General features: G+C 64.2%; 53 protein-coding genes and 1 tRNA gene (1 of these 54 cut by a window edge). 28 read left to right on the forward strand and 26 right to left on the reverse strand.

What is annotated here, in order from left to right; genetic code table 11:
* Window positions 1–16: 16 nt before the first annotated feature.
* Window positions 17–1,216: a tyrosine--tRNA ligase gene (gene tyrS, locus NAV27_RS09810; protein ID WP_102828962.1), complete on the reverse strand. Its 1,200-nt coding sequence runs from the start codon at window positions 1,214–1,216 to the stop codon at window positions 17–19.
* A gap of 174 nt (window positions 1,217–1,390) precedes the next feature.
* Between tyrS and NAV27_RS09815 the strand changes: the two genes are divergently transcribed.
* Together NAV27_RS09815 and NAV27_RS09820 are read left to right on the forward strand one after the other, a co-directional pair.
* Window positions 1,391–2,770, forward strand: coding sequence for a peptidoglycan DD-metalloendopeptidase family protein (locus tag NAV27_RS09815; RefSeq protein ID WP_180981442.1), 1,380 nt, complete (start codon window positions 1,391–1,393; stop codon window positions 2,768–2,770).
* Window positions 2,771–2,772: 2 nt separating this feature from the next.
* Window positions 2,773–3,861 (forward strand): anhydro-N-acetylmuramic acid kinase, encoded by a 1,089-nt coding sequence (locus NAV27_RS09820; RefSeq protein WP_102828964.1) that lies wholly within the window; start codon window positions 2,773–2,775, stop codon window positions 3,859–3,861.
* Window positions 3,862–3,923: 62 nt separating this feature from the next.
* Here the strand turns inward: NAV27_RS09820 and erpA are convergent, their stop codons facing one another.
* Window positions 3,924–4,274 (reverse strand): iron-sulfur cluster insertion protein ErpA, encoded by a 351-nt coding sequence (gene erpA / locus NAV27_RS09825; RefSeq protein WP_003290145.1) that lies wholly within the window; start codon window positions 4,272–4,274, stop codon window positions 3,924–3,926.
* 111 nt (window positions 4,275–4,385) lie between these two features.
* A complete protein-coding gene (gene argC / locus NAV27_RS09830) occupies window positions 4,386–5,420 on the reverse strand; it encodes an N-acetyl-gamma-glutamyl-phosphate reductase (protein ID WP_102828965.1) in 1,035 nt (344 codons plus the stop codon).
* A gap of 132 nt (window positions 5,421–5,552) precedes the next feature.
* Here argC and hemJ point away from each other — a divergent pair, with 132 nt between their 5' ends.
* Together hemJ and NAV27_RS09840 are read left to right on the forward strand one after the other, a co-directional pair.
* Entirely contained in the window at window positions 5,553–5,981 is a 429-nt protein-coding gene (gene hemJ / locus NAV27_RS09835) for a protoporphyrinogen oxidase HemJ (protein WP_043298928.1), read from the forward strand.
* 69 nt (window positions 5,982–6,050) lie between these two features.
* The gene (locus NAV27_RS09840; RefSeq protein ID WP_102828966.1) at window positions 6,051–6,980 is read left to right on the forward strand and encodes a DUF805 domain-containing protein; all 930 of its coding nucleotides are present in this window, start codon (window positions 6,051–6,053) and stop codon (window positions 6,978–6,980) included.
* Between the two features lie 9 nt (window positions 6,981–6,989).
* Here the strand turns inward: NAV27_RS09840 and NAV27_RS09845 are convergent, their stop codons facing one another.
* Complete coding sequence (locus tag NAV27_RS09845) at window positions 6,990–8,456, reverse strand: Ycf46 family AAA ATPase (protein WP_008568235.1); 1,467 nt, start codon at window positions 8,454–8,456, stop codon at window positions 6,990–6,992.
* Window positions 8,457–8,536: 80 nt separating this feature from the next.
* Between NAV27_RS09845 and NAV27_RS09850 the strand changes: the two genes are divergently transcribed.
* Window positions 8,537–8,878 (forward strand): histidine triad nucleotide-binding protein, encoded by a 342-nt coding sequence (locus NAV27_RS09850; RefSeq protein ID WP_008568236.1) that lies wholly within the window; start codon window positions 8,537–8,539, stop codon window positions 8,876–8,878.
* Between the two features lie 54 nt (window positions 8,879–8,932).
* The gene (gene coq7 / locus NAV27_RS09855) at window positions 8,933–9,580 is read left to right on the forward strand and encodes a 2-polyprenyl-3-methyl-6-methoxy-1,4-benzoquinone monooxygenase (protein WP_008568237.1); all 648 of its coding nucleotides are present in this window, start codon (window positions 8,933–8,935) and stop codon (window positions 9,578–9,580) included.
* A 90-nt stretch (window positions 9,581–9,670) separates the two neighbouring features.
* Here coq7 and NAV27_RS09860 read toward each other — a convergent pair whose 3' ends face one another.
* Entirely contained in the window at window positions 9,671–10,093 is a 423-nt protein-coding gene (locus NAV27_RS09860; RefSeq protein WP_008568238.1) for an OsmC family protein, read from the reverse strand.
* Window positions 10,094–10,313: 220 nt separating this feature from the next.
* Here NAV27_RS09860 and crp point away from each other — a divergent pair, with 220 nt between their 5' ends.
* Window positions 10,314–10,958, forward strand: coding sequence for a cAMP-activated global transcriptional regulator CRP (gene crp, locus NAV27_RS09865; protein ID WP_008568240.1), 645 nt, complete (start codon window positions 10,314–10,316; stop codon window positions 10,956–10,958).
* A 70-nt stretch (window positions 10,959–11,028) separates the two neighbouring features.
* On the opposite strand, the gene trpC is transcribed toward crp, so the two are convergent.
* From trpC to NAV27_RS09935, 14 genes are all read right to left on the reverse strand, one after another.
* Entirely contained in the window at window positions 11,029–11,862 is an 834-nt protein-coding gene (gene trpC / locus NAV27_RS09870) for an indole-3-glycerol phosphate synthase TrpC (RefSeq protein ID WP_102828967.1), read from the reverse strand.
* The gene (gene trpD / locus NAV27_RS09875) at window positions 11,859–12,905 is read right to left on the reverse strand and encodes an anthranilate phosphoribosyltransferase (protein WP_102828968.1); all 1,047 of its coding nucleotides are present in this window, start codon (window positions 12,903–12,905) and stop codon (window positions 11,859–11,861) included. The genes trpC and trpD overlap by 4 nt, the downstream gene beginning before the upstream one ends.
* Window positions 12,905–13,498 (reverse strand): aminodeoxychorismate/anthranilate synthase component II, encoded by a 594-nt coding sequence (locus NAV27_RS09880; RefSeq protein ID WP_054094478.1) that lies wholly within the window; start codon window positions 13,496–13,498, stop codon window positions 12,905–12,907. The genes trpD and NAV27_RS09880 overlap by 1 nt, the downstream gene beginning before the upstream one ends.
* A 2-nt stretch (window positions 13,499–13,500) precedes the next feature.
* Window positions 13,501–14,985, reverse strand: a complete 1,485-nt coding sequence (trpE, locus tag NAV27_RS09885) for an anthranilate synthase component I (protein WP_102828969.1) — start codon at window positions 14,983–14,985, stop codon at window positions 13,501–13,503.
* Window positions 14,986–15,165: 180 nt separating this feature from the next.
* A complete protein-coding gene (locus tag NAV27_RS09890) occupies window positions 15,166–15,867 on the reverse strand; it encodes a phosphoglycolate phosphatase (protein WP_102828970.1) in 702 nt (233 codons plus the stop codon).
* Window positions 15,864–16,538 carry a ribulose-phosphate 3-epimerase gene (gene rpe / locus NAV27_RS09895; RefSeq protein ID WP_102829183.1) on the reverse strand — a complete coding sequence of 225 codons (675 nt, stop codon included), beginning with the start codon at window positions 16,536–16,538 and terminating at the stop codon, window positions 15,864–15,866. Before rpe ends, NAV27_RS09890 begins: the two co-directional genes overlap by 4 nt.
* A gap of 105 nt (window positions 16,539–16,643) precedes the next feature.
* On the reverse strand, window positions 16,644–17,924 hold the full coding sequence (gene gabT, locus NAV27_RS09900) for a 4-aminobutyrate--2-oxoglutarate transaminase (RefSeq protein WP_102828971.1): 1,281 nt from the start codon (window positions 17,922–17,924) through the stop codon (window positions 16,644–16,646).
* Window positions 17,925–18,081: 157 nt separating this feature from the next.
* Complete coding sequence (gene gabD / locus NAV27_RS09905; RefSeq protein ID WP_102828972.1) at window positions 18,082–19,548, reverse strand: NADP-dependent succinate-semialdehyde dehydrogenase; 1,467 nt, start codon at window positions 19,546–19,548, stop codon at window positions 18,082–18,084.
* Between the two features lie 12 nt (window positions 19,549–19,560).
* On the reverse strand, window positions 19,561–20,388 hold the full coding sequence (locus tag NAV27_RS09910; protein ID WP_011911951.1) for an ABC transporter permease: 828 nt from the start codon (window positions 20,386–20,388) through the stop codon (window positions 19,561–19,563).
* Window positions 20,389–20,451: 63 nt separating this feature from the next.
* Window positions 20,452–21,705, reverse strand: a complete 1,254-nt coding sequence (locus NAV27_RS09915; protein ID WP_102828973.1) for an ABC transporter permease — start codon at window positions 21,703–21,705, stop codon at window positions 20,452–20,454.
* Between the two features lie 63 nt (window positions 21,706–21,768).
* The gene (locus NAV27_RS09920; RefSeq protein ID WP_102828974.1) at window positions 21,769–22,800 is read right to left on the reverse strand and encodes an ABC transporter substrate-binding protein; all 1,032 of its coding nucleotides are present in this window, start codon (window positions 22,798–22,800) and stop codon (window positions 21,769–21,771) included.
* A gap of 44 nt (window positions 22,801–22,844) precedes the next feature.
* Window positions 22,845–23,954 (reverse strand): ABC transporter ATP-binding protein, encoded by a 1,110-nt coding sequence (locus tag NAV27_RS09925; RefSeq protein WP_043298908.1) that lies wholly within the window; start codon window positions 23,952–23,954, stop codon window positions 22,845–22,847.
* Window positions 23,955–24,102: 148 nt separating this feature from the next.
* A complete protein-coding gene (locus NAV27_RS09930; protein WP_102828975.1) occupies window positions 24,103–24,732 on the reverse strand; it encodes a response regulator in 630 nt (209 codons plus the stop codon).
* The gene (locus tag NAV27_RS09935) at window positions 24,729–27,146 is read right to left on the reverse strand and encodes a PAS domain-containing sensor histidine kinase (protein ID WP_102828976.1); all 2,418 of its coding nucleotides are present in this window, start codon (window positions 27,144–27,146) and stop codon (window positions 24,729–24,731) included. The genes NAV27_RS09930 and NAV27_RS09935 overlap by 4 nt, the downstream gene beginning before the upstream one ends.
* Before the next feature lie 96 nt (window positions 27,147–27,242).
* Here NAV27_RS09935 and NAV27_RS09940 point away from each other — a divergent pair, with 96 nt between their 5' ends.
* Complete coding sequence (locus NAV27_RS09940; RefSeq protein ID WP_043298903.1) at window positions 27,243–28,256, forward strand: DUF3530 family protein; 1,014 nt, start codon at window positions 27,243–27,245, stop codon at window positions 28,254–28,256.
* A gap of 7 nt (window positions 28,257–28,263) precedes the next feature.
* Here the strand turns inward: NAV27_RS09940 and NAV27_RS09945 are convergent, their stop codons facing one another.
* The 3 genes from NAV27_RS09945 to NAV27_RS09955 are packed head-to-tail and all read right to left on the reverse strand — an operon-like array spanning window position 28,264 to window position 30,715.
* Entirely contained in the window at window positions 28,264–29,031 is a 768-nt protein-coding gene (locus tag NAV27_RS09945) for a DnaJ domain-containing protein (RefSeq protein ID WP_043298901.1), read from the reverse strand.
* Window positions 29,031–29,699 (reverse strand): N-acetylmuramate alpha-1-phosphate uridylyltransferase MurU, encoded by a 669-nt coding sequence (gene murU / locus NAV27_RS09950; protein ID WP_102828977.1) that lies wholly within the window; start codon window positions 29,697–29,699, stop codon window positions 29,031–29,033. Before murU ends, NAV27_RS09945 begins: the two co-directional genes overlap by 1 nt.
* Window positions 29,696–30,715 carry an aminoglycoside phosphotransferase family protein gene (locus NAV27_RS09955; protein WP_102828978.1) on the reverse strand — a complete coding sequence of 340 codons (1,020 nt, stop codon included), beginning with the start codon at window positions 30,713–30,715 and terminating at the stop codon, window positions 29,696–29,698. The genes murU and NAV27_RS09955 overlap by 4 nt, the downstream gene beginning before the upstream one ends.
* A 128-nt stretch (window positions 30,716–30,843) precedes the next feature.
* Here NAV27_RS09955 and NAV27_RS09960 point away from each other — a divergent pair, with 128 nt between their 5' ends.
* From NAV27_RS09960 to NAV27_RS10010, 11 genes are all read left to right on the forward strand, one after another.
* Complete coding sequence (locus NAV27_RS09960; protein WP_102829184.1) at window positions 30,844–33,597, forward strand: LPS-assembly protein LptD; 2,754 nt, start codon at window positions 30,844–30,846, stop codon at window positions 33,595–33,597.
* On the forward strand, window positions 33,578–34,885 hold the full coding sequence (locus NAV27_RS09965; RefSeq protein ID WP_054094502.1) for a peptidylprolyl isomerase: 1,308 nt from the start codon (window positions 33,578–33,580) through the stop codon (window positions 34,883–34,885). Before NAV27_RS09960 ends, NAV27_RS09965 begins: the two co-directional genes overlap by 20 nt.
* A gap of 85 nt (window positions 34,886–34,970) precedes the next feature.
* A complete protein-coding gene (gene pdxA / locus NAV27_RS09970) occupies window positions 34,971–35,960 on the forward strand; it encodes a 4-hydroxythreonine-4-phosphate dehydrogenase PdxA (protein ID WP_102828979.1) in 990 nt (329 codons plus the stop codon).
* Window positions 35,961–36,139: 179 nt separating this feature from the next.
* Window positions 36,140–36,934 (forward strand): 16S rRNA (adenine(1518)-N(6)/adenine(1519)-N(6))-dimethyltransferase RsmA, encoded by a 795-nt coding sequence (rsmA, locus tag NAV27_RS09975; protein ID WP_102828980.1) that lies wholly within the window; start codon window positions 36,140–36,142, stop codon window positions 36,932–36,934.
* Between the two features lie 27 nt (window positions 36,935–36,961).
* Complete coding sequence (apaG, locus tag NAV27_RS09980) at window positions 36,962–37,345, forward strand: Co2+/Mg2+ efflux facilitator ApaG/CorD (RefSeq protein WP_102828981.1); 384 nt, start codon at window positions 36,962–36,964, stop codon at window positions 37,343–37,345.
* Window positions 37,342–38,169, forward strand: a complete 828-nt coding sequence (locus NAV27_RS09985; RefSeq protein WP_008568269.1) for a symmetrical bis(5'-nucleosyl)-tetraphosphatase — start codon at window positions 37,342–37,344, stop codon at window positions 38,167–38,169. The genes apaG and NAV27_RS09985 overlap by 4 nt, the downstream gene beginning before the upstream one ends.
* Window positions 38,166–38,498 carry a thiosulfate sulfurtransferase GlpE gene (glpE, locus tag NAV27_RS09990; RefSeq protein WP_102828982.1) on the forward strand — a complete coding sequence of 111 codons (333 nt, stop codon included), beginning with the start codon at window positions 38,166–38,168 and terminating at the stop codon, window positions 38,496–38,498. Before NAV27_RS09985 ends, glpE begins: the two co-directional genes overlap by 4 nt.
* A gap of 269 nt (window positions 38,499–38,767) precedes the next feature.
* Complete coding sequence (locus NAV27_RS09995) at window positions 38,768–40,690, forward strand: PrkA family serine protein kinase (RefSeq protein WP_008568271.1); 1,923 nt, start codon at window positions 38,768–38,770, stop codon at window positions 40,688–40,690.
* A 101-nt stretch (window positions 40,691–40,791) separates the two neighbouring features.
* A complete protein-coding gene (locus tag NAV27_RS10000; protein WP_102828983.1) occupies window positions 40,792–42,063 on the forward strand; it encodes a YeaH/YhbH family protein in 1,272 nt (423 codons plus the stop codon).
* A 10-nt stretch (window positions 42,064–42,073) separates the two neighbouring features.
* Window positions 42,074–43,615 carry a SpoVR family protein gene (locus NAV27_RS10005; RefSeq protein WP_102828984.1) on the forward strand — a complete coding sequence of 514 codons (1,542 nt, stop codon included), beginning with the start codon at window positions 42,074–42,076 and terminating at the stop codon, window positions 43,613–43,615.
* Between the two features lie 76 nt (window positions 43,616–43,691).
* The gene (locus NAV27_RS10010; protein ID WP_102828985.1) at window positions 43,692–44,852 is read left to right on the forward strand and encodes a multifunctional CCA addition/repair protein; all 1,161 of its coding nucleotides are present in this window, start codon (window positions 43,692–43,694) and stop codon (window positions 44,850–44,852) included.
* Here the strand turns inward: NAV27_RS10010 and folK are convergent.
* Both folK and folB read right to left on the reverse strand, forming a co-directional pair.
* Window positions 44,835–45,380 carry a 2-amino-4-hydroxy-6-hydroxymethyldihydropteridine diphosphokinase gene (gene folK, locus NAV27_RS10015; RefSeq protein WP_008568276.1) on the reverse strand — a complete coding sequence of 182 codons (546 nt, stop codon included), beginning with the start codon at window positions 45,378–45,380 and terminating at the stop codon, window positions 44,835–44,837. The genes NAV27_RS10010 and folK overlap by 18 nt on opposite strands.
* Complete coding sequence (gene folB / locus NAV27_RS10020; RefSeq protein ID WP_102828986.1) at window positions 45,371–45,724, reverse strand: dihydroneopterin aldolase; 354 nt, start codon at window positions 45,722–45,724, stop codon at window positions 45,371–45,373. Before folB ends, folK begins: the two co-directional genes overlap by 10 nt.
* 75 nt (window positions 45,725–45,799) lie before the next feature.
* Between folB and plsY the strand changes: the two genes are divergently transcribed.
* Entirely contained in the window at window positions 45,800–46,369 is a 570-nt protein-coding gene (gene plsY, locus NAV27_RS10025; protein ID WP_102828987.1) for a glycerol-3-phosphate 1-O-acyltransferase PlsY, read from the forward strand.
* Window positions 46,370–46,411: 42 nt separating this feature from the next.
* On the opposite strand, the gene tsaD is transcribed toward plsY, so the two are convergent.
* Complete coding sequence (gene tsaD, locus NAV27_RS10030) at window positions 46,412–47,437, reverse strand: tRNA (adenosine(37)-N6)-threonylcarbamoyltransferase complex transferase subunit TsaD (RefSeq protein WP_102828988.1); 1,026 nt, start codon at window positions 47,435–47,437, stop codon at window positions 46,412–46,414.
* A gap of 197 nt (window positions 47,438–47,634) precedes the next feature.
* Here tsaD and rpsU point away from each other — a divergent pair, with 197 nt between their 5' ends.
* From rpsU to NAV27_RS10070, 8 genes are all read left to right on the forward strand, one after another.
* On the forward strand, window positions 47,635–47,850 hold the full coding sequence (gene rpsU / locus NAV27_RS10035) for a 30S ribosomal protein S21 (RefSeq protein WP_003290642.1): 216 nt from the start codon (window positions 47,635–47,637) through the stop codon (window positions 47,848–47,850).
* A 138-nt stretch (window positions 47,851–47,988) separates the two neighbouring features.
* Entirely contained in the window at window positions 47,989–49,932 is a 1,944-nt protein-coding gene (gene dnaG, locus NAV27_RS10040) for a DNA primase (RefSeq protein WP_102828989.1), read from the forward strand.
* Window positions 49,933–49,999: 67 nt separating this feature from the next.
* Window positions 50,000–51,856: an RNA polymerase sigma factor RpoD gene (rpoD, locus tag NAV27_RS10045; protein WP_102828990.1), complete on the forward strand. Its 1,857-nt coding sequence runs from the start codon at window positions 50,000–50,002 to the stop codon at window positions 51,854–51,856.
* A 113-nt stretch (window positions 51,857–51,969) separates the two neighbouring features.
* Window positions 51,970–52,046: transfer RNA gene (locus tag NAV27_RS10050), tRNA-Ile, on the forward strand.
* Between the two features lie 258 nt (window positions 52,047–52,304).
* Complete coding sequence (locus NAV27_RS10055) at window positions 52,305–54,095, forward strand: SLC13 family permease (RefSeq protein WP_043298854.1); 1,791 nt, start codon at window positions 52,305–52,307, stop codon at window positions 54,093–54,095.
* 102 nt (window positions 54,096–54,197) lie between these two features.
* A complete protein-coding gene (locus NAV27_RS10060; protein ID WP_102828991.1) occupies window positions 54,198–55,475 on the forward strand; it encodes a bifunctional O-acetylhomoserine aminocarboxypropyltransferase/cysteine synthase in 1,278 nt (425 codons plus the stop codon).
* A 78-nt stretch (window positions 55,476–55,553) separates the two neighbouring features.
* On the forward strand, window positions 55,554–55,988 hold the full coding sequence (trxC, locus tag NAV27_RS10065; RefSeq protein WP_043298850.1) for a thioredoxin TrxC: 435 nt from the start codon (window positions 55,554–55,556) through the stop codon (window positions 55,986–55,988).
* Window positions 55,989–56,066: 78 nt separating this feature from the next.
* A complete protein-coding gene (locus tag NAV27_RS10070; RefSeq protein WP_043298848.1) occupies window positions 56,067–56,360 on the forward strand; it encodes a hypothetical protein in 294 nt (97 codons plus the stop codon).
* A 16-nt stretch (window positions 56,361–56,376) separates the two neighbouring features.
* Here the strand turns inward: NAV27_RS10070 and NAV27_RS10075 are convergent, their stop codons facing one another.
* Window positions 56,377–56,950, reverse strand: partial view of an Lnb N-terminal periplasmic domain-containing protein gene (locus tag NAV27_RS10075; RefSeq protein WP_102828992.1) — the 3' portion only. The gene runs 1,280 nt beyond the window's last position; only the last 574 of its 1,854 coding nucleotides appear in the window; its start codon lies off the right edge, out of view; it ends in the stop codon at window positions 56,377–56,379.

Here is a 56,950-nt window from a genome sequence, read left to right on the forward strand (position 1 = left end):
GTGTGCGTCAAGCCCCTTATTCCAATTTCAGCGAAATACGCGCGAAAGCCTTCTTACCTGCCTGACAGACATGGGTAGCGCCAGCACGAAACAGGAAGCTCCGGTCCACAACCTGACCATCAACTCGCACCCCGCCCGCCGCTAAAAGGTCGCGCGCGACCGCCGCATTCTTCACCAGCCCAGCCTTATTAAGCACAGACGCGATCGGCACATCCTGATCAGAAGTCAACTCGATCTCTGGAATACCTTCGGGCAGCTCACCCTCTTTCATTCTATTACCCGCTGAACGATGAGCCGTCGCCGCCGCATCCTCGCCATGGAAGCGCGCCACGATCTCCTCCGCGAGCTTGATCTTGATATCCCGCGGATTCGCCCCGCGCGCGACATCGGCGCGAAATGCACCGATTTCCTCAACGGTACGAAAACTCAACAATTCGAAATAACGCCACATCAGCGCGTCAGGAATCGATACCAACTTGCTGTACATCACTCCCGGCGGCTCCTGAATTCCGACGTAATTACCGAGCGACTTGGACATCTTCTTGATGCCATCCAGCCCCTCAAGCAAGGGCATCGTGACCACGCATTGGGATTCCTGCCCATAGGCTCGCTGCAACTCGCGTCCCATAAGCAGATTGAACTTCTGATCGGTCCCACCTAGCTCGATATCGGCCCTCAAGGCGACGGAGTCGTAGCCCTGAACGAGCGGATAAAGGAACTCATGAATAGCTATGGGCTGATTCGCGGCGTAGCGCTTGCTGAAATCATCGCGCTCCAGCATGCGGGCCACCGTGTACTGCGAGGCAAGCCTAATCATGTCCGACGGCTTCAGCTGATCCATCCAGAACGAATTGAAGGCAACCTCAGTCTTTGCCGGATCCAGAATCTTGAATACCTGCGCCTTGTATGTCTCGGCGTTCTCCAACACCTGCTCACGGGTCAGAGGCGGCCTTGTCGCACTCTTGCCGCTCGGGTCGCCGATCATTCCCGTGAAGTCGCCGATGAGGAAAATCACCTGGTGCCCCAAGTCCTGCAACTGGCGCATCTTGTTGATCAGCACGGTGTGCCCCAGATGCAGATCAGGAGCAGTCGGATCGAATCCCGCCTTGACGCGCAGGGGCTGCCCGCGCTGCAGCTTGGCGACCAGCTCTGACTCGACGAGCACTTCGTCAGCGCCCCGCTTGATGACCGCCAACTGCTCCTCAACCGACCTCATGACAGGCTCCGCATCCAGAAATTAAGAGGCGCAAGCCTTACAAGATCATGTAAAAAATACAAGCGCGAAACACGTCACCGCTCGACGAGCGGGGAGCATTCAAGGGTTGCCTCACGCAGGCTTTGCTTATATTTTAGACAGTTATTTCCTGTGCAAAAACATGCCAGACACCTGATGACTAATCAAAAAGCCCCCCTCTACCCGAAGAGCCACCTGTTGGCGGCCAGCGGTGTAGCCGCGCTGCTCAGCCTGGCACTGCTTGTCTTTCCTTCTCGCGAAGTAGAAGCAAAGAAAAGCCTGATTGATCTTCGCCTGGATTATGCTGCCGAGCAGGCAGTGGTACCGGAAGTCTCCGACGATATCACCGCCCCCGAATCCGATTCGCCTTTTGCCTCCATCGAACAGAGCTCCAACGAAGTAGCTGAGCAACCGGCGCCCCCGCAAGAAGACCCGCGCAGCAAGAAGCTGGTGGCGACCAACGGCGACACCCTTTCCACGCTCTTCGCCAAAGCCGGCCTTCCATCTAATACCGTCCACAGCGTGCTGGCCAGCAGCAAAGACGCTAAACAGCTGAGCCGATTGAAGGTAGGACAGGTATTCGAATTCCAGCTGACCGAGCAGGGTGAGCTCGCCAGCCTGCAGAGCAGGATTAGCGCGCTCGAGACCCTGCACCTCGAAAGAACAGACAGCGGCTATACGTTTAAGAAAGAAGAGATCAAGCCGGAGCTAAAAGCCGTATACGCTCACGGCGAGATCAACAGCAGCCTGTTCGTTGCTGCACGCCAGGCCGGCCTGAGCCACAACCTGACGATGGATTTGGCAAACGTATTCGGTTATGACATCGACTTCGCGCTGGACATCCACAAGGGTGATTCCTTCGATCTGATCTACGAAGAGAAAATCGTCGATGGCAAGCGCGTTGGCACGGGGAACATTCTAGCTGCACGGTTCATCAACCGCGGCAAGACCTACACTGCCGTGCGCTACACCAGCAAGAACGGCACGACCAGCTATTACAACGCCGACGGCAACAGCATGCGCAAGGCGTTCATTCGCACCCCGGTAGACTTCGCCCGCATCAGCTCTCGCTTCTCAAACGGTCGCAAGCATCCGATTCTGAACAAGATTCGTGCGCATAAAGGCGTCGACTATGCCGCTCCGCATGGCACGCCGATCAAGAGTGCAGGCGACGGCAAAGTGCTGCTCGCCGGGCGCAAGGGCGGTTACGGCAATACCGTAATCATCCAGCACGGGCAGCGTTATCGGACGCTTTATGCGCATATGCAAGGTTTTGCCAAAGGTGTGAAGAACGGCTCCACGGTCAAGCAGGGTCAGATCATCGGCTATATCGGAACGACCGGACTGTCTACCGGACCTCACCTGCATTACGAGTTCCAAGTAGACGGCGCGCATGTCGATCCGCTAGGGCTGAAGTTGCCGATGGCCGATCCGATTGCAAAGAACGAGAAGCAGCGTTTCATGGCGCTCAGTCAGCCGCTCATGGCTCGCATGGACGACGAGCGCGCAACCATGCTGGCACTCAACAAGCAATAAGCATGGCACTGTATCTCGGCGTCATGTCCGGCACCAGTCTGGACGGGCTGGACGTCGCTCTCGTCGAGCAGACCAATCAGACCAGACTTCTGGCCAGCCGCTTTCGCCCGTTACCCGATGATCTACGCCGTGAGATTCTGGCGCTCTGCTCTTCCGGACCCGATGAGCTGGCTCGCGCGGCGCTGATCGAGCAGCAGTGGGTAAAGCTAACCGCGTCGGTCATCCGTGAACTGCTCGAGCAAACCCAACTCAAGCCCGCGGCAATCCGCGCGATTGGTAGCCACGGACAAACCGTGCGCCACGAGCCGCAGCGAGGCTTCAGCATTCAAATCGGCAATCCGGCCCTGCTCGCCGAGCTCAGCGGCATCACCGTTGTCGGCGACTTTCGTCGTCGTGATGTCGCGGCTGGCGGACAAGGCGCCCCATTAGTGCCGGCATTTCACGAAGCAGCGTTCCAGGCGGCCGACAGGGTGCGGGCGGTTCTCAACGTCGGCGGCTTCAGCAATCTCAGTCTGCTCAGTCCGGGCCAGCCCGTTCGCGGCTTCGATTGCGGGCCGGGCAATGTCTTGCTGGATACCTGGATCCAGGTGCAACGTGGCCAGCCATTCGACCGAGACGGCGCCTGGGCAGCAAGTGGTAACCTCGACGCCAGCCTGTTGCGGGCAATGCTGGATGACGAGTTTTTTTCTCGACAAGGCCCGAAAAGTACCGGTCGTGAACTGTTTAACCTGCCTTGGCTGGAACAGCACCTGTCCGGCAGAACGTTGCTGGCGGAGGATGTTCAGGCGACGCTGCTGGAACTGACGGCGCGCAGCATCAGCGAGGCACTGGAGCGCGGGCAGCCCGATACTCAGGAGCTGCTCGTTTGCGGCGGCGGCGCCCACAACACCGCGCTGATGCGGCGACTACAGGCTCTGCAGCCCAATCGTCACGTCTGCAGCACTGAAGCGTTCGGCATCGCCCCCGACTGGGTGGAAGCCACGGCTTTCGCGTGGCTGGCGCACTGCTGCCTGGAAAACATTCCGGCCAACCGCCCCAGCGTGACCGGCGCAAGAGGCCCGCGAATTCTCGGCGCGATCTATCCGGCCTAAGCAGCAGCGTCCATAAACGATAACGCCGCGCAAAGCGCGGCGTTATCGCAAGCACAGTTATCTCAGATGGAAAACGATTGACCGCAGCCACAAGTCGTCGTGGCATTCGGGTTGGTGATCACGAAGCGAGACCCTTCGAGCCCCTCTTGGTAATCGACTTCCGCTCCGGCCAGATACTGATAGCTCATCGGGTCCACGACCAGACTGACCCCTTCGCGCTCGATGATCGTGTCATCGTCCGCCACGTCCTCATCGAACGTGAAACCATACTGAAAGCCAGAGCAACCACCCCCCGTGACGAATACGCGCAGCTTTAGCCGCGGGTTGCCCTCTTCTTCGACCAAGGTCTTCACCTTGCTCGCGGCACCCTGGCTGAACTGGATCGCGGTGGGTGTGAAGGATTCGACACTCATTGAGTTCTCCCGGCGCTAGAACGCCTACTGCTATGGCGAAGCATTATCCGCTTGCCCTACCAAATTGGTCAACTATTGGTCGATCAAGGAAAGCAGCTCGGTTTTTCGGACTCAAGGCAGCAAGGCGACGTTGTTCAGCCCTAGACGCTCATCCATACCGAAAACGATGTTCATGTTCTGGATCGCCTGACCCGATGCGCCCTTCACCAGATTATCGATAACCGAAAGTATCACCACCAGATCACCCCCCTGCGGACGATGCACCGCGACGCGGCACATGTTCGCGCCTCGCACGCTGCGCGTCTCCGGATGGCTGCCCGCGGGCATCACATCGACGAAGGGTTCGTCGGCGTAGCGCTTTTCATATAGCCCCTGCACGTCTACCGAGGTATCGACCAGCGTTGCATAGAGCGTGGCATGAATGCCGCGAATCATCGGAGTCAGATGGGGAACGAAGGTCAGCCCTACCTCGCCGCCCGCCGCGCGGCGCAACCCCTGACTGATTTCCGGCAGATGGCGATGCCCCTTGACCGCATAGGCCATCATGCTTTCGCCGGCCTCGGTGAACAGTGAGCTAATCTTCGCCGCACGCCCCGCACCGCTGACGCCGGACTTGCAATCGGCAATCAGCCGACCGTTGTCGACCAGACCATTCTCCAAGAGCGGTAGAAAGCCGAGCTGAGTGGCAGTGGGATAACAACCCGGCACGGCGATCAGCCGCGCGCCGCGAATCTGCTCGCGATTGACCTCAGGCAGGCCATAGACTGCTTCGCCCAGCAGATGCGCTGCGCCATGCGGCTGGCCGTACCATCTGGACCACTCTTCGGCATCCTGCAGGCGGAAATCCGCCGATAGATCGATTACCCGCGTTCCAGCGTCGAGCAGCTCTCCGGCCAGTGCATGGGCCACGCCGTGCGGTGTCGCGAAGAAGACCACATCGCAGGCGCCCAGCTTGGCCACATCCGGTACGCTGAACGCGAGCCCGTCATAGTGGCCGCGCAGATTGGGATACAGGTCGGTAACCTTGACACCGTCTTCCGAGCGCGAGGTGATCACCACCACCTCGGCTTGCGGGTGCTGGGCCAGCAGGCGCAGCAGTTCCACCCCGGTGTAGCCCGTGCCGCCGACGATACCGACCTTGATCATGTCTGCCTCGCAATGAACGTCGTAAAAGTAAAGGATGATAAAGCTGCTTTGGTTGTCGGCCAACCATCAGGGTGACGGATCGTCCGACAATCAATACTATCGGCAGCCATCGGAACTCGGAGACGCCCGCGAATGCTCTATCTCTGGCTTAAAGCCTTCCACCTCATCTCCATCGTGTGCTGGTTCGCCGGTCTGTTCTACCTCCCGCGTCTGTTCGTCTACCACGCCATGAGCGACGACGCGCCCAGCCGCGAACGCTTCAAGATCATGGAGCGCAAACTCTATCGCGGCATCATGCTGCCCTCGATGGTGGCAACCCTGGCGTTCGGCATCGCGATGGCTGCGCTCAATCCGACGCTGTTCACCGGCGGTGGCTGGCTGCACGTGAAGCTCGCACTGGTCCTCTTGCTGATCGGCTACCACCACATGTGCGGCGCCCAGCTCAAGCGTTTCGCCCGCGATGAAAATGTCCGCGGGCATGTGTTCTACCGCTGGTTCAACGAAGTACCGGTGCTGTTCCTGCTGGCGATCGTTATCCTGGCGGTGATAAAGCCCTTCTAACGCGCCACGGATGGCGATGCGTAGGCGTCGCCGAAGGCGAGATCTGTTTTTCAGTGACACGGATGCCACATGAACGAAGCCCATTACAAGATTCTCTTCCGCGGCGAGCTGATACCCGGCGCCAGCGCCGATGCCGTAAAAAACAATCTGGCACAGCTTTTCAAGACCGATCGCGCGCGGATCGAACGACTTTTCGGCGCGAGCGAAGTCGCGCTCAAGCGCCATCTGCACAGCGACGAGGCCGACCGCTATCTGGCCGCGCTCCGTCGCGCCGGCGTCCACGCGCACAAGGAGCCTGAGCAGCTCCAGCTTCAACTGCAGGCACTAGCCGACGAACCCGCCGCAAACCAGGCGCAAATGAACTGCCCCAAGTGCGGACATACGCAACCGCAGCACGAACAATGCTCGGCGTGCGGAATCGTCATCGCGAAATTTCTTGCCCGTCAGGCGCAGCAGGCGAGGGAAGTTTCACCACCTGCCACCGCTGACAGCCAATCGCCGTACGCCCCGCCGCAGGCGACGCTCGAGATGCCACTGGAGAGCCACGGCGAGTTGCGCGTGTTCTCTGTGCAGGGCCGCATCGGCCGGCTGCGCTATCTGGCCTGGTCCCTGGTGGTAATGGTGGCCGTTGCCGGCCTGTTCGGCATAGCCGCCATCGTGGCAGCGATCTCGAAACCCGTCGGGTTGTTGCTCATGGCACTGCTGGCGATCGCGGCCCTGGTGATCAACGTGCAGATCGGGGTCCAGCGACTGCACGACATCGGCATGTCTGGCTGGCTTCTGCTGCTCAATCTGGTGCCGGTGATAGGTGTCTTCGTGCCGCTACTGATGATCGTTATTCCCGGCAAGCGCGGGCCGAATCGCTACGGCCCGCCGCAGCCAGCCAACAGCCTGGCGGTGAAGGCGCTGGCGGCGCTGTGGCTGCTGCTGGTGATCGGGGGAGTATTGGTCGCGATCACCGTGCCTGCCGCCACGCAGTATCTGCACCGCGCCGGCTGACGCGCCAGCTCAGTCGGCCTGTACGGCGCGACCGTCCGCCCAGGCACGCAGCGCCGCCAGATCCTCGGCCATCACCACCGAAAGCGGTGACGTCGCCTGGATGCTTTCTACCAGCAGCGGCAGGTCGACTGCCCGTTGGCGAGCCTGCGCGGCATACACGGCACTAACTACCACCTGCTCGATCTCGGCGCCGGAGAAACCCGCGCTGGCATCGGCCAGCACGTTCAGATCGAAATCCGCCTCGGCCAGCTCGCGACGCGTCAGGTGGATACGGAAGATGTCCGCACGCGTCTCGCTATCCGGCAGATCGACGAAAAACAGCTCGTCGAAGCGCCCCTTGCGCAGCAGCTCCGGTGGCAACCGATCGATCGCATTGGCCGTGGCGACCATGAATACCGGTGCCGCGCGCTCGGCCATCCAGGTCAGCAACGTACCCAGCACTCGCTGGCTGACGCCACCGTCCATCTCGCCGGTCGCCAGGCCCTTCTCGATTTCATCCATCCACAGCACGCACGGCGCCATCTGCTCAGCCAGACGCAGCGCCTCGCGCAGGTTGCGCTCGGTCTCGCCGAAGTACTTGTTGTACAGGCAGGCGAAGTCCAGGCGCAGCAACGGCAGCCCCCAGAGTCCGGCCACCGCTTTCGCCGCCAGGCTCTTGCCGCCACCCTGCACGCCCACGAGCATCACCCCGCGCGGCATATCCGCCGCCGCACCGGCGAGGAACGCGCTCTGGCGCTCGCCCAGCCAGCGCCGGAAATGCCGCAAACCGCCCACCTCGGCGAAGCGCGCCGTCTCGCGTTCGAAGCTCAACACACCGTCCAGGTCGAGCAGCTGGAACTTGCCGCGGTTGAGTTCCGGTAAGTCTTCCTGGGTGATGGCGCCATCGTCACAGATCAGATTGCGCGCCAGGCTGCGCGCCTCCGCATGGCTCATGCCACGCAGATTCTTCACCACCTGCTGCAGGGTCCGATTGTCGGTGCGTACCCGCGCACCGCGATTGCGCTCGCTCCAGCGCGCGGCTTCCTCGCGGACGATCACCAGCAATTCTTCCTCGCTCGGCAATGCGAGGCTGAAGCGCGCGGCCAGGCGCTGCAGCTCCGCCGGCAGCTTCAGCGCGTGCGACACCAGTACCAGCGTCGGTGTCGCCCCCATCGCAATCTCCTTGAGCAGGCGCACTACGCGAGGCTCGTCGAGAAACGGATGGATATCGCAGAACACGTACAGATTCGGCTGGGGATCATGCTTGACCAGCCGGAGCGCGGTTTCCGGCGCGTTGCCGTCCTCGCCCTGCGGTTCGCCGCCAAAACCGAGGCGGCGCACGCCCTCGGTTATCGACCACACGTAAAGGCTCAAGCCCCGCCGCACAGCCAGGCCTGTCAGCGTTTCCAGCACACGCAGCTCGTCCCACGACTCGATCACGATCAACCGAACGCGTGAGTCGAGCACCAGTCCCAGATCATGAATATCGTTCTTCACCCCATCTCCTTATGGTGGGATTCATCAGCCTCGAAGCGGCCTGTTACACTGTCCAACCGCTCAACGCCTGGAGGAATGCCATGGATTGCCTGTTCTGCAAGATCGTGGCTGGGGATATCCCGGCACGCAAGCTCTACGAAGACGACCAAGTCATAGCATTCGAAGATATTGCTCCGCAGGCGCCGGTGCATTTCCTGGTCATCCCGAAAAAGCACATTCCGACCCTGCATGACCTCAGCGAGAAGGATGACAAGGCCCTGGCCGGACATATCCTGTTCACCGCCCAGCGCCTGGCCGAGCAACGCGGTTGCGCCGAGGGTTTTCGTGTGGTGATGAACTGCAACGACCTCGGCGGACAGACGGTCTATCACATTCACATGCACGTGCTGGGACAGCGCCAGATGCACTGGCCGCCGGGTTGATTGGCGCCCTGCGTTCACCAATCTATCCGCGCGTCGTTTCAATCCGGAGGCATCATGACAACCAATCGCCATTACTCTCCCGCCGATCGCCTGCTGATGCAGGCTGACGCGGCGCTGCGCACACTGCTGCCCTTCAGCGGCCAGCCCGGCCGGCCCTCGCCTGCCGTGGTCAAACCGGACGCTGAACTGGATGAGCGCGACTCGCGCCACGTTGCCGGGCTGATGCGCATCAACCATACCGGTGAGGTGTGCGCGCAAGCGCTGTACCAGGGGCAGGCGCTCACCGCGCGACTGCCACAGGTGCGCGCGGCGATGGAACGCGCGGCCGACGAGGAAATCGACCACCTAGCCTGGTGCGAGCAACGCATTCGCCAACTGGGCAGCCACACCAGCGTGCTCAATCCGCTGTTCTATGGCCTCTCCTTCAGTATCGGCGCCTCGGCCGGATTGATCAGCGACCGGGTCAGCCTAGGCTTCGTCGCAGCCACCGAAGATCAGGTCTGCAAGCACCTTGACGACCACCTCGGACAACTTCCGGCCGAAGACGAGAAATCCCGGGCCATCCTCGAACAAATGCGCGTCGACGAAGCCGAGCACTCCACCAACGCGATTGCTGCCGGTGGCCTGCGCTTTCCCGCTCCGATCAAGTTCGGCATGAGCATGATGGCCAAGGTGATGACGAAGACCACCTACCGCATCTAGCCCGCCGGATACTGTAAACAGAAAAGGACGCCTGGAGCGTCCTTTTCTTATCAAGCAAGTCTCTCGACTCCGCGGTATGCGAGGAGAAACTCAGCCCAGTTCGACAATCTCGTAGTCGTGGCTGATCTCGACGCCCGCGCGGCCCAGCATGATCGATGCCGAGCAGTATTTCTCGGCGGAAAGTTCGACCGCTCGTTTGACCTGCGCCTCTTTCAGGCCGCGACCCTTGACCACGAAACGCAGATGAATCTTGGTGAATACTTTGGGATCTTCGGCTGCGCGCTCGGCTTCGAGAAACGCCTCGCAGCTTTCCACCGCTTGCCGCGATTTGCGGAGAATGCTGACAACATCGAAGTTGCTGCAGCCGCCCAAGCCCAGCAACAGCATCTCCATCGGACGCACACCGAGGTTGCGCCCGCCGCTCTCCGGCGGACCGTCCATCACGACCACATGGCCGCTGCCGGATTCGCCGAGAAACATGGCCTCGCCCGCCCATTGAATGCGCGCTTTCATTCACTAACTCCCAGAAAAAATTGCCAGATAGCTTAACATGCACGGTTCGAGTGCTGAGGACTGCACCCCCGACCAAAGGCGCGTTGACCGACTGCGTAACTCTGTCGCAACTTCGGTTGGTTAAATTTCGTCTGATAAGCTGGGCCTCAGCTTATCAACGACTGTTCGTCACACATAACAAGAACCAGCCTCATTCCAAGTATTTTCCGGGACCTAGAGCATGGTAGCTATCACACTTACGCCAAAGATCAAGAACATCGACAAACTGCTGGCCCACTGTCACCGACGTCGATATACCGCCAAGAGCACCATCATTTACGCCGGTGATCGTTGTGAATCGCTTTTCTTTATCGTCAAGGGTTCGGTGACCATTCTGATCGAGGACGATGACGGCCGCGAGATGATCATCGCCTACCTCAACGCCGGCGACTTCTTCGGCGAGATGGGTCTGTTCGAAAAGGAAGGCAGCGAGAAAGAACGCAGCGCCTGGGTCCGCGCCAAGACGGAGTGCGAAGTCGCCGAACTCAGTTACGCCAAGTTCCGCGAACTGACGCAGCAGGACCCCGAAATTCTCTACGCGCTGGGCAGCCAGATGGCTGATCGCCTGCGCAACACCACCCGCAAGGTCGGCGACCTGGCATTTCTCGACGTTACCGGCCGCGTCGCCCGCACGCTGCTCGACCTGTGCAAGCAGCCCGATGCGATGACCCATCCCGACGGCATGCAGATCAAGATCACCCGCCAGGAAATCGGCCGCATCGTCGGTTGTTCGCGCGAGATGGTCGGCCGCGTGCTGAAAAGCCTGGAATCGCAGGGACTGGTCTACGTCAAAGGCAAGACGATGGTGGTATTCGGAACGCGCTGAACCTGCAGCGGCACCGGAAGAACGAAGGCCGAGGCATCACCGATGCCCCGGCCTTTTTTTCAGTGGCGCATCACTCCGGCGCGCCACCCGCGATCCGCGCGCGGCGACCGGGGAAGAACAACCGCTGCAGCTCGGCGCCCGGCTGCTCGGCACGCATGAACGCCTCGCCCACCAGAAACGCATAGACCTGATTGATCTCCATCAGCTCGACGTCGGCACGGTTGAGGATGCCGCTCTCGGCCACCACCACACGGCCCTGCGGCACGCGCGGCAGCAAGTCCAGCGTCGTCTCGAGATTGACCTCGAACGTGTGCAGGTTGCGGTTGTTGACTCCCAGCAGCGGCGTTTCCAGTTTCAGCGCACGCTCAAGCTCATCGCCGTCGTGCACCTCCACCAACACATCCAGCCCGTGCTGCGCGGCCACGGCCGCCAGCTCGGCCATGCGCGCATCCTCCAGCGCAGCGACGATCAGCAGGATGCAGTCGGCACCCAGCGCGCGGGCCTCGACCACTTGGTAAGGATCGACCATGAAGTCCTTGCGGATCACCGGCAGGCTGCAGGCCGCACGTGCCTGCTGCAGATAGGCATCGGCGCCCTGAAAGAAATCCACATCGGTCAGCACCGACAGGCAGGCCGCGCCGCCCGCTTCGTAGCTGCGCGCGATCTCGGCGGGGTCGAAGTTTTCGCGCAGTACGCCTTTGCTCGGCGATGCCTTCTTCACCTCCGCGATCACCGCCGCTTCCTTGGCCTTGACCCGTCGCTGCACGGCCGCGGCGAAACCACGTACCGGGCCAGCCGCCGCAGCCAGGCGCTCGAGTTCGTCCAGACTCGTCCGCGAACGTCGCTCGGCGACTTCCTCGTACTTGCGCGCGATGATTTTCTCCAGCACGGTCGGCACGCTCATTTCTGGTTCTCCTGCTTGAATACGGCGGTGAAGGACACCAGCTCCTCGAACTTGTCCCGGGCGATGCCGGTACTCAGCGCGTCGTGGGCCAGCTCGACACCCTGCTTCAGGGTCCAGGCCTGATCGGCAGCGTACAGCGCTGCACCGGCGTTGAGCACGATCATGTCGGCGGCCTTCTGCCCGTTCTCGGTCTTGCGCCGCCCGAGCGCATCGCGGATCAGCGCCAGCGAGCCCTGCGCATCTTCGACGTTCAGACCGATCAGGCTCTGGCTCTTGATGCCGAAGTCTTCCGGCTGCACGGCGTACTCGCGAATTTCGCCGTCCTTCAGCTCGGCGATGTGAGTCGGCGCGGCCAGGCTGATTTCGTCCAGGCCGTCCTGCGCATGCACCACCAGCACATGCTTGCTGCCCAGACGCTGCAGCACCTCGGCCATCGGCCGGCACAGCGCCTTGCTGAACACGCCGAGTACCTGATGACGAACGCCGGCCGGATTGGCCATCGGCCCCAGAATGTTGAACAGCGTGCGCAGCCCCAGTTCACGTCGCACCCCGGCGGCGAACTTCATCGCACCGTGATGGGCGGGCGCGAACATGAAACCGACACCCACAGTATCGACGCTGCGCGCCACCTGCTCGGGGGTGAGGTCGAGGTAGACGCCAGCCGCTTCCAGCAGATCGGCGCTGCCGCTCTTGCCCGACACCGCGCGATTGCCATGCTTGGCCACCTTGCCGCCAGCCGCGGCGACGACGAAGGCGGCGGCCGTGGAGACATTGAAGATGTTCATGCCGTCGCCACCGGTACCGCAGGTGTCGACCAGCCGGTCGACCTCGAACCTCACCGGCTCGGCCAGCTCGCGCATGACCTGCACAGCGCCGACGATCTCGTCGATGGTCTCGCTCTTCATGCGCATGCCCATCAGGAAGGCACCGATCTGCGCGTCGGTGCACTGGCCGGTCATGATCTGGCGCATCACCGCCTTCATTTCCTCGGTGGAGAGGTCGAGCTGCCCGGCGATGCGGTTGAGGGCTTCCTTGATATCCATCAGCGCACGCCTCCGGTCTGCTTCAGAAAGTTGGCGAACAGCTCGTGCCCCTGTTCGGTCAGGATCGATTCGGGATGGAACTGCACCCCTTCGATATTCAGCGTCTTGTGCCGCAGGCCCATGATCTCGTCGACCGAGCCGTCTTCCAGCTGGGTCCAGGCGCTGATTTCCAGGCACTCGGGCAGTGTCTCGCGCTTGACCACCAGCGAGTGATAGCGGGTGACCGTGAGCGGATTGTTCAGCCCGGCAAACACGCCCTGATCGCGATGGAACACCGGGCTGGTCTTGCCGTGCATGGCCTGGCGCGCGCGCACCACGTCGCCACCGAACGCCTGGCCGATGCTCTGGTGGCCGAGGCAGACACCGAGAATCGGCAGCTTGCCGGCGAAATGGCGGATCAGCTCCAACGACACACCGGCTTCGTTCGGCGTGCAGGGACCGGGGGAGACCACGATGCGCTCGGGCTGCAGCGCCTCGATTTCGGCCACGCTCAACTCGTCGTTGCGCACCACCTTGACGTCCGCGCCCAGCTCGCCGAGATACTGCACGACGTTGTAGGTAAAGGAATCGTAGTTATCCAGCATCAGCAGCATGATCAGTTCTCCTGCTGGTCGCGTTCGGCGAGGGCCACCGCGCGGAACATGGCGCGGCGCTTGTTCAGCGTCTCTTCCCACTCCAGCGCCGGTTGCGAATCGGCGACGATGCCGGCACCGGCCTGCACGTGCAGCTCGCCGTCCTTGATCACCGCGGTGCGGATGGCGATCGCCGTATCCATGTTGCCGTTCCAGGCGAGATAGCCGACGGCGCCGCCGTAGACACCGCGCTTGACCGGTTCCAGTTCGTCGATGATCTCCATCGCACGGATCTTCGGCGCCCCGGACAGCGTGCCCGCGGGCAGGATCGCGCGCAGCGCATCCATCGCCGACAGGCCCTGCTTGAGCTGGCCGGTGACGTTGGACACGATGTGCATGACGTTGGAATAACGCTCGATGACCATCTTCTCGGTGACCTTCACCGAACCGGTCTCGGCCACCCGGCCGACATCGTTGCGTCCCAGATCGATCAGCATCAGGTGCTCGGCCAACTCTTTGCTATCCGACAGCAGGTCCTGCTCGAGCGCCAGATCGGCTTCCTCGCTGGCACCGCGCGGGCGGGTGCCGGCAATCGGTCGCACGGTGACCAGGCCGTCCTCGACCCGCACCAATACCTCGGGCGAGGAACCGACCACATGAAAGTCGCCGAAGTTGAAGAAATACATGTACGGCGTCGGGTTGAAGCAGCGCAGCGCGCGGTACAGATCGATCGGCGCCGCCTTGAACGGGATCGACATGCGCTGCGAGATGACCACCTGCATGCAGTCGCCGGCAAGGATGTAGTCCTTGATGCGGCGCACGGCCTGCTCGAAATCTCCGCGGCTAAAGCTCGAGCGGAAGCTCGGCTCCCGTCCAGCGGACGCCTCGAAATCCAGCCCGAGGCGCGGCGCGATCGGCTGACGCAGCTTCTCGCGCAGCTTCGCCAGATGCGCCAGCCCTTGCTCATAGGCGCCGTCGACGGCCGGATCGACCAGCACGATGCAGTGCAGCTTTCCGGCCAGATTGTCGAACACCACCACCGCGTCGGAAACCATCAGCAGGATGTCCGGCGTACCCAGCGGATCGGAATGCGGGCACTGCGCCAGCTTGCGCTCGACGTAGCGCACGCTGTCGTAACCGAAATAGCCGACCAGACCGCCGTTGAAACGCGGCAGGCCGGCGACTGGCGCCACGCGGTAGCGCTGCTGGAAGGATTCGACGAAGGCCAGCGGGTCCTCGACGTCGAGCGCTTCCGTCTCGGTGCCTTCGACCGTCACGCGAACATGGTGATCATGCACGCGCAGCACGGTACGACAGGGCAGACCGATGATCGAATAGCGCCCCCACTTTTCCCCGCCCTGCACCGACTCGAGCAGGTAGGAGTTGGGCGCGTCGGCGAGCTTGAGGTACAGCGACAGCGGGGTATCGAAATCGGCCAGCGTCTCGAACGAGAGCGGAATGCGGTTGTGGCCTTCGGCGGCCAGGCGCAGGAATTCTTCGCGGGTCATATCAGCCTCGTGGTTGAGGGGCGTACAGAGAGGTTCGCAAACGCACCGGCGCGAAGCCGGTCGGGACTGATCAGGCGCGCCAGCGCCAACGGGCCAGGGCCTTGATGACCTTCATCCACTGTTTGCGGGTAACCACCACGATCTGATCTCTTCGGCGGGGTTAGCGGGAATCGGGCCACACTAGCGCAGCCCGGAAACCGAAGCAACCAGCAGGCGCAGGTCATCCAGCACCAGCGCGGGGCGCTCCTCGGCAATCGGCCGGCCGTGGTTGTAGCCGTAGGTCAGCCCTACGCAGCGCACGCCGGCAGCATCGGCGGCGCGGACGTCGTTGCGCGAATCGCCGACGAACAGCGACTCGGCCGGCGTTGCGCCCGCTTTCTCCATCACCCAGAACAGCGCAGCGGGATCGGGCTTCTGCTGCGGCAGCGTATCGCCGCCGACCAGCCAGCCGAAGTAGCCGCCCAGGCCCTTCTCTTCCAGCAGCGGCGCGACGAACTGGGCCGGCTTGTTGGTGATCACAGCCAGCGCCACGTCCCGCGCGGCGAGCCAGTCCAGGCATTCGCGCACGCCCGGGTAGACGCTGGTCAGCGCATGGCTGCCGGCATAGGCCTGCATGAACAGCGCGAGCGCCGCGTCGGTCTCGTCCTCATCGATGCCGGCGTGCTCATAGCTGCCGGCCAGGGCGCGGCGCACCAGCACGCGCGAGCCGTTGCCGACCCAGTCGCGCACGCGCTCGATGCCCGCCGGAGCGCGGCCGAGCTGACCGAGCATGCTGTCCACCGCGGCGGCCAGATCCGGCACCGAGTCCATCAGGGTGCCGTCCAGATCGAACATCACCAGCCGCGGCAGCGCGCCGTCGAACAGCTGCTCCAGGCGCGTCATGGCCGCGCCAGCGCCAGCTCGGCACGCATCTGCTCGATCACGGCCTTGTAGTCCGGCTGGTTGAAGATGGCCGAGCCGGCGACAAAGGTGTCGGCACCGGCTGCGGCGATCTCGCGGATGTTCTTCGGATTGACGCCGCCATCGATCTCCAGGCGAATCTTGCGGCCGCTGGCGTCGATCAGGGCACGCGCCTCGCGCAGCTTGTCCAGCGTGCCGGGGATGAACTTCTGCCCGCCGAAACCGGGGTTGACGCTCATCAGCAGGACCATGTCGATCTTGTCCATCACGTACTTGAGCACATCCAGCGGCGTGGCTGGGTTGAACACCAGCCCGGCCTTGGCGCCGCCGTCCTTGATCAGCTGCAGCGAGCGGTCGATGTGCTCGGAGGCCTCGGGGTGGAAGGTGATGTAGCTGGCGCCGGCCTCGAGGAAGTCGCCGATCATCCGATCCACCGGCTTGACCATCAGGTGCACGTCGATGGGCGCGGTGACGCCGTGCTTGCGCAGCGCCGAGCAGACCATCGGGCCGATGGTCAGGTTGGGCACGTAGTGGTTATCCATCACGTCGAAATGGACGATGTCGGCGCCGGCGGCCAGCACGTTGTCCACTTCCTCGCCCAGGCGGGCGAAATTGGCGGAAAGAATCGAAGGGGCGATGGCGAACGGCTGCATGACGACCTCGGATGGCACGGGCGGAATGCCGCGCATTGTACCCGAGGGGTCAGGATTGCGGCGCGCCTGACATCCGTTGGCGGATGCCGGCGCGCCGCCGCACGGTCAGGTCAGTTCGTCGAAGCACTCGCCGATGATCGCCAGGCCACGGTCGAGCAGCTCGTCCTCGGCAGTCAGCGGCACCAGCACGCGCAGCACGTTGTAGTAGGTACCGCAGGACAGCAGGATCAGCCCCTTGTCCCGCGCCCGCGCGACGATCTGCGACGTCAGCGCCGCCGCCGGTCGCGCCAGGTCGCCATCCTCGAACAGCTCGATGGCGATCATCGCGCCGAGGCCGCGCACCTCGCCGATCTCCTTGTGCTTGGCCTGGATCGCCTTGAGGCCGGCGGTGAGCTTCTCCGCCACCGCCTTGCAGCGGTCGAGCAGATGCTCCTCCTCGAAGATTTCCAGCACCGCTAGCGCCGCCGCGCAGGACAGCGGGTTGCCGGCATAGGTGCCGCCCAGCCCGCCGGGCGCGATGGCATCCATGATCTCGGCCTTGCCGCACACGCCGGCGATCGGGAAGCCGCCGCCGACCGACTTGGCGAAGGTGGTCAGGTCGGCGACCACGCCCATCTGCTCCATGGCGAAGAAGGTGCCGGTGCGCCCGGCGCCGGTCTGCACCTCGTCGGCGATCAGCAGGATGCCGTGCTCGTCGCAGAGCGCGCGCAGGCGGGCCATGAAATCCTTCGGCGCGACATTGAAGCCGCCCTCGCCCTGCACCGGTTCGACGATGATCGCGGCGATGTCGCGCGGCTCGGCATCGTTCTTGAAGATGCGCTCGATGCTCGCGACCGAGTCATCGACGCTGACACCATGGATCGCGCAGGGATACTGCGCACGGAAGATCCCGCCCGGCATCAGGCCCATGCCGGCGGAGTACGGGGCGACCTTGCCGGTCAGGCCGAGGGTCATCATGGTGCGGCCGTGATAGGCGCCGGTGAAGGCAATCACACCGGCACGGCCGGTGGCGGCGCGGGCAATCTTCACCGCGTTCTCCACGGCCTCGGAGCCGGTGGTGACCAGCAGGGTCTTCTTGGCGAAGTTGCCCGGCACCCGCGCGTTGATCTTCTCGCACAGCTCGACGTACGGCTCATAGGCCAGCACCTGGAAGCAGGTGTGGGTGAGCTTGTGCAGCTGGTCTTCCACCGCCTTGACGATCTTCGGATGCAGGTGGCCGGTATTCAGCACGGCGATGCCGCCGGCGAAATCGATGAACTCGCGGCCCTCCACATCCACCACGCTGCTGTTCTTCGCGTGGTCGGCAAAGATCGGGTGGATCTGGCCGACGCCACGGGGAACAGCGGCGACACGGCGTTGCATCAGGGATTCGTTGGTCTTGCTCATAAGCTCCTCGGTAGCCGCTCATCGTCGGCACGGGTAGGAAAGAACGCCAGGAAGCGGGCGCGGCAGCATACGATGATCGACTGCCGCACCCTCCGGAGCGTTCGGATTACAGTAGAACTCCGTGCATTATTTTGCACGCCTGATTTGAGCCGTTTGGTCAGATGCCGCCCAGGCACAGGTATTTGATTTCCACGTATTCATCCAGGCCGTACTTCGAGCCTTCACGGCCGAGGCCCGATGCCTTCATCCCGCCGAACGGCGCCACCTCGGTGGAAATCACCCCGGTGTTGATGCCGACCATGCCGTACTCCAGCGCCTCGGCGACGCGGAACACGCGACTCAGGTCGCGGGCGTAGAAGTAGGCGGCGAGACCGAACTCGGTGTCGTTGGCCTGGCGGATCACCTCGGCTTCATCGCGGAAGCGGAACAGCGGCGCCAGCGGGCCGAAGGTTTCCTCGCGCGCCACGGCCATCTCGGCAGTGACGCCGCCCACCAGCGTCGGCTCGAAGAAGTTGCCACCCAAGGCATGGGGCTTGCCGCCGGCCAGCAGGGTGGCGCCCTTGTCCAGCGCGTCCTGCAGATGGCGCTGCACCTTGGCCACGGCTGCGGCGTCGATCAGCGGACCGGTGGTCACGCCCTCCTCCGCTCCGTTGCCGACCTTCAGCCGCGCGACCGCCGCGGAGAATTTGTCGACGAAGGCGTCGTAGATGCCGTCCTGCACGTAGATGCGGTTGGCACAGACGCAGGTCTGCCCGGCGTTGCGGTACTTGGAGATCATCGCGCCCTCGACCGCCGCGTCCAGATCGGCATCATCGAAGACGATAAAGGGTGCGTTGCCGCCAAGCTCCAGCGAGAGCTTCTTCAGCGTCGGCGCGCACTGCTGCATCAGCTTGATGCCCACCGCCGTCGAGCCGGTGAACGAGAGCTTGCGCACGATGGGGTTTTCACAGAGTTCGGCGCCCACTTCGCGGGACGTGGCGGCATCGGCGGTGATCACGCTGAACAGCCCCGCCGGGATGCCCGCGCGCTCGGCCAGTGCGGCCAGTGCCAGCGCCGAGAACGGTGTCTGCGGTGCCGGCTTGAGCACCATGGCACAGCCCGCGGCGAGCGCCGGGCCGGCCTTGCGGGTGATCATCGCGCTGGGGAAATTCCACGGCGTGATCGCCGCGGTGACACCGACCGGCTCCTTCTGCACCAGGATGCGCTTGTCGCCCGCGTGGGCAGGGATCACGTCGCCGTACAGGCGCTTGCCTTCCTCGGCGAACCATTCGAGGAAGGATGCGGCGTAGGCCACTTCGCCGCGTGCCTCGGCCAGCGGCTTGCCCTGTTCGGCGGTCATGATCCGCGCCAGGTCTTCCTGATTCTCCAGCATCAGTTCGTACCAGCGCCGCAGGCGCGCGGCACGCTCCTTCGCAGTCAGCGCGCGCCAGGCCGGCTGGGCTGCCTGCGCGGCTTCGATGGAGCGGCGGGTTTCACCGCGGCCCATGTTCGGCACGGCGCCGATCAGCTCGCCGGTGGCCGGGTTGAAGATCTCGGTGCGCGCGCCACTGTCGGCCTCGCACCATTCACCGTTGAGATAGGCCGTTTGGCGCAACAGATCGGGTTGCCCAAGTTGCAGAGTCATGTGCGTATTCCGTCAGGCAGGTTGTTGGGTGCGCAGCTTCTCGGCGCGGCCTCGCAGCCACTCCAGGGTCAGCAGCAGAGCGATGGAGAAGCCGATCAGCAACGTCGCCGCGGCGGCGATGGTCGGGCTGAGGTTCTCGCGGATGCCGCTGAACATCTGCCGTGGCAGGGTGATCTGCTCGGGGCCGGCGAGGAACAGCGTCACCACCACTTCATCGAACGAGGTGGCGAAGGCGAACAGCGCGCCGGAAATAACCCCCGGTGCGATCAGCGGCAGGGTTACCCGGAAGAACGCGGTCAGCGGCGAGGCGCCAAGGCTGGCCGCGGCGCGCACCAGGTTGTAGTTGAAGCCCTGCAGCGTCGCGGAGACCGTGATGATCACGAAGGGCACGCCAAGCACCGCGTGCACGAGGATCAGCGACAGGTAGCTGTTGCCCATGCCCAGCGGTGCGAAGAACAGGTAGCTGGCGACACCGATGATCACCACCGGCACCACCATCGGCGAGATCAGCACCGTCATCAGCAGCGCCTTGCCGCGAAATTCCGCGCGGGTCAGGCCGACCGCCGCCAGGGTGCCAAGGACCACGGCGAGCAAGGTCGCAGCCGGGGCGATGAGCAGACTGTTCTTCAGCGAGCGCATCCAGTCCGCCGAGGTGAACAGCGCCTCGTACCAGCGCAACGAGAACCCCTGCAGCGGATAGACCAGGAACGAGCCGGAGTTGAACGACAGCGGCACGATGACCAGCACCGGCACGATCAGAAACAGCAGCACCAGCGCGCAGAGGATGCGCAGCGCGTAGTACCAGGCCCGTTCGACGGGCGACATGTAGGGGCTCAGCATGAACGGTTCTCCTGCCCGGCATGAAGACTCTGAAAAGGCGGCCGCGCCGCGACGTGCGTCATCTCAACCCAGCCGCAGGCGACTGGCACCGACCAGCCAGCTGTAGATGACGTACAGCAGCATGGTGGCGAGCAGCAGCAGACCGCCCAGCGCCGTGGCCATGCCCCAGTTGATGGTGGTGTTGGTGTAGAAAGCGACGAAGTAGCTGACCATCTGGTCGTTCGGGCTGCCGAGCAGCGCCGGGGTGATGTAGTAGCCGATGGCGATGATGAACACCAGCAGGCTGCCGGCACCGACCCCGGCCAGCGTCTGCGGGAAGTACACCCGCCAGAAGCTGGCGAACGGGTGACAGCCCAGCGAGACCGCCGCACGCATGTAGCTCGGCGAGATGTTCTTCATCACGCTGTAGATCGGCAGGATCATGAACGGCAGCAGGATGTGCACCATGGCGATGTACACACCGGTGCGGTTGAACACCAGCTGCAGCGGCTCGTCGATCAGGCCCATCTTGAGCAGCGCACCGTTGATCAGCCCGCCCGACTGCAGCAGCACGATCCATGCGGCGACGCGCACCAGAATCGAGGTCCAGAACGGCAGCAGCACCAGGATCATCAGCAGGTTGCTCTGCCGCGCCGGCAGGTTGGCCAACAGATAGGCCAGCGGATAGGCCAGCAGCAGACAGATCACCGTGATCACCAGGCCCATCCAGAACGTGCGGGCAAAGATGTCCAGATACACCGCCTGATCCGGCGAGACCTTGGCCAGTTCACCCAGCTCGTCGATGCGGTGATCCAGCGCCGCCAGCAGGTAATAACCGGTCACCGCACTGTCGTTACGCTGGATGATCTGCCAGAACGCCGGATCGCCCCAGCGCTCGTCGAGCGACTCCAGTGCCTCCTGATACGACGCGGGTGTCTCGCGGAACGGCAGCGCCCGCGCGGTCTTGGTCAGCAGGCTGCGATAGCCGGCCAGTTCCATGTTCAGCCGCTTGGACAGATCGCCCAGGCTCTGCTCGCGGCGCGCCTGATACAGATCTTCGGCCAACGCCTGATAGGCCGGCTCCGCCGGTAGGCCACGACCGTCCCACTCGGCGAGCGCCGCCAGCGTGCGCGGCAGCGTATTGACCACCTCGGGGTTCTCGACGCTGCGCCAGAGCAGCGAGGCGATCGGCACCAGGAACGTCAGCAGCACGAACAGCAGCAGCGGCACGATCAGCGCCTGCGACTTGAGCTTGTTCACCCGTTCGGCGCGCGCCAGCCGCTGCTTCAGATTGGGCTCGGCGATCTGGTTCGCCGGCAGGGATATAGCTGTGGCCATGATGACTCCGCGATTCGTTCCGATGGCTGGGACCGGCCCCGCCAGTGCGGCGGGGCTCCGGGGTCAGCGTGCTGCCCAGGCGTTGAAACGCTGTTCGAGCTGTTCGCCGTAGTCGGCCCAGAAGGTCACGTCCATCGCCACCTGATCGGCGATGTTCTCTGGCGCGGTGGGCATCTGCGCCAGGCGTTTTTCATCCAACAACGACACGGCCTGGGTGTTCGCCGGACCGTAGGCGATGTGCTCGGCATAGGCCTTCTGCTGCTGCGGCTCGACGGTGAAGGCGATGAACTTGCGTGCCTGCTCCTGACTCTTGGCGCCCTTGGGGATGGCCCAGGAATCGAAGTCGTAGATGCCGCCGTTCCAGACGATCTGCAGGTTGCTCTCGTTCTGCACGGCAGCGATGCGGCCGTTGTAGGCGCTGCTCATCACCACGTCGCCGGAGGCGAGAAACTGCGGCGGCTGTGCGCCGGCTTCCCACCACTGGATATGCGGCTTGAGCTGATCGAGCTTCCTGAAGGCACGGTTCTGGCCGTCCTTGGTGGCCAGCACCTTGTAGACCTCCTTGGCCGGCACGCCGTCGGCCATCAGCGCGAATTCGAGAGTGTACTTGGCGCCCTTGCGCAGGCCGCGCTTGCCGGGAAATTTCTCGGTATCCCAGAAATCCGCCCAGCCGGACGGCGCGCTCTTCAGCTTGTCGGCGTTGTAGGCCAGCACCGTCGACCAGACGAAGAAGCCGACGCCGCAGGGCTGGATCGCGCCTTCGACGAAGTCGTCCGGATTGCCGACGATGCCCGGGTCGAGCTCCTCGAACAGCCCCTCGTCGCAACCGCGCGAAAGCTCCGGCGATTCCACCTCGACCAGGTTCCACGACACGCTGTTGGTGTCGACCATCGCCTTGACCTTGGCCATTTCGCCGTTGTACTCACCGGCGATCAGGCGACCGTTGCCGGCCGCTTCCCAGGGCTCGTAGAAGGCCTTGGTCTGCGCCTGCTTGTTGGCACCGCCGAAGCTCACCGCGGTCAGGCTGTCGGCGGCGGCCTGGCCGGCACAGACGAGTCCGAGCGCCAGCGCGGACAGTTTCAGGTAGTTGCTCATACCAGTTCGCTCCATGATGCAGTTGTTAGGGTTCTTGTAATGCCTCAGGCCGCCTGCAGCGGGTCCAGCGCACGGACGTGCTCGACATGCCAGCCGATCGGCACCACATCGCCCACGCGCAGGGCGTGGTCGAACTCGGCAATTGGCTGCTTGACGAAGAAGTCGCTGACCCCGCAGACCTCCAGGCGGATGCGGATGTGGTCGCCGAGGTAGATGAACTCGGCAACACGACCGGTGAAGCGGTTCGGACAACTGGCGCTGGCGCCGTTGAGCAGCACGCGCTCCGGGCGAATCGACAGGTTGACCGGACTGCCCGTGGCGCCGACGTTGACCGCCAGCGCCTGGACGGTTTCGCCGCGCTCCAGCTTGACCGTGCAGCTGTCGCCGCGCTGTTCCAGCAGGTGCGCCGGCAGCCGATTGTTCTCGCCGAGGAAGTTGGCGACGAAGGTGTTCAGCGGTTTTTCGTAGAGCGTGCACGGGTCTTCGATCTGCTGGATCTGGCCCTGATGGAACACCGCGACGCGATCGGACATGGTCAGCGCCTCGCCCTGATCGTGGGTGACGTAGACCACGGTGACGCCGAGGCGCTGGTGCAGGTGCTTGATCTCCATCTGCATCTGCTCGCGCAGTTGCTTGTCCAGCGCGCCCAGGGGTTCGTCCATCAGCACCAGTTGCGGCTCGAACACCAGCGCCCGCGCCAGCGCCACGCGCTGCTGCTGGCCGCCGGAGAGCTGCGCCGGGTAGCGGTTGCGGAAGCCCTCCAGCTGCACCATCGCCAGCGCCCGCTTGACCCGCTCCTTGATGTCCGGCTTGGCCATGCCGCGCACGCTGAGGGGGAACGCCAGGTTTTCCGACACGGTCATGTGCGGGAACAGCGCGTAGTTCTGAAACACCATGCCCATGTCGCGCTTGTGCGGCGGCACGTTGTTGATCGCCCGGCCGTCGAGGAGGATTTCTCCGGCGGTGGGCGTCTCGAAGCCGGCCAGCATCATCAGGCTGGTGGTCTTGCCCGAGCCGGACGGCCCGAGCAGGGTGAGGAATTCGCCGCGGCGGATGTCCAGGTTGAGATCCCGGACAATCAGCGACTCGCCGTCATAGCTCTTCTGGACGCCGCGAAAGCTCACCAGGATATCGTTCGCCGTTGACTCGACCATGCTGCTGCACCTGCCTAACCGTTGAACCGTGGCCACAGCGTAGAAGCGCAGCGGGCACGGCAAAATCGGCGCAGCGGAGCGATTGGCCTAGGCGTTGGGGAGAGTCGTCTGTAGGGAACGCCCTACACGACGGATCGGCAGGCGGTGCTCAGACCAGCTTGTGTTCCAGGGCGTAGCGCACCAGGTCGGCCACCGAATGTGCCGCCAGTTTCTGCATCAGGCGCGCCTTGTGGGTGCTGATGGTCTTGCTGCTCAGGGCCAGCTTGCCGGCGATGTCGTTCACCGAATCGCCCTGCACCAGCCGTTCGAACACCGAATATTCGCGTTCCGAAAGCAGCGCATGCGGCGGCCGCGAATCGGTCAGACCGACCTCGAAGACCATGCGGTCGGCCAGCGCCGGGTCGATGTAGCGCCCGCCCGCGGCGACCTTGCGCAACGCGGTGAGCAGCAGCGCCGGTTCGCTGTCCTTGGTCGCGTAGCCGGCCGCGCCGATCTTCAGTGCCCGCGCGGCCATCTGCGCTTCGTCATGCATCGACAGCACCAGCACCGCGGGCGGCTGGTTCAGCGCGCGAATCCGCGGGATCGCCTCGAGACCGTTGACGCCCGGCATGGAGATATCCAGCAGCACCACGTCGCAGCTGACCTGCCGCAGCTGGTCGAGCAGCTGCTGGCCGTTGGCGGCCTCGCCGACCACCTGCATGTCCTGGGCCATGCCGATCAGCTGCTTGATTCCCTCGCGGACGATGGTGTGATCCTCGGCGACCATGACTCTGATCATGACGACAGTGCTCCCGTGCTGGCGGCTGTTGAAAGGGGCGCGGGGTCCAGCGGCACCCGCGCGGTGATGGTGGTGCCCCGGCCGGGCTGGCTGTCGATGCTGAGCTGGCCGCCGAGCATCTGCACCCGTTCGCGCATGCCGACCAGGCCGAACGAGCTACCCGGTCCGCGGGCCGTCTCGGCGAAACCACAGCCGTCGTCGCCGACGCGCAGACAGAGCATGTCGCCCTCGACCGTCAGCTGCACGCTGACCGTCTGCGCCTGGGCATGGCGCATCACGTTGGTCAGCGACTCCTGCAGAATGCGAAACAGGCCGATGGCCTTGGCATTGCCCAGCGGCAGCGGACATTCCGGCACCTCGACCAGACAGGCCACGCCGCTGCGTTCCTCGAAACGTCGCCCCTGCCATTCCACTGCCGAAGCGAGGCCGGCGTCGAGAATCGGCGGGCGCAGCGCGGTGGCGACGTCGCGCACACGCTGGAACAGCTGGGCGATCAGCCGTTTCATACTCTGCAGGCGTTGCGCCAAGGCCGGATCGAGGCCGGCGAAACCGAGCTCGCACATCGAGATTTCCAGCTTGAGCACGGTCAGCACCTGGCCCAGCTCGTCGTGCACTTCGCGGGCGATGTGCGCCTTCTCTTCCTCGCGCACCGTCTCCAGGTGCGCGGCCAGCTCACGCAGCTGCACGCGCGAGGCCGCCAGTTCCAGCTCGATGCGCTTGTTGTCGGTAATGTCCCAGACGATGCCGTCCCACACCTGACGGCCATCGGCCTGGCCACGTACGGAGGCGCGAATGTCGGCCCAGCGCACTTCGCCGTCGCGGTTGAGGATGCGCCCCTGCCAGCGCCAGTCCTTACCCTGCTCCAGCGCCAGCTGCTGGCTGGCCCAGTAGTCGGCCTCGTCGTCGGCGTGCACCAGACTGCGAATACCCCGCTCCGGCTCCAGCAGGCGCTCGGCGGAATAGCCCACCAGGCGCTGACTGGCCTCGCTGATATACGCAATGCGCACCGCCCCCTGCGGCGTCTCGCGCTCCAGGCGGAACACCAGCCCCGGCACGTTGCCGGCCATGGCCTTGAGCCGCGCCTCGCTCTCCTGCAGTTGCGCACTTGCGCGACGGCGTTCGGTGATATCGGCGAGAAACACCACCAGATACTCGCGGCTGCCGAAGCGCAGGAAGCTGTAGGTGATCGCCGCGGGAAAACGCTGGCCGTCGGCGCGCTGCCATTCGCACTCATGCACTTCGCGGTCGTTTTCGCCGGTGCGTGCGGCGCGCCAGCGCTCGAGCCAGGCATCCATCTGTAGCGCTGGATCGAGCGCATCCAGCGGGCAGTCCAGCAATTCGCCGCGGGCATAGCCGAGCAGCGACTCGGCCGCCTGGTTGGCGTAGCGCACGCGACTGTCCCAGTTCAGCCAGAGGATACCGACGGTGCTGTGATCCAGGCAGAACTGCGTGAGCCGCTGCGACTCCTCGGCGGCCTCGCGCAGCTCGATGTCACGCCGCGCGGCCTTCAACCGGGTTTCCAGCAGGCCGTGTTGATGGCGCTGCCAACCGAACATCAGCAGGCAGATCAGCAGCAACACACCGAGCAGCAGGCTGAGGCTGCGCCAGTAGCCAAGCTCGCGGCCGAGGTCGATGCTGCGCGGCTTGAGCCACTGCTCCTGCAGCTGGGCGAACTCCCGCGCCGGGAACTCGCGTATGGCGCTGTCGAGCAGCGCGGCAAGCGCGGGACTGTCGCGCCGCGAGGCGATGCGCAGCAGTTGCGGGCTACCCAGATCGCCGACCACCGCCAATGGCGCGTACTCGATCTGCTGCGACAGGCGGCCGAACAGCGGCTCGTCAACGACCGCGTAGCTGGCCTTGGCTTCCAGCACCTGACGCAGCGCATCGGCCTGGCTGGCCGCAGTCAGCACGGTGATGTTGGGGTAGTTGGCGGCAAGAAATTCGGTGACCGAGCCCGGCCCCTCGGCGGCGATCAGCTCGCTGGGGTGCAGCAGCTCGAGGTCGATGGCGCGCGGGCCGTCGCGGTCGCCGACGAGCAGGCGTGCAATGCGCAGAAACGGGTCGCTGTAGCGCCACAGCCGCAGGCCGACCGGTGTCTGCCGCAGACCGGGCGCCACGTCGATCAGTCCGTCACGGGCGGCGTTCTCGAGCGCGGCCTCATCGTCGAAGCGGCGCCAATGCAGCCGCACACCCAACTGTGCGGCGATCTGCTCCATCAGCTGCACATGGAAGCCTGACAGGCGCCGTTGACGCTGGTCATACTCCGCATAGGGCGCGCCCATCACCACCCCGACGCGCCACTCGCGCTGACCATCCAGCCAGGCTCGCGCGCCCTCGTCCTGCGGCGCGGCATGCGCGGCGAAGGGCAAAAGCAGCACGAACAGAACGAGGCGGCGCAGGGTGGAAGCAAGCATATATTCACGCAATCGATGGGCGTGCCGACACGCTGTTGTAATGCATAAACCCTGCCGGCGCCAGCATGGCTCCGGCCTCGATACGGGAGACACTCCATGCGTCGCGTGCCTGCTTTCGCGCTGGTGCTCGGCCTTGCCATTGGTGGCGTTGCGCCACGGATCAGCCCTGCGCAAGAGCCGCAGCCGCCACAGCAGAAACCGGCGGACGAAGCCCCGGCCACGCCACGATCAGCCGTGCAGCCGCGCAGCGCCGCTCAGGCCGAAGGCTTGCGCCGACAGCTCGACCAAGCCGCGCAACTGCAGCTCGGCAGCGAAGACGTCTTTCTCGCGCTCTGGCAACCAGCGAATACGCCCAAGCCGCGCGGGGTGCTGATCATCGTGCCGAGCGAAGGCGAAACTGCGGACTGGCCACGTGTCGTCGCGCCGCTGCGCCGAACGCTCCCCGAACATGGCTGGCATACCCTGAGCCTTACGCCCACCGATGCGATGGCGGATCCGCTGGCGCGCCTGACGACGCCCGCGCAAGCAGCCCCCTCTGCGCCGGCCAAGGACGAGGCAGTCGAGGACATCGATGCCGATGCCTCGCCACAGCCCGCCGACGCCGGCTATCTGCCCGAGCAGACCGCCCCCGCCGATGACGAGCCGTCCGCGGAGCCCACGCCGCCGCAAGAGGACGCCGCGCCTGCGAACGTCGAGCGCATGCAGGCGCGCCTCGCCGCCGCGGTCGAGCATGTACGGTCCGCGAAGCCGGCGGAGATCGTGCTCGTCGGTCACGGCACGGGGGCCTACTGGGCGAGTCGGTACCTGGCGCAGGATTCACCCAAGGACATCCGCCAGCTCATCGTGATCGATCCGCGACGACCGGCGCCGGCCGAGCAATCACTGGAGGACACGCTGGCGGCATTACCCGTCGCGGTAGGCGACTTCCATACCGATGAGCGGCCGGCGGCGCAGCGGCAGGCGCTGCAACGCCGCAACGCGGCGCGGCGCGCCGACCATCCGGACTATCGTCAGGTCGCCCTGCCGGCGCTGGCGGCCGATCGCGACGGCGCGCAAGAACAACTGGTGCGCCGCATACGCGGCTGGCTGGATCGTCAGCCGCCGCGCTGAGGGGCAATCAGCGGAAACCGCGACGCTCGCGGATCAGCGTGTAGGCGCTATGCAATTCGCGCGTGCGCTCGGTGGCCTCGCGCACCGCGGCCGGACTGGCGCCAGCGCCAGCCTGTTTGTCCGGATGATGCTTGCTGAGCAGGCGCCGATAGGCGCGCTTGATCGTCGCCGGATCGGCATCGTGGCGCACGCCGAGCAGACGCAGCGCCTGTTCGTAAGCACCCGCCCGGCTCATCGGCGCTTCCTGACCGCGTGCCGCAGCGTGATCGAGTGCCGCTACGGCGGCGCCGTCCCAGCCCATCCACTTGCCCCAGAGGAGGATCAGCTCGTGCTCGCGCGTGCCCATCTGTCCGTTGGCCCGCGCCATGCGCCAGCAGGCTTCCAGCAAGCGTGCCGCCTCCTCGCGTCGCTGGCGCAGGCGGGCGAGCGGAGCACGCAAGGCCACGTCGCTGGCCTTGCCGCGATAGAACGCCTCGATCGCCGCGCGCTGGGCCGCACCGTCCAGACGCAGACGACGCATCTCCGTCCGTGCCGCCTGTATGTGCGCCTCGCTGACGCGCCCGCCGCTCTTGGCCAGACGCCCGAGCAAAAAGAACAGCAGCTCGTTGCCGCGCATCTCGTCGCGGCTCGCCAGCCGTTCACGCAGCCCCGCCCACGACGTCCAGCCGAAGCGGCGATCCAGCATCTGGCCGAGCAATCCGCCGAGCAGCGCGCCGGGAATGCTCGCCAGCAGCCAGCCGATCAGCGCTCCCAGCGCCGTGAGCGGCCAGACCATCAGCAGCATGCCCCGAGCAGGTGCTCGACTTCGGCCAGCCGCTCATGGGTGCCGACATCCACCCAGCGCCCGCGGTAATGCTCGCCCGTCACCTGTCCGCTCGCCATCGCCTGACGCAGCAACGGGGCCAGCTTGAAGGCGCCGGCCGTGCACTCGCGAAACAGTGCCGGATGCAGCACGGCCATACCGCTGTAAGTCAGCTTCGAGGCGGCACCGCCCTCGCTCACCCGACCATCGAGCAGACAGAAATCGCCCTGCGGGTGATGCGCCGGATTGTCCACCAGTACCAGATGCGCAAGACCGCTGAGCGGCTGGCGCAGCGCAGTGAAATCGAAGTCGGTCCAGATATCGCCATTGACCACCACGAACGGCTGCTCGCCAAGCAACGGCAGCGCACGCTGGATGCCGCCGCCCGTCTCCAGCGGCTCGCCTTCGGCCGAATAGCGAATGCGCACACCGAAACGCGCGCCATCGGCCAGGTAATCCTCGATCTGCTGGCCGAGCCAGGCATGGTTGACCACCAGCTCGGCGAATCCCGCCTGCGCCAGCGCCCGCACGTGGTATTCGATCAACGGCACACCGGCGGCTCGCACCAGCGGTTTGGGCGTATGCAGTGTCAGCGGCCGCAGGCGCTCGCCCTTGCCGGCGGCGAGGATCATCGCCTTCATGGATGCGGCTCCGCTGGCAGGCTGCGCAGCAGCGTGGCCAGCTCGGCCAGCTCCGGGCGCCGTGCCAGCACCGTCTCGATGTAGGCGAAGAAGCGCGGCACGTCGGCCAGGTAGCGCGGCTTGCCGTCGCGATGACAGATGCGCGCGAAAATGCCGATCACCTTGAGGTGACGCTGCACGCCCATCAGGTCGCTGGCGCGCTGCAGTTCCTCGAAGCTGTCGGGCACGGCGATTCCGGCGTCGCGTGCCTTCTGCCAGTAATCCCGCAGCCAACCCTGCACGCGCGCTTCCGGCCAGCTGACGAAGGCGTCCTTGAACAGCGAGGTGATGTCGTAGCTCACCGGGCCGAGCACCGCGTCCTGGAAATCCAGCACGCCCGGATTCGGCTCGCTGAGCATCAGGTTGCGCGGCATGTAGTCGCGATGCACCAGCACCCGCGGCTGTGCCAGCGCCGAGTCGATCAGCGTGCGACAGATGCGCTCCCAGGCGTCCTGCTGCGCATTGTCGAAGGTGCAACCGAGATGACGCTGCACGTACCACTCGGGGAACAACTGCAGCTCGCGCCGCAGCAGCGCCTCGTCGTACAGCGGCAGCGGCACCTGCAGCGGCTGTCGCTGAAAGGTCAGCAGCGCGTCGATGGCGTCGGCGAACAGCTGATCGGCGTTATCCGCATTGATCACGTCCAGGTAGGTCTGCCGACCGAGATCGCTCAACAGCAGGAAGCCGCGCTCGAGATCCGCCGCCAGCACCTGCGGTACATGCACGCCGGCCGCCGCCAGCAGACCGGCGATCTTGACGAAGGGCCGGCAGTCTTCCTGCGGCGGCGGCGCATCCATGACGATCAGGCTGCGGCCATCGCCCTCCCAGCGGAAATAGCGGCGAAAGCTTGCGTCGCTGCTGGCTGCGGTCAGCTGCGCAACCGGCACGTCACCCCAGCCGTTGGCGGCAAACAGGGCAGGCAGTTCTTGCTCCAGCCAGGCGCGAACGTCCTGCAGGCGGTGATCTTGGTGAGGCATCGGGCGGTCTCCACGGCGCTAGCCGATAGGCGGGTCATGCTTTATTATCCGGCATCTTTCTCAGCCCATCGAGAGGCGTGCGGCTCAGCCGGACGATGGCTCGCCGCAAGCACGGACCCCAGAACAAGATGGCAGTCAAATATCCCGCGTTTCGTAGAAAATTCCCTCTTCTGATGACTGGCGGTCTGTTGGCGATGCAGCCGATGACCGCTCCGATGCTGCTGGCTGCCGAGCAGTTCGCCTGCCAACCCAGCGCCGGTGGCGGCTGGTCGTGCGCCAGCAGCACCCCGACCGCCAAACTGCCGCCCCGGCCGAATCAGGCCACGACCGATAGCACCGCGGCGATCGCTGCCAGCGATGGCAAGGCAGACACCAGCGCCAAACTGGTGACGGAGAGCAAGGGCCGTGCCCTGGCCTCGCGCAGTGCCGACTACAGCCATCTGGACTGGGTGCCGCGCGATCAGCTGACGGCCGCCCAGCTTGCCGAAACCGGCCCCTACTGCGCCGGCACCTACGTCGAACCCGACCGTCCGGGCAAGCTCGACGACACGCCGATGAGCGAAGCGCCCACCTACGTTTCCGCCAAGGCAACCCGCTATGAGCAGGAACAGGAAGTCGCCACCCTGGCCGGCGATGTCGTATTGCGCCAGGGCAGCATGCAGGCCGAAGCTGATGAAGCCAGTCTCTATCAGCTGGAGAACCGCGGCGAACTCAACGGCAACGTTCGCCTGCGTGATCGCAACGCGCTGATGGTCGGCGACCGCGCGGAAATCTTCCTCGACAACGGTGAAGCCAAGGTCGAGAACGCCGAGTACGTCGTGCACTCGGGCAAGGTGCGCGGCAGCGCGCTGTACGCCAAGCGCGAAGAGAACGCGATCATCCGCCTCAAGGACGGCACCTATACCCGCTGCGAACCAGGCGAAAACAGCTGGCACCTGAAGGGCAACAACGTAACGCTGAACCCGGCCACCGGCTTCGGCTCGGCCACCAACGTGACGTTGCGGGTCAAGGACGTTCCGGTGTTTTACACGCCGTACATATATTTCCCGATCGACGACCGCCGCCAGTCCGGCTTCCTCGCACCGAGCATCGGCTCCTCCAGCGATACCGGCCTGTCGCTGCAGACGCCCTACTACTTCAACCTGGCGCCGAATTTCGACGCCACGCTGTATCCGCATTACATGAGCGACCGCGGCCTGCTGATGGAAGGCGAGTTCCGCTACCTGACCCGCAGCAGCGAAGGCCAGTTCGGCGCCGCCTACCTCGACGACAGCAACGACGATCGCAAACTGCAGTCGGAGTACGAAGACCAGCGCTGGATGTACAGCTGGCAAAACCGCAGCGGCCTGGATTCTCGCCTGCTCGCCGAGGTTGATTACACCGACCTCAGCGATCCGTACTACTTCCAGGACCTGGATACCAACCTGGATATCGACCAGCCCGACCACCTCGATCAGCGCGGTACCCTGACCTGGCGCGGCGACAGCTATACCGCGAGGCTCAATGTCCACGGTTACGAGCGTGCCACGGTGGCCGACATCACGCCCTATGAGCGCCTGCCGCAGCTGACCCTCGATGGACGCCTGCCGTTCCAGCCGGGCGGCCTGAACTTCGCCTACAAGACCGAGTTCGTCAGCTTCCAGCGCAACCTGCGTGACGGCAATTTCATCAACGAAGACGGCAATCCGGAACGCTGGTACGACGATCGTTTGCGCGGTCTGACGCGTGCCGAAGGCGAACGTATCCATCTGGAACCGGGCGTCAGCCTGCCGCTGGACTGGAGCTGGGGCTTCGTCAAGCCATCGCTGAAATACGCGTACACCCAGTACGATCTGGATCTCGACGCGACCGGGCAGCGCACTCTGGGCGCCTACGAATCATTCGATCGCAACCAGAATCGCGGCGTGCCGATCTTCAGCGTCGACAGCGGCCTGTATTTCGATCGCGATACGCAGTGGTTCGGCAAGGACTACCGGCAGGCAATGGAGCCGCGGCTGTTCTACCTCTATGTGCCGGAAGAGGATCAGACAGATATTCCCATCTTCGACACGGGCGAGAGCAGCTTCAGCTACTCCTCGCTCTGGCGCGAGAACCGCTTTTCTGGCCGTGACCGTATCGGCGACGCCAATCAGGTATCGCTGGGCGTGACCAACCGCTGGATCGAATCCAACGGCTTCGAGCGGCAGCGCTTCAGCATCGGCCAGGCGTTCTACTTCGAAGATCGCAAGGTCCAGTTGCGCGGCATTGATTACCGCACGCGCGCCAGCGCAACGTCGTCGGTTTCGCCATACGCGCTGGAATACATGTATCGCTATAACCGCGACTGGAACTTCACTTCGACGTTCAATTGGGATCCGGACGAGGGGCGTACCCGCTCGGGCAGCGCCATGTGGCACTACCAGCCGGCGGACAACCCGAACAAGATCGTCAATATCGGCTATCGCTATCGCAACGACACCATGCGTTTCGATCAGGCGACCGGCGAATGGACCTATGGCGGGGACTATGGACGACCCGGCCAGCCGAACTACATCAAGGACTACTACAAGATCAACCAGCATGACTTCTCGTTCATCTGGCCGGTGGTCCCGCAGTGGAGCGTCATCGGGCGCTGGCAGCACGACTACAGCCGCAGCCGCACACTGGAAGCCTTTGGCGGCTTCGAGTACGACAGCTGCTGCTGGAAGCTGCGGCTGATCAACCGCTACTGGATCGACTACGACGAAACCAGCCTCAACCCCGATCTCAACGACGAGCCGGACACCGGTATCTTCCTGCAGATCGTGCTCAAGGGACTGGGTGGCGTGGTCGGCAATGCGACCGAAACATTCCTCGACGAAGGCATTCAAGGCTACCGTGAACGTGAAGACCAAGCTTTCTGATTACCTGCGCCCGCTCGTGGCGGGCGCCCTGCTGCTGGGCAACGCTGCACTGATTCCTCTCGCAAGCGCCGAGGTACAGCCGCTGGATCGCGTGGTCGCCATCGTCGACAACGACGTCATCATGCAGAGCCAGCTGGAACAGCGCATCCGCGAGGTCCAGCAGACCATCGACAAGCGCGGTGCCGATGCGCCGCCGATGGACGTCCTGCGTCAGCAGGTGCTCGAGCGCCTGATCACCGAGAACCTGCAGCTGCAGATCGGCGAGCGCTCGGGCATCCGTATCTCCGACGAAGAGCTCAACCAGGCGATGGGCACCATCGCCCAGCGCAACAACATGACCCTCGAGCAGTTCCGCAACGCCTTGGCCAACGATGGCCTGAGCCTGGAAACGGCGCGCGAGCAGATACGTCGCGAGATGATCATCAGCCGTGTGCGGCAACGGCGGATCGCCGAGCGTGTACAGGTTTCCGACCAGGAAGTACGCAACTTCCTAGCTTCGGACCTGGGCAAGCTCCAACTGTCCGAAGAGTACCGGCTGGCCAACATCCTCATCGCGGTGCCCGAGGGTGCCGATTCGGCCACCATCCAGGCGGCGGAGCGACGCGCCAACGAAACCTACGAGCAGCTTCAGCAAGGCGCCAACTTTGCCCAGCTGGCGGTTGCCCGCTCGGCCAGCGAAAACGCCCTGGAAGGCGGCGAGATGGGCTGGCGCAAGGCCGCCCAGCTGCCACCGCCGTTCGACAGCGACGTGCGCGAACTGGCGGTGGGTGAATTCACCCGTCCGGTACGCACACCACCGGGTTTCATCATCCTCAAACTGCTGGAAAAACGCGGCGGCGATACCCAGGTGCGCGACGAGGTGCATGTTCGCCACATTCTGATCAAGCCGAGCGCCATCCGCAGCAACGACGAGGCGCGCCTGTTGGTACAACGTCTGCGCGAGCGCATCGTCGCTGGCGAAGACTTCGCCGAACTGGCGAAGAATTTCTCGGAGGATCCGGGCTCGGCGCTCAACGGCGGCGACCTCAACTGGATCGATCCGGCCGCTCTGGTGCCGGAATTCCGTGAAGTGATGGCCAATACCGCCAGCGGCCAGCTGTCTCCGGTGTTCCAGTCGCCCTTCGGCTGGCACATCCTGGAAGTTCTGGGGCGTCGCGCCACCGACACCAGCGAAGAGTTCCGCGAGCAGCAGGCCCTTAATCTGCTGCGCAACCGTAAATACGACGACGAGCTACAGGCCTGGCTGCGCCAGATCCGTGACGAGGCGTACGTGGAAATCAAGCTCTAAGCTGATAGCCGGAAGTACCCAGGGTGATGGACCGACCGGTGCGTCACCCTTTTTTTTTGCGCCACTGTTTTTTTTCGAGGCCCCCATGTCCCCTTCGCGTCCCTTCGCCCTGACCCCCGGAGAACCTGCCGGCATCGGCCCCGACCTGTGCCTGCTGCTGGCGCGTCGGGCCCAGCCACAAGCACTTATCGCCATCGCCAGCCGCACCTTGCTGGCCGAACGCGCGGGGCAATTGGGACTGGACATCGCGCTGCTCGATGTCGGCCCCGGCGCCTGGCCGAGCGCTCCGGCGCCGGCCGGCAGTCTGTATGTCTGGGATACTCCACTCGCCGCGCCGGTGACGGCCGGCCATCTGGACGCCCGGAATGGCCTCTATGTGCTGGAAACCCTTTCCCGCGCCGGGCGGGGCTGCCTCGACGGTCACTTCGCCGGGATGATCACCGCCCCCGTGCACAAGGGCGTAATCAACGAGGCGGGTATCGCCTTCTCCGGCCATACCGAATTTCTCGCCGAGCTGACCCATACCGAACAGGTCGTCATGATGCTCGCCACGCGCGGCCTGCGCGTGGCTTTGGTCACTACCCACCTGCCGCTCAAGGAGGTCGCCGCGGCGATCACGGCCGAGCGGCTGACCCGCGTCGCGCGCATCCTGCATGCCGATCTGGTCGGCAAGTTCGGCATTACCCGGCCGCGCATTCTGGTCTGCGGGCTCAACCCGCACGCTGGCGAGGGCGGGCACCTGGGCCGCGAGGAAATCGAGATCATCGAACCGACGCTGCAACGCTTGCGCGGCGAAGGGCTGAACCTGATCGGTCCGCTGCCGGCCGATACGCTGTTCACCCCGAAGCACCTCGATCAATGCGACGCGGTGCTGGCGATGTATCACGACCAGGGCCTGCCGGTGCTCAAGTACAAGGGCTTCGGTGCCGCCGTCAATGTCACCCTCGGCCTGCCGATCGTGCGCACCTCGGTCGACCACGGCACCGCGCTGGACTTGGCCGGCACCGGCCGGATCGATACCGGCAGCCTGCAGGTGGCTCTGGAAACGGCCTACCAGATGGCCAGCCCGCGCTGAGCCGAGGCTGGCGCGCTGCAGGGGGATGTCACTTACACATTCACAGGCGCCCCTGAATCCGTGCGAACCGGGCGGACCGCCTACAGCGGCACCGCCTTTCGCTGTTAAACTGCCCGCCTTTGCCTTACCGCTCTCGGCTCCTGCTTGACGCTTGCAGCTTGAGGCTTGGAGCTGCCGTTATGTCCGACTACCAACACCGCGCACGCAAGCGCTTCGGCCAGAATTTCCTGCACGATGCCGGCGTCATCCATCGCATCCTGCGCGCCATCCATCCCAAGGCGGGTGAACGGCTGGTGGAGATCGGCCCCGGCCAGGGCGCACTCACCGAAGGCCTGCTCGACAGCGGCGCGCACCTGGACGTGGTCGAACTGGACCTCGACCTGATTCCCATCCTGCAGAGCAAATTCGCCGGGCGCGAGAATTTCACCCTGCATCAGGGCGATGCGCTGAAGTTCGACTTTGCCCGCCTGAGCCAGGAACCGGCCAGCCTGCGTATCGTCGGCAACCTGCCCTACAACATCTCCACCCCGCTGATCTTTCATCTGCTCGAGCACGCCGGGCTGATCCGTGACATGCACTTCATGCTGCAGAAGGAAGTGGTCGAGCGCCTGGCCGCCGAACCGGGTGGCGGTGACTGGGGCCGGCTGTCGATCATGGTGCAGTACCACTGTCGCGTGGAGCATCTGTTCAACGTCGGCCCGGGCGCGTTCAACCCGGCGCCCAAGGTCGATTCGGCGATCGTCCGCCTGGTGCCGCACGAGACGCTGCCGCATCCAGCACGCGACCACCGCCAGCTCGAGCGGGTGGTACGCGAAGCCTTCAACCAGCGCCGCAAGACGCTGCGTAATACGCTCAAGGGTTTGCTCGACGCTGAGGCCATCGAGGCTGCGCAGGTCGACGGCGGCCTGCGCCCTGAACAGCTCGACCTCGCGGCATTCGTCCGCCTCTCCGATCAACTCGCGCTGCGCAGCTAGCAGCGCGCCTACCGAGTCGAGTTCGCCATGACCGAAGACCGCCGCTACCGCATCGACGTCAGCGTCACGCCCCGCTATCTGTCCGCGCAGTCCGAGCCGGAACAAAACCGCTATGCCTTTGCCTACACGGTAACGATCGAAAACACTGGCGAGGTGGCGGCGCAGCTGCTGGCGCGGCACTGGATCATCACCGATGGCGACGGCAAGGTGCAGGAAGTCCGCGGTGCAGGCGTCATCGGCGAGCAGCCGTTGATTGCTCCCGGCGAGCGGCACGTCTACACCAGCGGCACCCTGCTGGCGACGCCGGTCGGCAGCATGCAGGGCAGCTACGAGATGCGCGCCGAGGATGGCCACGCTTTCACGGCCCCCATCGCGCCGTTCCGCCTCGCCGCACCCGGAGCACTGCATTGACCACCTATGCTGTCGGCGACCTGCAAGGTTGCCTCGAACCCCTCAAATGCCTACTCGAGCAGGTCGACTTCAGCCCCTCGCGCGACTGCCTGTGGCTGGCGGGCGATCTGGTAAATCGCGGCCCGCAATCGCTCGAGGCCCTGCGTTTCGTGCGTGATCTGGACGGCTCGGCCATCACCGTGCTGGGCAATCATGACCTGCATCTGCTGGCGATCGCGCATGACATCGAGCGCCTGCGCAAATCCGACACGCTCAGACCGATCCTCGACGCCCCCGACTGCGCCGATCTGATCGACTGGCTGCGCCGACAGAAGCTGCTGCACTACGACGCCGAGCGCCACACCGCGATGGTGCACGCCGGCATTCCGCCGCAGTGGACGCTGGAAAAGGCGCTCAAGCGTGCCGCCGAGGTCGAGCTGGCGCTGCAGGACGACGCAATGCTGCGGCCGTTTCTCGACGGCATGTACGGCAACCTGCCCGCCAAGTGGAGCAAGGACCTGCACGGCGTGCCGCGGTTACGCCTGATCACCAACTACTTCACCCGCATGCGTTTCTGCAAAGCCGACGGCACGCTGGAGCTGGAAAGCAAAGAAGGCCTGGACAGCGCACCGAAAGGCTTCGCGCCCTGGTTCAGTCACCCGCAGCGCAAGACCCGCAACGTCAAGCTGATCTTCGGCCACTGGGCGGCGCTGGAAGGCAACTGCGACGAACCCAACGTATTCGCCTTGGACACCGGCTGCGTCTGGGGCAACGCCATGACCCTGATGAACCTCGACAGCGAAGAACTCCTGCGCTGCGATTGCGACCATGGAACCGCGGCATGACCGACTTCAAACGCATTTCCCCCGAGACCGCCCAGCAGATGCGCGCCGCCGGCGCCGTGGTGGTCGATATCCGCGACCCGCACAGCTACGCCAGTGGCCATATCGGCGGCTCGACACATCTGGACAATCATTCGCTGCCGGACTTCATCGCCGCCGCCGACTTCGACCATCCGCTGATCGTCACCTGCTACCACGGCCATTCGAGCCAAAGCGCCGCAGCCTATCTGGCCAACCAGGGATTCTCCGACGTCTACAGCCTGGACGGTGGTTTCGAACTCTGGCGCGCCACGTTTCCGCTCGACGTCGAGCGCGATGACGATCCCGCTTAAATAAATCCCAGCCTTCACGCCGCGCCAGTCGCGGCCTCCGAGCGTCCCGGCGGCACCTCGCCCGGGAAAATCCCGCCCTTGCCCTTCGCTGCGCCGAATCCGAACTATCCTTGAGTTCAGGCCATCCAAGAAATGAAAGCCGTACGCGGCTTCCAGAATCAGGTTTCGACCATTAGGTGTTCGGGGGAACTCCACTGGCCGCCCTTTTCGGCCGGGCTCCAGGATGCCTGATGACAACGCCGGCTCCGTGCATCGACCGAGGTGAAGTCATGAGCATTTTCAGTCACTTCCAACAACGATTCGAAGCGACCCGCCAGGAAGAATACTCGCTGCAGGAATACCTCGATCTGTGCAAGCAGGACCCGAGGACCTACGCCACCGCCGCCGAGCGGCTGCTGATGGCCATTGGCGAGCCCGAGCTGGTTGACACCTCCACTGACCCGCGGCTGTCGCGGATCTTCTCCAACAAGGTCATCCGCCGTTACCCCTCGTTCGAGGACTTCCACGGCATGGAAGACTGCATCGACCAGATCGTTTCCTACTTCCGCCACGCCGCGCAGGGCCTGGAGGAGAAGAAGCAGATCCTCTACCTCCTCGGCCCGGTAGGCGGCGGCAAGTCCTCGCTGGCCGAAAAACTCAAGCAGCTCATGGAGCGCGTACCGTTCTATGCGATCAAGGGTTCGCCGGTGTTCGAGTCGCCGCTGGGGCTGTTCAACCCCACTGAGGATGCGCAGATTCTCGAAGAGGATTACGGCATCCCGCGGCGCTATCTCAACTCGATCATGTCGCCGTGGGCGACCAAGCGCCTGCAGGAATTCGGCGGCGACATCAGCCAGTTCCGCGTGGTCAAGCTGTACCCGTCTATTCTCAACCAGATCGCCGTGGCCAAGACCGAGCCGGGCGACGAGAACAACCAGGACATCTCCGCACTGGTTGGCAAGGTGGATATCCGCAAGCTCGAGGAATTCCCGCAGAACGATGCCGACGCCTACAGCTACTCGGGGGCGCTGTGCCGGGCCAACCAGGGCCTGATGGAATTCGTCGAAATGTTCAAGGCGCCGATCAAGGTGCTGCACCCGCTGCTGACGGCCACCCAGGAAGGCAACTACAACAGCACCGAGGGGCTGGGCGCGATTCCGTTCAACGGCATCCTGCTGGCCCACTCCAACGAATCGGAATGGCACACCTTCCGCAACAACAAGAACAACGAAGCCTTCATCGACCGCATCTACATCGTCAAGGTGCCGTACTGCCTGCGCGTGACCGATGAGGTGAAGATCTACGACAAGCTGCTGATCAACAGCTCGCTGGCCCAGGCCCATTGCGCGCCGGACACCCTGAAGATGCTCGCGCAGTTCAGCGTACTGAGCCGCCTGAAAGAGCCGGAAAACTCCAACATCTACTCGAAGATGCGGGTCTACGACGGCGAAAACCTCAAGGACACCGATCCCAAGGCCAAGTCGATCCAGGAATACCGCGATGCTGCCGGCGTCGACGAGGGCATGAACGGCCTGTCGACCCGCTTCGCCTTCAAGATCCTCTCCAAGGTGTTCAACTTCGACCCGCACGAGATCGCGGCCAACCCCGTGCACCTGCTCTACGTGCTCGAACAGCAGATCGAGCAGGAGCAGTTCCCCGCCGAGGTGCGCGAGCGCTACCTGCGCTACATCAAGGAATACCTGGCGCCGCGCTACATCGAGTTCATCGGCAAAGAGATCCAGACCGCCTACCTCGAGTCGTACAGCGAGTACGGGCAGAACATCTTCGATCGCTACGTGCTGTACGCCGACTTCTGGATTCAGGATCAGGAATACCGCGACCCGGAAACCGGCGAGATTCTCAACCGCGGCGCACTCAACGAGGAGCTGGAGAAGATCGAGAAACCGGCCGGCATCAGCAACCCGAAGGATTTCCGCAACGAGATCGTCAACTTCGTGCTGCGCGCCCGTGCCAACAATAACGGTAAGAATCCATCCTGGCTCAGCTACGAGAAGCTGCGCGTGGTGATCGAGAAGAAGATGTTCTCCAACACCGAGGACCTGCTGCCGGTCATCAGCTTCAACGCCAAGGCCAGCAAGGAAGACCAGAAAAAGCACAACGATTTCGTGGTGCGCATGGTGGAGCGTGGCTATACCGAGAAGCAGGTTCGCCTGTTGTCGGAATGGTATCTGCGGGTGCGTAAATCGCAGTAACACGGCCCCAGCTCGCCAGCCCGCGCGGACGGTGCACCTGACCGGCCGCGCAGGCTTGCGGTCTGCAGCCTGAGAAGCCTGCAGTTGGCCGGAGGGCCCTTATGAGCTACGTCATCGACCGTCGTCTGAACGGCAAGAACAAGAGCACGGTAAACCGCCAGCGCTTCCTGCAGCGCTACCGTGGGCATATCAAGAAGGCGGTGGAGGAAGCCGTCAGCCGGCGTTCCATCACCGACATGGAACACGGCGAACAGATCAGCATTCCGGGTCGCGACATCGACGAACCGGTGCTGCACCACGGCCACGGCGGCCGCCAGACCATCGTCCATCCGGGCAACAAGGAATTCATCGCTGGCGAACGCATCCCGCGGCCGCAGGGCGGCGGTGGAGGTGGCGGCAGCGGTCAGGCCAGCAACACCGGCGAAGGCATGGACGACTTCGTCTTCCAGATCACCCAGGAGGAATTCCTCGATTTCATGTTCGAGGACCTGGAGCTGCCCAACCTGGTCAAGCGCCACCTGGCCGGCACCGAAACCTTCAAAACCGTGCGCGCCGGCATCAGCAACGAAGGCAATCCGTCGCGCATCAACATCGTGCGCACCCTGCGTTCGGCCCATGCACGGCGCATCGCGCTATCGGGCAGTAGCCGCGCCAAGCTGCGCGAGATGAAAGCCGAGCTGACGCGCCTGCTGCTGGAGGAACCGGACAACTTCAACGACATCAAGGCCACCGAAGAGGAGATCGAACGCCTCAGCGCGCGGATCAACCGGGTGCCGTTCCTCGACACCTTCGACCTCAAGTACAACCTGCTGGTCAAGCAGCCGAACCCCAGCTCGAAAGCGGTGATGTTCTGCGTGATGGACGTCTCCGGCTCGATGACCCAGGCGACCAAGGACATCGCCAAGCGCTTCTTCATCCTGCTGTACCTGTTCCTCAAGCGGAACTACGACAAGATCGATGTGGTGTTCATCCGCCACCACACCAGCGCCAAGGAAGTCGACGAGGAAGAGTTCTTCTACTCGCGCGAGACCGGCGGCACCATCGTCTCCAGCGCGTTGAAAATGATGCAAGAGATCATGGCCGAGCGTTATCCGGCCAATGAGTGGAACATCTATGCCGCGCAGGCTTCGGACGGTGATAACTGGAACGACGACTCGCCGTTGTGCCGCGACATCCTGATCAACCAGATCATGCCGTTCGTGCAGTATTTCACCTACGTCGAAATCACCCCGCGCGAGCACCAGGCGCTCTGGTACGAGTACAACCAGGTCGCCGAAGCCTTCGCCGACTCCTTCGCCCAGCAGCAGCTGGTCAGCGCCGCCGATATCTATCCGGTGTTCCGCGAGCTGTTCCAGCGGCGCATCAACGCCTGAGGGGGATGCCATGAAGCGACAGCCCATCTCCACCGGCTCGGAATGGACCTTCGAGCTGATCCGCGCCTACGACCGCGAGATCGGCCGCCTCGCCGAACGCTACGCGCTGGATACCTACCCGAACCAGATCGAAGTGATCACTGCCGAGCAGATGATGGATGCCTACGCCTCCGTCGGCATGCCCATCGGCTACCACCACTGGTCCTACGGCAAGCACTTCCTCAGCACCGAGAAGGGCTACAAACGTGGGCAGATGGGCCTGGCCTACGAGATCGTGATCAACTCCGATCCCTGCATCGCCTACCTGATGGAGGAAAACACCATCTGCATGCAGGCGCTGGTCATTGCCCACGCCTGCTACGGCCACAACAGTTTCTTCAAGGGCAACTACCTGTTCCGCACCTGGACCGACGCCAGCTCGATCATCGATTACCTGGTGTTCGCCAAGCAGTACATCACCCAGTGCGAGGAGCGCCACGGCATCGATGCGGTCGAGGACCTGCTCGACTCCTGCCATGCGCTGATGAATTACGGCGTCGACCGCTACAAACGCCCCTACCCGATTTCCGCCGAGGAGGAACGGCGCCGGCAGAAGGAGCGCGAGGAGCATTTGCAGCGGCAGATCAACGACCTCTGGCGCACCATTCCCAAGAGCGCCGGCAAGGGCGATGAAGCCGACGACGGCAAACGCTTCCCCGCCGAACCGCAGGAGAACATCCTCTACTTCATCGAGAAGCACGCGCCGCTGCTCGAGCCCTGGCAGCGCGAAGTGGTGCGCATCGTGCGCAAGATTGCGCAGTACTTCTATCCGCAGCGCCAGACCCAGGTGATGAACGAGGGCTGGGCCACGTTCTGGCACTACACGCTGATGAACGACCTCTACGACGAAGGCCTGGTGACCGACGGATTCATGATGGAGTTTCTCCAGGCTCACACCAGCGTGATCTACCAGCCCGGCTTCGACAGCCCGTACTACAGCGGCATCAACCCCTACACCCTGGGTTTCGCCATCTACAGCGACATCCGCCGCATCTGCGAACAGCCCACCGAGGAGGACCGCCGCTGGTTCCCCGACATCGCCGGCAGCGACTGGCTGACCACGCTGAAGTTCGCCATGCAGAACTTCAAGGACGAGAGTTTCATCCTGCAGTTCCTCTCGCCCAAGGTGATCCGCGACCTCAAGCTGTTCAGCATCCTCGACGACGACCGCAAGGACGAGCTGCTGGTGCCGGCGATCCACGACGAGAGCGGCTATCACGTCATCCGCGAACTGCTTGCCGCGCAGTACAACCTCGGCAACCGCGAGCCCAACGTGCAGGTCTGGAGCGTCGACCGCCGCGGCGACCGCTCGCTGACGCTGCGCCATCAGCAGCACGACCGCAAGCCGCTGGGCAGGTCCACGGACGAGGTGCTCAAGCATCTGCACCGCTTGTGGGGGTTCGACGTGCACCTGCAATCGATGCAGGGCGAACAGGTGGTCAACGCCCATCACATGCCGCCGCAGCCCGAACCGGAGGCCGAAAGCCGCTTCCCTGGAATGAATTTCGCCTGACGGCGGCACCCGCGCCGCCCCCGCGAGATGGCGGGGGCGCGTTAATCCTTTATCCTCCGCGCCAACGGAGGTAAACATGCAGATTTACAAGGTAGGCGGCGCCGTGCGCGATCGCCTGTTGGGCCGCGAAGTGACCGAGGTGGACTGGGTGGTGGTCGGCGCCACCGCCGAAGCCATGCAGGCGCAAGGCTTCCGCCCGGTCGGCGCCGACTTCCCGGTGTTCCTGCATCCCACCACGGGCGAGGAATATGCGCTCGCGCGTACCGAGCGCAAGAACGGTCGCGGCTACGGGGGCTTTGTCTTCCATGCCAGCCCGGATGTCACGCTCGAGCAGGACCTGATTCGCCGCGACCTCACCATCAACGCGATGGCCGAGGACGCCGAAGGCCGGCTCTACGATCCTTACGGCGGCCAGCGCGATCTTGACGCGCGGTTGCTGCGACATGTCTCCCCGGCCTTCGCTGAAGATCCGCTGCGCGTGCTGCGGGTGGCGCGCTTCGCTGCCCGCTACGCACCGCTGGGTTTTCGCGTGGCCGAGGAAACCCGCGCACTGATGGCCGATCTGGCCGCGTCCGGCGAGCTGCAAGCACTCACCCCCGAGCGCAGCTGGAAGGAAATCTCCCGCGCACTGATGGAGCCGCGTCCCGATGTGTTCATTGAGGTGCTGCGTGACTGCAGCGCGCTCGGCGAACTGTTTCCCGAACTGAATACGCAGCTCGCGTGCTCGGCCAGCGCGGCCCAACCGTTGCTTCAGACCCTGCGCGAGTGCGCGCTCGACCAGCAGCCGCTACCGGTACGCTGGGCCTGCCTGCTGGCCATGCTGGACGACACGGCCATCGAGGCGCTGAATGCGCGCAGCAAGGCACCGCGCGACTGCCAGGAGCTGGCCGTGTTGGTCGGCCGCTTCCACGACGACGCCAGCCGCGCGGCCGAGCTGACGCCTGCGGAGCTGTTCGAGCTGTTGCAGCACTTCGATATCCAGCGGCGCCCCGAGCGCTTCGAGCTGTTCCTGCAGGCTTGCGTCCTGCTCGCTCGCGGCCGCGGCGCAGCCTTTCCTCAGGCCGACTACCTGCGTGGCGCGGCGCAAGCCGTCCGCGCGGTGACCGTGCAACCGCTGATTGAACAGGGCTATCAGGGCGCCGAGCTGGGCGAAGCGCTCAAGCGCACGCGGCTGGAGGCCGTCGCCCGCTTCAGCCGTGCTCGGACCGAGTGCGCAGCATCAGGCCGGGATGCCTGATCGCGGCTCCTGCAGCAGCTCCAGCGGCGTCAGCTCGACGCCTCGCCAGTGGAAACTCACCGGCCACAGCTGCTGGTCGATCCGCGCCTCGCGCCAGAGTTCGGCGAAGCTGCGGCCGACAGCGGGATGCCGCTGCTCGGGCACCAGCAACGCCAGTGGCCGGAGCACGAAGGCGTTCTTCAGGATCTCCGCGCGCGGCAGGCGCAGCCCGTCGAAGTCGCCGACCAGCGTGTCGTAGAGCAGCACATCGATATCCAGCGGCAGGCCCTTGCGCTCCGGCGCATAGCGACCGTTGTCGGCTTCGATGAATTTGAGCCGGCGATCCAGCTCGTTGAGCGGCAGCGCGGTTTGTCCGGCCACCACCAGGTTGTAGAAATTGTCGCCCTTGTAGCCCACCGCCAGGCTCTCGAATACCGGCGAGCAGCGCATGTCGGTCAGCAATTCGGCCAGCGCATCGAGGCCGGCACGCAGGTGATTCTCGCGCTCGACATTGCTGCCGAGCCCGAGCAGAACCGGAGTCAGCGGCATCCGCGTTCGATCTCCACGCCCAGTGCCCGTGCCCGTGGGTTGACCCCAGGTTTGGTCACGCGCAACCGCAGCCAGACGACGCCGAATTCCTGCATCAGGCTCGCCGCCAGCCGCTCGGCGAAGGTTTCGACCAGCTCGAAACGCGCCGCCGCAGCAAACCGATCGATCGCCGCAGCGACCTTGGCGTAATCCAACGCCTTGTCCAGCTCATCCTCGGCGGCTGCCGGACGGATGTCCCAGCCCAGGGTCAAGTCCAGGCGCAGGCATTGGCGAATGCCGCGCTCCCAGTCGTAGGCACCGATCACGGTGTCGACTTCCAGACCCTCGATGAAAACTGTATCCACGTAGCATTCTCCCGCGACACGACAAGCACCGGCCGCATCGTTAGACTCAGGAGCCTCCTGCCCCGGGTGTATTCCATGTTCTGGCTGCTGACACTGCTCGCCTACCTGATCGGTTCGCTGTCATTCGCCATTCTGCTCAGCCGCCTGACCGGTCTGCCGGACCCGCGTGCCAGCGGCTCAGGCAATCCCGGCGCGACCAACATGCTACGCCTGGCTGGTCGACGCCTGGCCATCGCCACCTTGTTCGGCGATCTGCTCAAGGGGCTGCTGCCGGTACTGCTTGCCGCTCGCCTGGACTTGAGCGTGCAACAGCAGGGTTGGGTCGGCCTCGCCGCTGTGATCGGTCATCTGTATCCACTGTATTTCCGTTTCCGCGGCGGCAAGGGTGTTGCCACCGCAGCCGGTGCTCTGCTCGGGCTGTATCTGCCCGCCGCACTGCTGGCCGTCGTCGCCTGGCTCGCCGTATTCCGCCTCACCCGCACCAGCTCGCTCGCTGCACTGATCGCCCTGCCGCTCTGCCTGCCGCTGCTGGCCTGGCAGCAACCCGGGGCGCTGTTGCCGATGAGCCTGCTGGCGGTGCTGATCGTCTGGCGCCATCGCAGCAACCTGCGTGCGCTGCGTGCCGGCCAGGAACGCCATTTCTGATTTTCGACTGACTATAGATGGCGGCCATGCCCAGCGCCTCCATCAGATCGCCGGCAGCAACTCCATTGGCCAGCGCGCCTGCACGCCGATCGCCGGGCCGTCATGTTGCCCGGCCAGCAGCCGCTGGCAGCCGGCGTAGGCAATCATTGCGCCGTTGTCGGTACAAAAACGCGGGCGAGCGTAGAACACCTGGCCGTTCAGCTCGCCGAGCATCTTTTCCAGCGCCTGGCGCAACGCATGATTGGCACTGACGCCGCCGGCAATCACCAGCGATTTCAGCCCGGTCTGCTTCAGCGCGCGGCGGCACTTGATCGTCAGCGTTTCGACGACCGCCTGCTGAAACGCCAGCGCGATGTCACAACGAGTCTGCTCGGACTCGTCGCCAGCGCCACGACACTGCTGCCAGGTATTGAGGGTGAAGGTCTTGAGCCCACTGAAGCTGAAATCCAGCCCGGGGCGATCAGTCATCGGCCGAGGAAAGACGAAGCGCCCCGGCGTGCCCTGATCCGCCAGTCGGGCGATCTCAGGACCACCCGGATAGCGCAGCCCCATCAGCTTGGCCGTCTTGTCGAAGGCCTCACCGGCGGCATCATCCACCGACTCACCGAGCAGCTCGTAGCGACCGATACCGTCGACGCGCACCAGCTGGGTGTGCCCGCCGGATACCAACAGCGCGACGAACGGAAACGCCGGGGCCTGCTCCTCCAGCATTGGCGCCAGCAGATGGCCTTCCATATGATGCACGCCCACGGCCGGTACGCCCCAAGCCAGCGCCAGCGCCTGCGCGCAGGACGCGCCGACCAGCAGCGCGCCGACCAGTCCCGGTCCTGCGGTATAGGCCACCGCATCGATCTGCGCAGCCTCGCGGCCCGCCTCGGCAAGCACCTGGCGGATCAATGGCAGCATGCGCTTGACGTGATCACGCGAGGCCAGCTCCGGTACCACGCCGCCGTAGACGCGGTGCAGATCGATCTGGCTGAACAACGCATCGGCCAGCAGGCCCTGCTCGCTGTCGTATAGCGCGACCCCGGTCTCGTCGCAGGATGTTTCCAGCCCCAGCACCAGCATGGGTTCAACCTTCCACGGAGGCGAATGAAGCCGTGCATATTAATCGCCACGGCCGGCGACCGACCAGCGCTTTTCGCTCGCAGGCTTTGCATTCTCGGCGTTCCGGGGTTAACATCCGCAACCCTTAAAACCAGCGTGCTTGCGAGTCATTTGCCGAAGCGCGTTGCCACCGGTAATCAAGTGAAGGTACGTCCTGGATGCCCGCTGTCAAAGTTAAAGAGAATGAACCCTTCGACGTAGCCCTGCGTCGCTTCAAGCGCTCGTGCGAAAAAGCCGGCGTGCTGGCCGAAGTCCGTTCGCGCGAGTTCTACGAGAAGCCGACTGCAGAGCGCAAGCGCAAGGCTGCCGCCGCAGTCAAGCGTCACGCCAAGAAAGTGCAGCGCGAGCAGCGCCGCAGCGTTCGCCTGTACTGATCCCGTACAGCTGACGCAGCATAAAGCCCGGCCTAGGCCGGGCTTTGCATTGAACAAGACTCCGCTTCGCCAGCCGGCGAATGATCGGAGTTTTTGTCATTTCCGGGTCGAACATCACGAGCGCACCCCGAGACTGCTATGGCCGGCCTGATTCCGCAATCCTTCATCGATGACCTGCTCAATCGCTCCGACATCGTCGAAGTGATCGGCTCGCGCATCCAATTGAAGAAAGCCGGCAAGAATTACACCGCGCGCTGCCCGTTCCATAACGAGAAGACGCCGTCCTTCAGCGTCAGCCCGGACAAGCAGTTCTACTACTGCTTCGGCTGCGGCGCCGGCGGCAACGCGCTGGGCTTCATCATGGACCACGATCACCTGGACTTCCCCCAGGCGGTCGAAGACCTGGCCCGCCGCGCCGGCCTGGAAGTCCCGCACGAGGACAGCGGGCGCAGCCACAAGCCACGTCAGCCGGTCGATTCGCCGCTCTACCCGCTTCTCGCCGCCGCATCCGACTACTATCGCCAGGCCCTGAAAAGCCACCCTGCACGCAAAGCGGCGGTGGAGTACCTCAAGGGCCGCGGCCTGTCTGGCGTGATCGCCCGCGACTTCGGTTTGGGTTTCGCCCCGCCGGGCTGGGACAATCTGCTCAAGCACCTGGGCGGCGATGCGCTGCAGCAAAAAGCCATGATCGACGCGGGCCTGCTGATCGAGAATGCCGATAACGGCAAGCGCTACGACCGCTTTCGCGACCGCGTGATGTTTCCCATCCGCGACAGCCGCGGCCGGGTGATCGCCTTCGGCGGTCGAGTCCTGGGCGACGACAAGCCCAAGTATCTGAACTCGCCGGAAACCCCGGTCTTCCACAAGGGACAGGAGCTCTACGGCCTGTTCGAGGCACGGCAGAGCAATCGCAACCTCGACGAAATCATGGTGGTCGAGGGTTACATGGACGTGATCGCGCTTGCCCAGCAGGGGCTGCGCAACGCCGTGGCGACTCTTGGCACCGCCACCAGCGAGGAGCATCTCAAGCGCCTGTTCCGCCTCGTGCCCAGCGTATTATTCTGCTTCGATGGCGACTCTGCCGGACGCAAGGCGGCGTGGCGCGCCCTGGAGGCGACCCTGCCGAGCCTGCAGGATGGCCGTCGCGCACGCTTCCTGTTCCTGCCCGAAGGCGAGGACCCGGACAGCCTCGTACGCGCCGAAGGCACCGATGCCTTTCGTGCCCGAATCAACCAACAGGCCCAGCCGCTGGCGGACTACTTCTTCCAACAGCTGAGCGAAGAAGCCGACCCACGATCGCTCGAGGGTAAGGCCCACCTCGCCACACTGGCGGCGCCGCTTATCGAAAAAATACCCGGCACCAATCTGCGCACCCTCATGCGCCAGCGCTTGGCGGAGCTGACTGGACTGACCGGCGAAGCGCTGCAAACCATGGCGGCGCCGGTGACGGATGCGAATCCCACCGCCACGCCCTACGACGACAGTCTCTATTACGACACCAGCACCGGCGAGCACGAGAACTACTCTGCCCCGGACTCCGGCCAGCCCTCCCTCGCGCCGAAGAAGCCGACGAAGGAATGGAAAAAGGACTGGAAAAAACCGGGACAGCGACCAGACTTCAAGCCACGCGGACCGCGCATACCAACCACGGTCGAGCCACCGGCTCTGACCACCCTGCGCACGCTACTGCATCACCCGGAACTGGCACAGAAGGTCGAGGATGCCAGCCACTTCGCTGCGGAAGACGACACCTATGCCCAACTGCTGGTGGCTCTGCTCGGCACACTGCAGAAGAATCCGCGGCTGCGCAGCCTGCAACTGATCGCTCGCTGGCACGGCACCGATCAGGGTCGACTTTTACGTGCACTTGCCGAGAAAGAATGGCTGATATCGGCCGATAACCTTGAACAACAGTTTTTCGACACCATTAACACCCTTGCCGCCAGACAGCGCGAACGCAGCCTCGAACTGCTGTTGCGCAAGGCCCGCCAGGGCGCGCTCAGCACCGAGGAAAAAGACCAGCTGCGTCACCTCCTGAGTCGCGACAGCACACCCGCAACAACGACCTCAACTGGCGCGTGAGGTCTTAGCTCGGCTATAATGCTCAGCTTGTTTTCAGCCCGCCAGAACCTTCAGTGGATAGGGTTATATGTCCGGAAAAGCGCAACAGCAGTCCCGCCTCAAAGAGTTGATCCAGCGTGGCCGTGAGCAGGGTTACCTGACTTACGCAGAGGTCAACGACCACCTGCCGGAGGATATTTCCGATCCGGAACAGGTGGAAGACATCATTCGTATGATCAACGACATGGGCATCAACGTATTCGAGGTTGCCCCGGATGCCGATGCTCTGTTGTTGGCCGAAGCCGACACCGACGAAGCCGCCGCCGAAGAAGCTGCTGCAGCGCTTGCCGCAGTGGAAACCGATATCGGCCGCACCACCGACCCAGTGCGCATGTACATGCGCGAGATGGGTACCGTCGAATTGCTGACCCGCGAAGGCGAGATCGAAATCGCCAAGCGTATCGAGGAAGGCATTCGCGAGGTGATGAGCGCCATCGCCCATTTCCCCGGCACCGTCGACGGCATCCTCGCCGATTACGAGCGCGTGACGAATGAAGGCGGTCGCCTTTCGGACATCCTCAGCGGCTACATCGATCCTGACGACGACGGCGCCGCCGGTGCACCTCAGGAAGTCGAACCCGTCGCTCCGCAGGTCGCAGCCAAGCCGGTTGCCGACGACAAGGACGATGACGAGGAAGAAGAGTCTGACAGCGAAGAGGAAGAGGGCGATGGCGGCCCCGACCCGGAAGTCGCCCGCGCGCGCTTCGGCGCCGTGGCCGAGCAGCTGGAAAAAGCCAAGAAAGCGCTGAAGAAGCACGGACGTGCCAGCCAGCACGCCATCGACGAGCTCGAGGCGCTGGCCATCCTGTTCATGCCGATCAAGCTCGTGCCCAAGCAGTACGACGCCCTGGTCGAACGCGTTCGTGATGCGCTGAACCAGATTCGTGCTCAAGAGCGTGCCGTCATGCAGCTGTGCGTGCGCGATGCGCGCATGCCGCGCGCCGACTTCCTGCGCCAGTTCCCGAGCAACGAGACCAATCTTGCCTGGGCCGAAGAACTGGCCGCGGGCAAGAGCAAGTACGCCGAAGCGATCGGCGCCCGCAAGGAAGACATCCAGCGCTGCCAGCAGAAGCTGATCGAGCTGGAACAGGAATGCGAGCTGGCGATTGCCGACATCAAGGACATCAACCGCCGCATGTCGATCGGCGAGGCCAAGGCCCGCCGTGCGAAGAAGGAAATGGTCGAGGCCAACCTGCGCCTGGTCATCTCCATCGCCAAGAAGTACACCAACCGCGGCCTGCAGTTCCTCGACCTGATCCAGGAAGGCAACATCGGCCTGATGAAGGCGGTGGACAAGTTCGAATACCGTCGCGGCTACAAGTTCTCGACCTACGCCACCTGGTGGATTCGCCAGGCGATCACCCGCTCGATCGCTGACCAAGCGCGCACCATCCGCATCCCGGTGCACATGATCGAGACGATCAACAAGCTCAACCGCATCTCTCGCCAGATGCTGCAGGAAATGGGCCGCGAGCCCACCCCGGAAGAGCTGGGCGAGCGCATGGAAATGCCCGAGGACAAGATCCGCAAGGTCCTGAAGATCGCTAAAGAGCCGATCTCCATGGAAACGCCGATCGGCGACGACGAAGACTCGCATCTGGGCGACTTCATCGAAGACTCCGCCATGCAATCGCCGATCGACGTGGCGACCGTGGAGAGCCTCAAGGAAGCCACCCGCGAAGTTCTCTCCGGCCTCACGGCCCGCGAAGCCAAGGTGCTGCGCATGCGCTTCGGCATCGACATGAACACCGACCACACCCTCGAGGAAGTCGGCAAGCAGTTCGACGTCACCCGCGAGCGTATCCGCCAGATCGAGGCCAAGGCACTGCGCAAGCTGCGCCACCCGACGAGAAGCGAGCACCTGCGCTCCTTCCTCGACGAGTGAACCTGAACCCCCGGCCCGCCGGGGGTTTTTATTTTTTGCACCAGCCTCACCGACAGCTCCCGTTGCGCGTGGCACATTGACAACGGCATCGGTATAATCCGCCGCTCCTTCTGGGGCCTATAGCTCAGTTGGTTAGAGCAGAGGACTCATAATCCTTTGGTCCACGGTTCGAGTCCGTGTGGGCCCACCATCTCTAAGCCGCGCATTGCGCGGCTTTTTCATTTCTGCCTTAGCCCATCCTCATCGCCAGCACCTATCCATGCCGCGGTAGATGAATGCAGCCGCGACGTCGCGACCTCGCGACCTCGCCCAAAGCAGCCAAATAACCAAAACGAATATAAACAGCAGTATTGGTTTCTGGACTCTCTAAACCGTGGCCACTATCGTGCGCGCGGGGTCGCCGGGGCGGCCTGTCGTTTTTGCTCATCGCCACGCTTTAAGGATCTCCATGCTTTCGGAATCGCTGCCGCTGCTGTTCGTCTGCGCTCTGCTGGTTTGGGTGCTGGTCGCGTTCGTTCGCGAGACCTGGAGCCCGGATATCGTGGTGGCGATCGCGGTGGCCGTGCTGTTGGCGACGCAGCTGCTCAGCCCAGGCGAGGTACTGAGTGTGCTGTCCAACTCCGCCCCGGTGACCATCGCCTGCATGTTCATTCTCTCCGCCGCGCTGGAGCGTACCGGCTGTATCGATGCGCTGGGCAACTGGCTGGGTGATCTGGTCGGAGACAGTCCCACGCGCGTGCTGGCTGGGTTGATGATCACCGCGCTGGTGGTGTCCGCCTTTCTCAACAACACGCCGGTCGTGGCCATCCTCACGCCGGTGGCGATTGCGCTGGCCAAGCGCGCCAGCAGTTCGCCATCGAAGCTGCTGATCCCTCTGTCCTACGCCACTGTGCTCGGCGGCATGCTGACCATGATCGGCACCTCGACCAACATCCTCGTCGACGGCGTCGCGCGCAAGGCCGGCCTGGAGCCCTTCGGCATGTTCGAAATCACCCCCGCGGCGCTGGCCTTCTGCGCAGTTGGTTTCGTCTATCTGATGCTGTTCAGCCGGCGTCTGCTGCCGGATCGGGAAACGCTGTCCAAGCAGTTGCGCCCGGACCTGGATCGCACTTTCATGAGCGAGCTGCGGGTGCCGTATACCTCGCCGATGATCGGCAGGACGCTGAGCGAGGCCAATCTCAATGGCGGCAGCGGCCTGCAGGTGCTGCAAGTTAGCCGTGGCGAACAGCAGATCAGCCGTCCCGAGCACGATTTCGTCCTGCAGGCCGGCGACCTGCTGGTGCTGCACGGTCAGGTGCGCAACGTGGTCGATCTGCGCGAAAGCGGCCACCTCAGCTTCAACCGCGGCGATGCCTTCGAGACCGTCAGTAGCCAGGACCTGGTGCTGGCCGAGGCCATCGTCGGTCGTGGTTCGCGCTACAGCCACCGGCCGATGCGCGATCTCGACCTCAGCGCACGCTACGGTATCAACGTGCTGGCCGTGCATCGCCAAGATGCCAACGTCAGCGGCAACCTCGACGACTTCGAACTGCAGTTCGGCGACGTCATGCTGGTCGAAGGCACTCCGGCGCAGATCAAGCGCTTCGCCGACAATGGCGAGCTGATCAGTCTCAACGCCGTGCAGGAGCGCGCCTACCGCCGCGACAAGGCGCCGATCGCCATTCTCGCCACGCTGGCGGTGGTGATTCTGTCCGCCTTCCGCTTCATGCCCATCGAAGGCCTGGCGATCATCGCCGGCGCGGTGGTGCTGGCCACTCGCTGCCTGGATGTCGAAGAGGCTTACAAGGCGGTCGACTGGAAGGTGCTGAGCCTGATCTTCGGCATGCTGGCGATCAGCATCGCGATGGACAAGGTCGGTCTGGTCGATCTGGTGGTGGCCAAGACCATGACCGCACTGCCCGACGCCAGCCCGCTGCTGATGCTCGGTTTCGTCTACCTGCTGACCACCATCCTCACCGAGATTCTGTCCAACAATGCCGTGGCGGTGCTGGTCACGCCGGTGGCCATCGGCATCGCCCAGAGTCTCGGTCTCGATCCGCGGCCGTTCGTGGTGGCCGTGATGTTCGCAGCCAGCGTCAGCTTCGCCACCCCCATCGGCTACCAGACCAACACCTTCGTCTACAACGCCGGCGGCTACCGCTTCAGCGACTTCATGCGCATCGGTATCCCGTTGAATCTGTTGATGGTAGGGGTTGCGATCGTGGTCATCCCGCTGGTGTGGCCGTTGCACACGGCCTGAGCACCGAGCCCTTAATCCCGTGCCGCTTGCGCTGAGTCATTGATCCGGCGCGCATTCCGTTTCAAGCTCCGGTTTTTCGTCGAACAACAACAGGAGCGCGACATGAAACTGGAAACCTTGGCCATCCACGCCGGTTACAGCCCGGACCCGACCACCAAGGCGGTCGCCGTACCGATCTACCAGACCACGTCCTACGCCTTCGACAATACCCAGCATGGCGCCGACCTGTTCGACCTCAAGGTGCCGGGCAACATCTATACGCGCATCATGAACCCCACCACCGATGTGCTCGAACAGCGCGTCGCGGCGCTGGAAGGCGGGGTTGCCGCGCTGGCGGTAGCGTCGGGGATGGCGGCGATCACCTACGCCATCCAGACCATCGCCGAAGTCGGCGACAACATCGTCTCGGTGGCCAAGCTCTATGGCGGCACCTACAACCTGTTCGCCCATACTCTGCCACGCCAGGGCATCGAAGTACGCTTCGCCCCCCACGACGACATCGCCGCGCTGGAAGCACTGATCGATGAGCGCACCAAAGCGGTGTTCTGCGAGTCCATCGGCAACCCGGCCGGCAACATCATCGATATCCAGGCCCTGGCCGACGCCGCGCATCGCCACGGCGTACCGCTGATCGTCGACAACACCGTCGCCACGCCGGTGCTCTGCCGCCCCTTCGAGCACGGTGCCGATATCGTCGTGCACGCGCTGACCAAGTACATGGGCGGCCACGGCACCAGCATCGGCGGTATCGTCGTCGACTCCGGCAAGTTCCCGTGGGCGCAGCACAAGACGCGATTTCCCCTGCTCAACACACCGGATGTCTCCTACCACGGTGTGACCTACACCGAGGCCTTCGGCCCGGCGGCGTTCATCGGCCGCTGCCGTGTGGTGCCGCTGCGCAATATGGGCGCGGCGATCTCGCCGTTCAATTCGTTCCTGATCCTGCAGGGTCTGGAAACCTTGGCGCTGCGCATGGAGCGCCACTGCGAGAATGCGCAGAAGGTCGCCGAGTTCCTGCAGGCCCACCCACAGGTGGCCTGGGTGAAGTACGCCGGGCTGGCGGACCATCCCGAGCACGGCCTGGCGCGCCGCTATATGGGCGGTCGCCCGGCATCGATTCTCTGCTTCGGCATCGTCGGCGGCATGGAAGCCGGCGCCCGCTTCATCGACGCGCTGAAACTGGTCCTGCGCCTGGTCAACATCGGCGACGCCAAGTCGCTGGCCTGCCACCCGGCAAGCACCACCCACCGCCAGCTCAACGCCGAGGAACTGGCGCGCGCCGGCGTCTCCCAGGACCTGATCCGGCTGTCGATCGGCATCGAGCATATCGACGACATTCTCGCCGACCTCAGCCAGGCGCTCGAAGCCGCCCAGGCCTGACCGCCGCCCGCGGCGCGATCCTTGATATCGCGCCGCGCGGCTCCACATTATTCGGCATATCGCCTGTGGAGCCTCGCCATGACCGAGTCACTGATCATTCCCTGCGCACACTGCGCCGGCCTCAACCGGATTCCCGCCAACCGCCTGCACGACGCGCCGCATTGCGGCCGCTGCAAGGCCGAAGTCCTGCCGGACAAGCCCTTCGACCTGCAGCAAAGTCAGTTCGCCAGCCAGCTCAAGGGCGACTTGCCCTTACTGGTCGATGTCTGGGCCAGCTGGTGCGGCCCGTGTCGCAGCTTCGCCCCGACCTTCGCCGAAGCCGCCCGCCAGCTGCAGGGCCGCTGCCGCCTGGCCAAGCTCGATAGCGAAGCCAACCCGCAGCTTTCTACGCAGCTGGGTATCCGCTCGATTCCCAGCCTGCTGCTGTTTCGCGACGGTCGTGAGGTGGCTCGCCAAAGCGGCGCACTGCCATTGCCGCAGCTGCTGACCTGGCTGCGCCAGCACGGCATCTGACCGCAGGTCCGGAGCGCCTGAACGATCAGGACGGCGATTCGGTCCACCGCACAGATCCATCTGTCCGGAGACGCCCTCATGTTCGGCAATACCACCCGCACGTTTGAAGTGAACTACATCTACCAGAACGATCCGCGCGCACAGATCATCGAGTCGCAGGACGAAAGCCTGTCGAACGCCACGGCCGCTGCGCACCTGATCCGCCTGCATCATGCCGATGCGGAAAACGGTCTGGTGATGCCTGAAGCGGATGCCGCTGGCGAGGAGCTGCTCAGGCAGGCAGAGATTCTCGGCATCACCGATATCCGCGTGACCCGGCTGGTGCACGAGCACACGCCGGGCACTACGCCGGGCCACCATCAGCAGCCCTGATACACCTGCCGCCGCTTCAGTAGAAGTACCAGCGCAGCTGAACCTGAAACTCCGTTTCCGGTTCGGCACGGTGACTGAAGCTGCGCTCAAGGCCGACCCGCAGGCCGGCGGTGTCACGCAGCTCGAACTGCTGAGCGAGGCTGATCCGCCGCCGCACCTCGCCGTTGTGGAAGTAGTCGCCGCGCGCCTCCAGCAGCAAGTTGCCGGCGCCGTTGCGCCAGAGCAGCCCACTGTCGAAGCCCGCTGCCGGACTGATCACCGCGCCGAATTCCGGATGGTGCTCCAGGCGCGCGGTGGCCAGGGCGAAACCGAGCAGATCCTCGCGCAGCTGCCAGGTGAAGCCGCCGCCGCCATTCAGATGACCGACCAGCCGATCGTCGCCGTCGCCCTCGGCAATCCGCTCCAGCCCCGCCGCGATCTGCCACGACCACGGCCGCAGCAGCGGCGTGAGTGGCGTCAGCGAGCGGATTCCAGCCAGGTCCAGCCGCTGCAGCTTCCAGTGGTTGCCCTCGTACTGACGCAGACGCAGCTGGGCGATCTCGATCTGTGCGCCGAGCGGGAAGCCTTCCAGGTTGTCGATCAGGTCGTGA

Origin of the sequence: Stutzerimonas degradans, assembly GCF_024448505.1 — a bacterium.
GTDB classification, from domain to species: Bacteria; Pseudomonadota; Gammaproteobacteria; order Pseudomonadales; family Pseudomonadaceae; genus Stutzerimonas; species Stutzerimonas degradans.

Coding starts and splice junctions, on each gene's coding strand:
- crp (WP_008568240.1), top strand. CDS start 10,314: ATGGTAGCTATCACACTTACGCCAAAGATCAAGAACATCGACAAACTG.
- NAV27_RS10055 (WP_043298854.1), top strand. CDS start 52,305: ATGCTTTCGGAATCGCTGCCGCTGCTGTTCGTCTGCGCTCTGCTGGTT.
- folK (WP_008568276.1), bottom strand. CDS start 45,380: ATGCCGCTGACTCCGGTTCTGCTCGGGCTCGGCAGCAATGTCGAGCGC.
- NAV27_RS09850 (WP_008568236.1), top strand. CDS start 8,537: ATGGATTGCCTGTTCTGCAAGATCGTGGCTGGGGATATCCCGGCACGC.
- rsmA (WP_102828980.1), top strand. CDS start 36,140: ATGTCCGACTACCAACACCGCGCACGCAAGCGCTTCGGCCAGAATTTC.
- NAV27_RS09920 (WP_102828974.1), bottom strand. CDS start 22,800: ATGAGCAACTACCTGAAACTGTCCGCGCTGGCGCTCGGACTCGTCTGT.
- NAV27_RS09960 (WP_102829184.1), top strand. CDS start 30,844: ATGGCAGTCAAATATCCCGCGTTTCGTAGAAAATTCCCTCTTCTGATG.
- NAV27_RS09925 (WP_043298908.1), bottom strand. CDS start 23,954: ATGGTCGAGTCAACGGCGAACGATATCCTGGTGAGCTTTCGCGGCGTC.
- rpoD (WP_102828990.1), top strand. CDS start 50,000: ATGTCCGGAAAAGCGCAACAGCAGTCCCGCCTCAAAGAGTTGATCCAG.
- NAV27_RS09860 (WP_008568238.1), bottom strand. CDS start 10,093: ATGAAAGCGCGCATTCAATGGGCGGGCGAGGCCATGTTTCTCGGCGAA.
- NAV27_RS09890 (WP_102828970.1), bottom strand. CDS start 15,867: ATGACGCGCCTGGAGCAGCTGTTCGACGGCGCGCTGCCGCGGCTGGTG.
- NAV27_RS09915 (WP_102828973.1), bottom strand. CDS start 21,705: ATGGCCACAGCTATATCCCTGCCGGCGAACCAGATCGCCGAGCCCAAT.
- apaG (WP_102828981.1), top strand. CDS start 36,962: ATGACCGAAGACCGCCGCTACCGCATCGACGTCAGCGTCACGCCCCGC.
- coq7 (WP_008568237.1), top strand. CDS start 8,933: ATGACAACCAATCGCCATTACTCTCCCGCCGATCGCCTGCTGATGCAG.
- NAV27_RS10010 (WP_102828985.1), top strand. CDS start 43,692: ATGCAGATTTACAAGGTAGGCGGCGCCGTGCGCGATCGCCTGTTGGGC.
- rpe (WP_102829183.1), bottom strand. CDS start 16,538: ATGCAGCCGTTCGCCATCGCCCCTTCGATTCTTTCCGCCAATTTCGCC.
- NAV27_RS10000 (WP_102828983.1), top strand. CDS start 40,792: ATGAGCTACGTCATCGACCGTCGTCTGAACGGCAAGAACAAGAGCACG.
- trpC (WP_102828967.1), bottom strand. CDS start 11,862: ATGAGCGTGCCGACCGTGCTGGAGAAAATCATCGCGCGCAAGTACGAG.
- NAV27_RS09930 (WP_102828975.1), bottom strand. CDS start 24,732: ATGATCAGAGTCATGGTCGCCGAGGATCACACCATCGTCCGCGAGGGA.
- dnaG (WP_102828989.1), top strand. CDS start 47,989: ATGGCCGGCCTGATTCCGCAATCCTTCATCGATGACCTGCTCAATCGC.
- NAV27_RS09935 (WP_102828976.1), bottom strand. CDS start 27,146: ATGCTTGCTTCCACCCTGCGCCGCCTCGTTCTGTTCGTGCTGCTTTTG.
- gabD (WP_102828972.1), bottom strand. CDS start 19,548: ATGACTCTGCAACTTGGGCAACCCGATCTGTTGCGCCAAACGGCCTAT.
- NAV27_RS09840 (WP_102828966.1), top strand. CDS start 6,051: ATGAACGAAGCCCATTACAAGATTCTCTTCCGCGGCGAGCTGATACCC.
- NAV27_RS09815 (WP_180981442.1), top strand. CDS start 1,391: ATGACTAATCAAAAAGCCCCCCTCTACCCGAAGAGCCACCTGTTGGCG.
- NAV27_RS09820 (WP_102828964.1), top strand. CDS start 2,773: ATGGCACTGTATCTCGGCGTCATGTCCGGCACCAGTCTGGACGGGCTG.
- erpA (WP_003290145.1), bottom strand. CDS start 4,274: ATGAGTGTCGAATCCTTCACACCCACCGCGATCCAGTTCAGCCAGGGT.
- pdxA (WP_102828979.1), top strand. CDS start 34,971: ATGTCCCCTTCGCGTCCCTTCGCCCTGACCCCCGGAGAACCTGCCGGC.
- murU (WP_102828977.1), bottom strand. CDS start 29,699: ATGAAGGCGATGATCCTCGCCGCCGGCAAGGGCGAGCGCCTGCGGCCG.
- argC (WP_102828965.1), bottom strand. CDS start 5,420: ATGATCAAGGTCGGTATCGTCGGCGGCACGGGCTACACCGGGGTGGAA.
- rpsU (WP_003290642.1), top strand. CDS start 47,635: ATGCCCGCTGTCAAAGTTAAAGAGAATGAACCCTTCGACGTAGCCCTG.
- plsY (WP_102828987.1), top strand. CDS start 45,800: ATGTTCTGGCTGCTGACACTGCTCGCCTACCTGATCGGTTCGCTGTCA.
- NAV27_RS09880 (WP_054094478.1), bottom strand. CDS start 13,498: ATGCTGCTGATGCTGGATAACTACGATTCCTTTACCTACAACGTCGTG.
- trxC (WP_043298850.1), top strand. CDS start 55,554: ATGACCGAGTCACTGATCATTCCCTGCGCACACTGCGCCGGCCTCAAC.
- NAV27_RS10005 (WP_102828984.1), top strand. CDS start 42,074: ATGAAGCGACAGCCCATCTCCACCGGCTCGGAATGGACCTTCGAGCTG.
- NAV27_RS09910 (WP_011911951.1), bottom strand. CDS start 20,388: ATGCTGAGCCCCTACATGTCGCCCGTCGAACGGGCCTGGTACTACGCG.
- hemJ (WP_043298928.1), top strand. CDS start 5,553: ATGCTCTATCTCTGGCTTAAAGCCTTCCACCTCATCTCCATCGTGTGC.
- NAV27_RS10070 (WP_043298848.1), top strand. CDS start 56,067: ATGTTCGGCAATACCACCCGCACGTTTGAAGTGAACTACATCTACCAG.
- NAV27_RS09955 (WP_102828978.1), bottom strand. CDS start 30,715: ATGCCTCACCAAGATCACCGCCTGCAGGACGTTCGCGCCTGGCTGGAG.
- gabT (WP_102828971.1), bottom strand. CDS start 17,924: ATGAGCAAGACCAACGAATCCCTGATGCAACGCCGTGTCGCCGCTGTT.
- trpE (WP_102828969.1), bottom strand. CDS start 14,985: ATGACCCGCGAAGAATTCCTGCGCCTGGCCGCCGAAGGCCACAACCGC.
- NAV27_RS09940 (WP_043298903.1), top strand. CDS start 27,243: ATGCGTCGCGTGCCTGCTTTCGCGCTGGTGCTCGGCCTTGCCATTGGT.
- NAV27_RS09995 (WP_008568271.1), top strand. CDS start 38,768: ATGAGCATTTTCAGTCACTTCCAACAACGATTCGAAGCGACCCGCCAG.
- glpE (WP_102828982.1), top strand. CDS start 38,166: ATGACCGACTTCAAACGCATTTCCCCCGAGACCGCCCAGCAGATGCGC.
- NAV27_RS10060 (WP_102828991.1), top strand. CDS start 54,198: ATGAAACTGGAAACCTTGGCCATCCACGCCGGTTACAGCCCGGACCCG.
- tyrS (WP_102828962.1), bottom strand. CDS start 1,216: ATGAGGTCGGTTGAGGAGCAGTTGGCGGTCATCAAGCGGGGCGCTGAC.
- NAV27_RS09945 (WP_043298901.1), bottom strand. CDS start 29,031: ATGGTCTGGCCGCTCACGGCGCTGGGAGCGCTGATCGGCTGGCTGCTG.
- trpD (WP_102828968.1), bottom strand. CDS start 12,905: ATGGATATCAAGGAAGCCCTCAACCGCATCGCCGGGCAGCTCGACCTC.
- tsaD (WP_102828988.1), bottom strand. CDS start 47,437: ATGCTGGTGCTGGGGCTGGAAACATCCTGCGACGAGACCGGGGTCGCG.